The following is a 56,505-nucleotide window of genomic DNA, read 5'->3' on the forward strand; positions in this document are numbered from 1 at the left end:
ATCCCAAGGGCATCAAGAGCAAAGAGCCAGAGACTTAAAGGCATAAAAGGCAAAAAGACATTGACCGCAGTGCATTCAGTACTGGTGTGGAGGTTCAAAAGAGTCAAGCGGAGTAGATTTCCCAAACCCGGTTCCAGTCACTGTAAAACAAACAAAATTAAAAATAGTTTGATATTTTATAAACATTAATATAATATGTTTATTAAATAATAAACTTTTGAAGGAAGTGTTTGTTTTGAGTGAATTGTTTTGGGAGGCTTCTGTTGAGGAGCTTGCGCGTGGTGTGAAGCAGGTTGAGGGAGCTTATCATTGTTTGATTTGTGGTGAGCGCTTTGAAGAGGGAGAGGTTTTTCCTATTGGTGAGCGCTTTTTCGAGGCTTCTAAGGCTACCGAGTATCATGTGATAACTGATCATGAGTCGATGTTTGTTTATTTGATGAATATGGATAAGAAGTATACGGGGTTGTCGGATCATCAGAAGGAATTGTTGTCGTATTTTAAGCAGGGGGTTTCTGATAAGGAGGCGGCGAAGCAGATTGGCGGCAGTCCTTCGACGATTCGGAATCACAGGTTTAAGTTTAAAGAGAAGGAAAAGCAGGCGCGTGTGTTTTTAGCGCTAATGCAGTTGTTAAAAGAGGATGCCGGGCCGGAGAGTCTGGTTCAGATACATAGGGGGGCGACAATGGTGGATGAGAGATATGCAATTACGAGTGAAGAACAGGAAAAGGTGTTGAAGACATATTTTAAAGAAGACGGGTCATTAAATCAGTTTCCAAGTAAGGAAAAGAGAAAAATTATTGTGCTTCAGCATTTGCTGAAACGGTTTACCGCGGGGCAACAATATACGGAAAGAGAAGTAAATGAAGTGTTGAAAAAGGCGTATGCTGATTTTGTCACGATTCGCCGTTACTTTATTGAATATGGTTTTATGGACAGAAATCAGGATGGCTCGGCTTATTGGGTAAAATCGTAAAAAAGGGGTATAATGAGGGTACAAGAGGTGTCTGGAGATGTTTATCTATGTCATTGGTATAGTTGCCGGATTGATTGGATTCGGTTTAATCGTTGATCGAAAGAAAAGTTTCCCGGAAAAACTTTGAGCAATATCGTAGCGGTGGTGAGGAAGCACCTCAGCAGTAAGAAATGGATAACGATAGGAAGACGACTGGCTTTTAATTAAAAGGGCGGGGAGGTGAAGAGATGTGGTGGCTCATCATTCTTTTGATTCTCGTTGCTGTTGTGGTATTCGGTTTGATTTCAGATCGGAAGCGTAAGAAAAAGGGTCTTAAGGTATATAGCGAAGTCAGGGAGCCGGAAGAAGCGCCCTCTGAACCGAAAGCAGAAGATGAAAGACGATCTACAAGACTGTGAAAAGTTTGTTGAGCAGTTTCCTTCACGTTTTCTTTTAAAAAGAATAGGATAGAAAGATTACTTTTTATCCGCAGTGTCCATACTGGTTGTATGACATGCTGCGAAGTGGAGGAAATGACATGAGACATTGCCGTGCTTGTGGTAGACGATACAACCGGGCGATCCGCCTGTCTTCAAAATTTATTTGCGTTTGGTGTGAACAGTCGTTAATTCAATTGAAGCCAGAGGATCAGGGGTATGATAAGTGGATTCATCTTTTAAAAGAATAAGTGACGGAAGCCTGCTGAGATGCGGGCTTTTTTGTATTGGTTCAGTTAAAGTTGGCTGTTGATTTCCTATTCAGACGGATGCTTTCCGGATCCGGGTGCAGAAGTCTCCGCCTTACGCTTCAATCACCAGCTAAAAGCACGTGTCCTTTAAATGAATCATGATACAATAGAGAAATGATTTTACTAAAGGAGAACGTTATGAATCAGAAAGCCAGACCGCTTGTTGAGGCTCTTCAATCACATATGAATCAGAAGCCGGTTTCTTTTCATGTGCCGGGTCATAAGAATGGTGCCATTGGTGAGATTGCTGCCCATTTCAGTGCATGGGATCAAACGGAGATTTCAGGACTTGATGATCTGCATGCACCAGAGGGAGCAATTGCTGAAGCTCAGGCTCTTTTAGCGGACCATGCAGGCGTTTTTAAAAGTTTTTTTCTTGTGAACGGATCCACAACAGGAAATCTTGCGATGGTGATGGCGCTATGTGAGCCGGGCAGTCATTTATTAGTGGCAGGGAATGCACATAAGTCTGTGATCCATGCATGCCGTTTAGCGCGCGTTAAACCGGTTTTTATGATGCCGGAAGTACATCCGCATTCAATGACGCCGGCAGGTATTTCACCTGATTTACTTGAAAAAGCAGCAGGGGAGTTTCCTGATGCCGGGGCAGTGCTGCTGACGTATCCGTCTTATTATGGGCATACTGGTCAAATGGAAGATGTGGTTTTGAAGGCCAAAAAATTGGGGCTTACGGTGCTTGCTGACGAAGCGCATGGTGCTCACTTCTCGCTTCCGGGATTTCCAGAATCATCTTTGCAAATGGGGGCGGATGTAGTCGTTCAGTCGGCTCACAAGACACTCCCGGCGCTTACGATGGGGTCTTACTTACATATAGCGCATAACCAGGTGAACCATCAGAGAATTGAACAATTGCTTGGCATGCTGCAATCAAGCAGCCCTTCTTATCCAATTATGGCATCGCTGGATGACGCGAGGCGTTATGCCGCCACTTACTCGAGTGAGGATGCCGCTTTCTTTATGACTAAAAGAAATGATTTGATCAAAAGGCTGCAGCGAATCACACGTGTGACTGTCATAGAGCCGGAAGATCCGTTGAAGTTGATCATCAGAATGGATGGGCTGAACGGGTTTGAATTGCAGTCTGCGTGTGAGGAAAAAGGTATTTTCGCAGAGCTTGCAGATCCGCTTCAGGTATTGTGGATGCTTCCGCTTTTAAAAGAAGACAGTGAAGTAGCGTGGGATGGCGTGATTGCGGTGTTGAGTGACATTGCGAATGAAGCTGAATGGACTGAACGAAGCGTGATCTCCCCGTTATTCACAGATGAAATCACGACATTGTCTTTATATGATACAGATCAGCTGCCATCTTCACTGGTAGCAATTGAACAGGCGGCAGGGAAAATAGCCGCTGAAACGATTATTCCGTATCCCCCGGGGATTCCATATATTATTGCTGGAGAAAGAATGACGAAAGAAAAACTGAAAAGACTGTCTGAACTTGCCGGGACGAGTATGCGATTTCAGGGCGGTACGCATTTAATAGAAGGAAAAATCAAGGTTGTGCAGGAGGAAGCAAATGAGTAAAGGGTTATTTATTACATTAGAAGGACCTGAAGGAGCAGGAAAAACGACTGCTGCTGTTGAAATTAAAAGAGAGCTGGAAACGCTTGGCTTTGATGTGATGATGACGCGTGAGCCTGGCGGGATTAAGATTGCTGAGAAGATCAGGGAAGTGATTTTGGATCCAACGCATACAGAAATGGACAGCCGGACGGAAGCGCTTCTTTATGCAGCAGCCCGCAGACAGCATTTGGCTGAGAAGGTGGAGCCTGCACTTAAAGAAGGCAGGGTTGTGCTGTGTGACCGCTTTATCGACAGCTCTCTTGCTTATCAGGGTCATGCAAGAGGTCTTGGGATTGATGAAGTGTGGAGTATTAACCAATTCGCCATCGGGTCCATGATGCCTGACTGTACGCTTTATTTTGACATTACTCCGTTAGAAGGGCTGAAGCGGATTGAGCAAAATCTGGGACGTGAAGTGAATCGCCTTGATCTTGAGGGAATGGCTTTTCATGACAAGGTATATGAAGGCTACCAGATCCTGCAGGAGCGTTTTCCAGAAAGAATGCAACGGATTGATGCTTCTCAGTCATTAGAGAAAGTAACAGCCGATTCGATTAAAGTACTTTCAGCGGTGTTAAGAAAATGAAGATTTCCGGAATGCTTTCGTAATATTTTCGTATTATTGTTATAATAAAGGAAGAAGAACCATTTTATAAGGAAGAGGGTGGAATGGATGAAACTTGTTGTCGCAATTGTACAGGATCAGGATTCAAACCGTTTATCAACTGCATTGATGAAAAATAATTTCCGTGCAACAAAGCTTGCCAGTACCGGAGGGTTTTTGAAGTCTGGAAATACCACTTTTATGGTCGGTACAGAGGATGCCCGCGTTGATAAGGTGTTAGAAGTCATTAATGACAGCTGCCGTTCAAGAGAACAGATGGTTGCCCCTGTTTCCCCAATGGGCGGGAATGCGGATTCTTACATTCCTTATCCTGTAGAAGTTGAAGTTGGCGGAGCCACGGTCTTTGTACTGCCGATTGAGCAGTTTCACCAATTTTAAAGTAGCGGAGTGGGAATATGAAAATTAACCGCGATTTACGGGTAGGCGTTAACCAGCCCGGGAACAGTCCCCAGAATCTCTCAGCTTCTCAGCTGAAATTCGGAGAACTTGTTGAAAAACAGGATCAGAAGCTTCAGTCTGAACAGCTGACGAGGTTAATGGGTGAAGTGACGGCAGCAGGTGACAGACTGGCGAGGTCACGTAATTTTAAGGATCTGGCAACTTTCAAAACGCTGGTAAAACGTTTTGTTAAGGAAACAGTTGAATACGGAATGAATCTAAAGCAGTCTCACTCCTGGAATGAATTTGGTGAGGGACGTAAGCTTCGTCTCGTTGAAACAATTGATGAGAAGCTTACTGAACTGACTGAAAGTGTTCTGCAGGGGGAAAAAGAATCGGTTGATGTGCTGGATCAAATCGGTGAAATCAAAGGACTGCTGATTAATATATACACGTAGAAAAGGGAGATTGTATGGCCGAAACGCACCAGGACCTGGCATCACAGCAGCCGGTCGCGATGAAAATGCTGCAACAGAGCCTGCAGAAAAACCGCGTGGCACATGCCTATCTGTTTGAAGGTGGACGCGGCACAGGTAAAAAAAATATGGCACTGTTTCTTGCTAAAGGACTTTTCTGCAGACAGCCGGACGAGGGCGTGCCGTGCATGACCTGTGAACAGTGCAGCCGGATCGATCAGGGGAATCACCCTGATGTTCATATGATTGAGCCTGACGGACAGTCCATTAAAAAAGAACAGGTTAAATTGCTGCAGGAAGAGTTCAGTAAGACAGGTATGGAATCAAAGAGAAAAGCTTATATTGTGAATGGTGCTGACAAAATGACTGTTCAGGCCGCGAACTCTTTATTGAAATTTCTCGAAGAGCCGCATCCGTCTACAACTGCGATTTTGTTGACTGAGCAGATTCATCAGATGCTCCCGACTATACTTTCCAGGTGTCAGCACGTATCTTTCCGCCCGTTGACACCTGTTTTATTTAAACAAAAGCTGATCGCAGAAGAAGTTCACCCGACAATGGCATCACTTGTATCGAAAATAACTAACCAGGTTGATGAAGCAATTGAGCTGAGTGAAGATGAGTGGTTTGTACAAGCCAGAAAAATCATGTTAAAATTGTACGAAGTGCTAAAGGATGATCCCTTTGAAGCCATGATCAGGGTTCAAAGCGACTATCTTCCGCATTTTAAAGAGAAATCACAAATTGACCAATCGCTCGATTTGTTTCTTCTTATATATAAAGATCTCCTATATATCCAAACGGACAAGCTCGATCACCTGTCGTACCCGGACTGGCTGGAAACGTTTCGTACAGATGCACTCCAGACGTCAGCGAATCAGCTTACTCATCAGCTGACAGTTATACTGGAAGCGAAAACACAGCTACAGAGAAATATGAATACACAGTTGTTAATGGAACAGCTGATGCTTAAATTGCAGGGGGGATCTGCACTTGTATGAAGTTGTAGGCGTCCGTTTTAATAAAGCGGGCAAAATATATTATTTCGACCCGAACCAGCTTCCACTTAACATAGATGAATACGTCATTGTGGAGACGGTACGCGGTGTGGAATATGGTAAAGTTGTCACTGAAGTCAAGAAAGTGGACAAGAATGACGTTGTGCTTCCACTGAAAAAAATTGTCCGCATTGCTGAACAGAAGGATCGCCTTTCCGTTCAGGAAAACAAGGAAGAGGCAGCCCATGCTTATGAAGTATGTGCAGACAAAATCAGTGAGCATGACCTTGATATGAAGCTTGTTGACGTTGAATATACATTTGACCGCAATAAAGTTATTTTTTATTTTACAGCAGACGGACGGGTTGATTTCAGAAATCTTGTGAAAGACCTGGCTTCTGTTTTCAGAACAAGGATTGAACTGAGACAGATCGGTGTTCGTGATGAAGCGAAAATGCTTGGCGGTATTGGTCCTTGCGGGCGTATGCTTTGCTGCTCGACTTTTCTTGGCGATTTCGAACCGGTTTCAATCAAGATGGCGAAGGATCAGAACCTATCCTTGAACCCGGCGAAAATTTCAGGCTTGTGCGGACGTTTGATGTGCTGCCTGAAATATGAAAACGACGAGTATGAAGCAGCAAAAGAAGAAATGCCGGACCTTGGATCCTTTGTGGTCACTCCAGAAGGTAAAGGTAAAGTGGTCGGGCTGAATATGCTTGAGCGCGTGCTTAAGATTGAGATAAAGGAGCAGGACCGTACGCTTGAGTATACGCTTGAAGAAATTATGAATAAAGATATTGCGTCAATTCAAGCCACAGAGTAACGGGGTGGAGTTCGTGGATAAGAAGGAGTTCTTTGATTCAGTATCCAATATGGAGCAGCAGATTGGTCAGTTATACCAGCAGCTTGGCGAACTGAAGCATCATCTTGCTGACATGATGGAGGAGAATCATACACTGCAGATTGAAAATGAACATTTGCGCAGAAGACTTGAGCAGCTCGGGAGTGAGACAGAAGCTCCTGCAGGCAAGGCTGATGCCGGTAAAGCTGCCGGTCCAAGCACAGATGTTGGTGAAGGTTATGATAACCTTGCCCGTCTTTACCATGAAGGCTTCCACATTTGTAACATTCACTTTGGAAGCCCGCGCAAAGATGAAGACTGCCTTTTCTGTCTTTCATTTTTAACGAAAAAATAAAGGCTGGCATTACGCCGCCTGTTTTTCCTGCATGGGAAAAACAGGCGGACGTCCTGCCGGGCTTTTTTTGTGTAGGCTGGATTGTTCATTTTAAATATAGTTTGAATTTTGTATATTGGCGTCCGATCTCCGTTGCAGGCGGACGCGCACGGACGGCGGTGAGCCTCCTCAGGCTTCGCCTTGCGGGGTCTCACCTGTCCGTCTTCTCATGCTGGAGTCGCCGCCTTCCACTGCGATCAACGCTGTACATAAATACTAAAGTAATTTATGACGCTGATTGTATACAATAGAAATAAAAAATTTTAGACTAATCATATATATATTTGAGAAAATTGATGTTAAAACAAATGTTATTATACATAAACACCAGCTGTCCCCTGGAGTACAGGACGGAGACTCCTGCACCAGTAAGGACAGACGAGACCCCGCTGTCACGAAGTGGCGAGGAGGCTCGTCCGGACGGGTGCGGAAAGCACAGTCCTGTACGGAAGGGGGCAGCGGTTTTTAACATCGAACAATAGAAAAGAGGATCGAAACATGCAATTAATTGGTGATGAGCGGCTGGACTATCTGCTGGCTGAAGATTTAAGAATTATCCAAAGTCCATCTGTTTTTTCCTTTTCGCTGGATGCTGTGCTGCTCGCGCGCTTTGTGCAGGTGCCGATCAGAAAAGGGAGTCTGATTGACCTTTGTTCAGGAAATGGTGTAATTCCGCTCATTTTAAGTAAGAGAACAAAAGGGTCAATCACAGGGGTGGAAATCCAGGAGCGCCTTGCAGATATGGCGAACAGAAGCATTGACCACAATGACCTGAATGCCCAACTGAAGATGATCTGCGAAGATTTGAATACAGTGTCACCGCAGCTTGGATATGCAAGACACGACGTAGTGACATGTAATCCGCCTTATTTTACAACACCGGGAAAAGACGAACTGAATGAAAATGAACATTTAACAATTGCGCGTCACGAGATTATGTGTACGCTTGAAGATACAATCAGCGTCAGCAGCGGTCTTCTGAAGCAGGGAGGAAAAGCTGCGTTTGTTCACCGGCCCGGCAGACTTCTTGATCTGATTACATTAATGAGGCAGTACCGTCTTGAACCGAAAAGAATTCAGTTCGTTTATCCAAAAGAGGGTAAGGAAGCCAATACAATTTTAGTAGAGGCGGCGAAAGACGGCAAACCTGATGTGAAAATCCTGCCGCCGCTCATCGTTTATAAGGATAATAATGAATACACAGATGAAATGAAGGAGATTTTATATGGAAGCAGAGGCTAACCATTTCTTCTATGTGCTTTTGTGCAAAGATGGTTCTTACTATGGCGGCTACACGATTAATCTGGAGCGCCGGCTGTCTCAGCATAACGAAGGCACAGCATCTAAATATACAAGAACCAGACGTCCTGTTGAAATGATTCATCACGAATCATTTTTATCTAAACGGGAAGCAATGCAGGCGGAATACTGGTTTAAAAAGAAATCAAGGCCGCAAAAGGATTTATATTTAAATGAAAGAGGTGACTAATGTGCAAACGCAAAAAAGTTTTCAAAACGTGCAGGAAGGTCGATTGTATCTAGTACCGACACCGATTGGGAATTTAGAAGATATGACTTTCAGGGCGGTTAATATTTTAAAAGAAGCTGATCTGATTGCGGCAGAAGATACACGTAATTCGAAAAACCTGTGCCGTCATTTTGAGATTGAGACAAAGCTTGTCAGTTATCATGATCATAATAAAGAAGAAAGCGGACGAAAGCTGATCGCTGATCTTCATGATGGAAAACAAATTGCGCTGGTAACAGATGCAGGCACACCCTGTATTTCGGATCCGGGCTATGAGCTGGTGAAGCAATGTGTAGAGGAAGGTATAAATGTGATACCGCTACCTGGAGCAAACGCAGCTGTCACAGCATTAATTGCTTCCGGATTAAAGCCGCAGCCATTTTATTATTACGGCTTCCTGCCCCGTCAGAAAAAAGAGAAACGGGAAGAGCTGGTATTTCTTTCGACAATTCCTGCGACATTTATCCTGTACGAATCTCCTCATCGTTTGAAAGAATCGTTAAAAGAAATGCAGGACGCTTTGGGTGCAGATCGCCAAATGGCTGTTTCGCGTGAGCTCACGAAAAAATTTGAAGAGTTTGTGCGCGGCACTGTAGAGGAGTGTCTGGAATGGGCAGAAACGAATGAGCTGCGCGGTGAATTCTGTCTTGTTGTTGAAGGGGCGAGCCGTGATAAGTGGCAGCAGGATGAAGAAATCTGGTGGTCTGAGTTATCGCTTACTGAACATGTCGAACACTATATTCAGCAACAATCCATGACGTCTAAAGCAGCGATTAAAGAAACCGCAAAAGACCGCGGCCTTCCGAAGCGGGATGTCTATCAGGATTATCACGTGGATCACTAACGCTTGAGATCACTATAAAAGTGGTCTTTTTTATTTGAAAAACGCTTCCTAAAGTCGATTGGCAACATGCGCAGTGGGGAAGTCAGATGTTGAATAGAAGTGGTTGATGGTAGTATTTTGCGTTGCGATGGTGGTCAGATGCGTGGTGACGGTCAGATACACCCGGAACGACGGTAACGAACTATGTGCCGATGGTAGTGAAAATAGAATTGACGGCAGTAACTGCCACCTCGGACGCAGCTGGCCTGCACTCCTCACCATGTGAGAAGGAACAACTACGGTCTTTTAGGCAGAAAAAAACTGCTCCACTAAGGGAGCAGTGACAAATTGTATGAATTAAGCACCTTGAAGGTTGCTTTGAATTTCCTTAATAAGCATTTCAGCGCCTTCGCGGCTTAGTACAAGCTTTCCGCCTGCAAGCTTAAGGTTGTCGTCTGAAACTTCACCAGTAATCTGGCAAGTCATGCTTGGCTTATACTTTTTTAGGATGATTTTTTCGTCATCCACATAGATTTCCAATGCGTCTTTCTCTGCGATACCCAGCGTACGGCGAAGTTCGATTGGAATAACTACTCTGCCTAATTCGTCTACTTTACGTACAATTCCTGTTGATTTCATGATTGAAAATCCCCTCTCAAAGGTTAATTTGTTTTTCTCTCTGTTTTTTCGTCAAGTTTCGACATTTTTCTCTCTGTTTTTATATCATACCAACGTTTCCCAAATCAGTCAATACATATTTTCTCCCAAATGTGCACCATATTATACATTAAGAAATACTGCTGTATCAGTGTGTGTGGGTTTTTGAAAATATTACCTTCTACAATATCCACTATATCATGTAATAACTGTCAGTGTAAATAGAATTGTTTTGAATTCGAGCTATTTCGTGTTTCGACAAAACTTTGCTGATCATTCGACAAAAATGGGGAGTATTTACTTTTAGGGGTGCGCCGGTTGCATTCGCATTCTATTTCGGGTATATTTTTTAGCATATGAATACGCGTCAGAACTGAGTTTCTGAAGCTGATCGAGGAGGATAAACAGTGAGTCAGCCGAACAATACTTTCTATATTACAACGCCAATTTATTACCCGAGTGGCAAATTGCACATCGGGCATGCCTATACAACAGTAGCTGGAGACGCAATGGCACGATACAAGCGTCTGCTTGGGTTTGATGTCATGTACTTAACAGGAACGGACGAGCATGGTCAGAAAATCCAGGAAAAAGCGAAAGAGCAGGGAATTTCTCCTCAGGTTTATGTAGATGAAATTGTATCCGGGATCCAGGATCTTTGGAAAAAGATGGACATATCCTACGATGATTTCATCCGGACAACAGAAGAACGTCATAAGACTGTTGTCGAAAAGATTTTTAAACAGCTTCATGATCAGGGAGATATTTATCTTGGTGAATATGAAGGCTGGTATTCAATTCCGGATGAAACTTTCTATACTGAAACGCAGCTTGAAGACAAAGAGCTCGACAGTGATGGAAATGTGATCGGCGGTAAGAGTCCTGACAGTGGGCACCCTGTTGAGAAAGTGCGTGAGGAATCTTATTTTTTCCGTATGAGTAAATATGCAGACCGTCTTGTAAAGTATTATGAAGAGAATCCAGCATTCATTCAGCCTGAGTCGCGTAAAAATGAAATGCTGAACAATTTTATAAAGCCCGGCCTTGAAGATCTGGCTGTATCAAGAACAACTTTCGATTGGGGCGTAAAAGTGCCTGGGGACCCTAAACACGTTGTGTATGTATGGATCGATGCATTATCAAATTACATAACGGCGCTTGGTTACGGTTCGGAAAATGATGAGCGTTTCCGCCAGTTCTGGCCGGCCGATGTGCATCTGATGAGTAAAGAGATTGTCAGGTTCCATACAATTTACTGGCCGATTATGCTGATGGCGCTCGATCTGCCATTGCCAAAACAAGTATTTGCACACGGCTGGCTGCTGATGAAGGACGGCAAGATGTCCAAGTCAAAAGGCAACGTAGTAGATCCAGTTACGCTGATTGATCGCTATGGTCTTGATGCACTTCGATACTACCTGCTTCGCGAAGTACCATTTGGCTCTGACGGAATTTTTACACCTGAAGGATTCGTTGAGCGCGTTAACTTTGACCTCGCGAATGACCTTGGAAACCTGTTGAATCGTACAGTTGCAATGATCAACAAGTATTTTGACGGGGAAATTCCTGTTTATCAAGGTTCAGAAGGGACTTATGACAAGGAACTGCTTCAGTTAAATGAAGAAACCGTAGAGAAATTCCAGGAGTCAATGGAAAATATGGAATTCTCTGTTGCGCTGGCGACTGTCTGGCAGTTAATCAGTCGCGCAAATAAATACATTGATGAAACGCAGCCGTGGATACTTGCGAAAGAAGAAGCGAAGAAAGAAGAGCTTGGCCATGTGATGAACCATCTGGCGGAAACATTGCGTCGTGTCGCAGTTCTGCTTCAGCCGTTCATGACAGAAACGCCTGGAAAGATTTTGTCACAGCTTCAACTTGATGACACACATCTCAAGTGGGAAACGCTAAGGGAATTTGGTGTGATTCCTGCAGGCACAAAAGTAGTGGCAAAAGGAGAACCAATCTTTCCACGCCTTGAGGTAGCCGAAGAAGCTGCTTACATTAAAGAAAAAATGTCCGGCACTGCGCCAGCTGCTGCAGAGGAACCGGTAGAGCTTGAAGATGAAATTACCTTTGATGACTTTATGAAGGTAGACCTGCGGGTTGCCACTGTAACGGAATGCGAACCGGTGAAAAAGACCGATAAGCTGCTGAAACTTCAGTTGGATCTTGGCTTTGAAAAACGCCAGGTTGTATCCGGTATTGCGAAATTTTATAAACCGGAAGAATTAGTAGGCCGTAAAGTGGTTTGTGTAACAAACCTTAAACCTGTAAAACTGCGCGGAGAGCTTTCTGAAGGCATGATTCTTGCGGGTGAGAAAGATGGAGTCCTATCACTTGCACATGTAGCAGAAAACCTGGAAAATGGGGCACGTGTTAAATAATCCAATGACAGAAGAGGGGAGGATCCATTCCTCTCTTCTTTTTATTTCCACGGGATGTTTAAAAACGCTGATGATCTTCGTCCTGCACTCCGGTCATCATCAGAATTAAATCTCTTCAACATTTATGACTGAAAAACCAACCTTCCATAAGTTGAAGTATCTGGTTTTAATATTTCTTATATGTCTTAATTATTACATCTGTGTAACGAACTATAACAATAGAAGAAACTCGTCATAATTTTGTGTTTCCGCTGTCATTGGGTCTGATTTTCCAATCAATATTTGTTTATGATAAAAATTATATTGAGATAGTCATTTAAGTGGAGAAACATTGATTTGATAATTACTTTGAATTCAAAATAGTTTAATTCAAATATTATTGTTCATTCTTCATATAATCGATCTTTAATATTTGATTTAATGTGTTTGTTAATTTGTTAATAGATTGTTACATGGCTGTGATGTATGACATATGGATTTTTAATACACTAAATTTGCTGTGAAGGAGAGGATACAATGTTATTCGATACACACGTTCACTTAAATGCGGATCATTTTGAAGAAGATCTTGATGAAGTGATACAGCGCGCAAAGGAAAATGATGTTGAATTAATGACGGTTGTAGGGTTTGACCGGAAGACGATCAAAAAGGCAATGGAGCTTGCTGAGACGCACGACTTCATCTATGCCGCAATCGGGTGGCATCCGGTAGATGCAATTGATATGACTGATGAGGATCTGGAGTGGATTGAAGAACTTGCTGCTCATCCGAAGGTCGTTGCGATTGGAGAAACCGGTCTGGATTACCACTGGGATAAGTCACCGCATGATATTCAACAAAAGGCTTTCAGAAAGCAGATTCATTTAGCTAAAAAATTAAAGCTTCCAATTGTGATTCACAATCGTGAAGCAACACAGGATGTTGTAGATATTCTGAGAGAAGAGCACGCTGAAGAAGTAGGCGGCATTATGCACTGCTACAGCGGAAGTGTTGAAATTGCAAAGCAGTGTATTGATTTAAACTTCATGATCTCACTTGGCGGACCTGTCACATTTAAAAATGCAAAGAAGCCGAAAGAAGTGGCTGAAGAAATTGATCTTAAGCATCTGCTGATTGAAACAGATGCGCCGTTCTTAGCGCCGCATCCCAATCGCGGCAAGCGGAATGAGCCTGCATATGTGAAGCTGGTTGCGGAACAAATTGCTGAATTAAAAGGCATTTCTTACGAAGAAGTTGGAAAACGTACGACAGAAAACGCAAAAAAAATTTATCAGCTGAAATAAATAATGATAAGCATTAGGGATTTAGGAGCACGTTTGTACGACACCTTTTGCGTAACACCAACGATCGGTTGTCGATAAAAAAACCTTTTCAGACTGAAAAGCCGTCTGCATAATTGGGACATATCTCCCCTGCGCAGGGATAATGTCTCAATTTCAAAGGTTGACAATCTGTTCGGATAGTCTTTATAATCACTCGGAGTAAAGGAGGAGTTTTTCATGCAATCAGAAAATAACATGAAAAACCTGTTTCCAAAGTCTATGAGTAAGAGGAACTGGGTCTATTCTTTAGTAACTTTAACCGTATTTGTTTTAGTTGTTGGTTTCCTTTTTCAGGAAGGTATGAAAAAGACTGTAGCCCTTTCCTTAAATGGTGAAGAGCAATTGGTGCGCACAAACGCTGCCACTGTTGAAGATATATTTGCAGAGCTAGAAATGGATATTCACTCAGAGGACTATTTATACCCCTCGGGCGATACGGAGATCTATCATGATATGACCGTACGCTGGAGAGCGGCGAAACAGGTGTCATTTGATTTAGGCGGAGAGACGCAGGAAATCATGACAAATGCACAAACCGTAGGAGAGTTCCTGCGTAAAGAACAGTTAGAAGTAAGTGATGTGGACAAGCTGTCACATTCATTGGATGAAAGTATTGAGGAAGATATGGCCCTTTCTCTTGAAAAAGCATTCGCATGGACGCTTGTAAATGGGACTGACAAAGAAGAGATTTGGTCGACTTCGATCACCGTCGCTGACTTTTTAAAACAGCAGGAAATTAAGCTGGATCAAGATGATCGGGTAGAACCATCTGAAGACACAATGTTGACGGAGGGCGCTACTGTGAAGATCGTCCACGTTGATAAGGTCACCGATGTGGTGGAAGAAAAGAAAAACTTCAGTGTGGAACAGAAAAATGACAATACAATAGCCGAAGGTTCTGAAAAAGTTGTTCAGGAAGGCGAAGAAGGTCTGATTGAAAAAACATACGAAGTTGTAAAAGAAAACGGAAAAGAAGTATCCCGTGATCTGAAAGCAGAAAAAACTGTAAAAGAAAGCAAAAATAAAGTTGTCGCGATCGGCACGAAGAAACCTGTCGTTGCCAGCGTTCCACGTGAAACAACTAAAAAAGCTGTCGCAGCATCATCATCTTCAGCTCAGTCGTCGCAGCCTGCTCAGACAGCAGCTGCTTCATCAGCGCCATCCGGCCGTGAGATGACGATGTCTTCAACAGCCTACACAGCTTCATGTGCCGGATGTTCAGGTATTACTGCAACCGGTATTAATCTGATTGCAAACCCAGGGATGAAAGTAATCGCAGTGGATCCTTCAGTGATTCCACTTGGTTCAAGAGTCTATGTCGAAGGTTATGGCTATGCAATTGCCGGAGACACTGGTGGCGCAATTAAAGGAAATAAAATCGATATCTTTATTCCAGATCGTGCTTCAGCACTGGCCTGGGGTAACAGAACAGTAAAAGTGACGGTTATGCCGTAATTGCTTTTAAAGAAAAACTGAAACATAATCGATATGTTTAACAGAAAAGAAGCAGAATGCAATTTGAGGTGAACGGAGCGGAAGGGGGTGACTCCAGCATGAGAAGCGTGCTAGCTGAGACCCCGCAGCGCGAAGCGCGAGGAGGCTTAGCGCACGCCATGCGGAAAGCATCCCCCTGTAGCGAAGTGAACCGGTTCAAGAGGCTGAGACACATTTGTCCCAGCTTCTTTTTGTGCGTTCAAAACTATTTTCAGCTATAATGAAGCACAGAAACCATTTCGGAGGATGTCATGAAACTAAAAGAAATTATTGTGGTAGAAGGCAGAGATGATACGACTGCAATCAAGCGGGCAGTAGATGCCGATACAATTGAAACAAATGGCTCAGCCGTTTCTGAGAAGACGCTTGAAAAAATCCGTCACGCACAGGAAAAAAGAGGCGTAATCATTTTAACCGATCCTGACTATCCGGGACAGCGTATCAGACAAATTGTTCAGGACGCTGTACCAGGCTGCAGACATGCCTTTGTAGAAAAACAGGACGCACTGCGTAAAAAAGGGCGAGGCCTGGGCGTGGAGCATGCTTCGCCTGAAGTAATCAGGCAGGCGCTGAAAGACGCTCACGTGATGACTGAAGCGCCGGTGGAACTGATTACCAAAGAGGACCTTGTGACAGCCGGACTGATCGGCGGACCAAAAGCAAAAGCACGCAGAGAAAGACTCGGTGCTGAATTGAAAATTGGTTATGTGAATGGAAAGCAGCTGTACAATCGTTTAATGATGTTTGAAATTACGAAAGAGGATTTCGCTTTGGCGTTGACGCGCATTTTACAGGAGGAGAATAATGAATAAAGATATTGCAACACCAATCCGTACGAAAGAAATTATGAAAAAGTACGGTTTCTCGTTTAAAAAAAGCCTTGGACAAAACTTTCTGATTGACCCGAATATTCTTCAGAACATTGTTGGACATGCAGACCTGACGAAGGAGCATGGTGCAATTGAAATTGGTCCGGGGATCGGGGCGCTGACAGAGCACCTGGCGCGAGCTTCCAAGAAAGTAGTCGCCTTTGAAATCGATCATCGTCTGTTACAGATTCTTGATGATACGCTATCTCCATACGACAATATCAAGATTCTCCACCAGGATGTGCTGAAAGCGGACGTAGAGCGTGTAATGGCTGAAGAATTTACTGATGTTAAAGATGTAATGGTAGTGGCGAACCTTCCGTATTATGTAACGACTCCGATTATTTTGAAGCTTTTAATGGAAGACCTGCCGATTAAAGGGTTAGTTGTTATGCTTCAAAAAGAAGTGGCAGACCGCATTGCAGCCAAGCCTGGCACTAAAAGTTACGGCTCTCTTTCTATTGCTATTCAATACTATACTGAAGCAGCTACAGTGATGATTGTACCGAAAACGGTCTTTATGCCTCAGCCGAATGTTGATTCAGCAGTAATAAAATTAGTAAAACGTGACAAGCCGCCGGTAGAATTGATCAGTGAGGATTTCTTTTTCACAGTCACGCGATCATCGTTTGCTCAGCGCAGAAAAACGATTTTAAATAACCTGACAAGTCAGCTTCCAGATGGGAAAGAAAAGAAAGAAGATATTCTCAGAGCGCTTGAACAGGCTGGAATCGAGCCTTCGAGACGTGGAGAAAGCCTTTCGATACCTGAATTTGCAGCACTTGCAAATGCGCTGTATCCATACTTTTCATAATGAAAACTCCGGTGGATGCCGGAGTTTTTTTAATTGGGGTGAGGTTGATTTACGGCCGGGCATTCACCCTTACACAGGCATGTGCATATAGTAACTTCATGAGCCGGATGGGAGGGTGAGCGCCGGTGGAGTGGATCAATCAGCTGGTCGGAAGGAAATCGTACGGTTGTGATGTGATTTTTGTAGTAGCGGGTATTGAGGAACGCGAAGGCGGAGAATATGCCATTTTATACGGCAGAGACATCAGGCTCGTTGCAGATGCCCCGATAGAAGATTTAGAGCTGATGGATGAAAACCGTCTGGAAGAAGAAGACCAGCAAATGAGAAAAATGAAAGAGAACAGGGATAAAGCCGCTGAAAAGGAAAGGAAGTCTGACGCTCTTTCATTTCATTTGCCGGGTCGTGTGCTCCATCTGGACGGCGACGAGCGGTATTTAAAAAAATGCCTTAAAATCTACAAAGACGCGAATGTGCCTCACATTGGCGTTCATTGTCCGGAAAAGGAAATGGCGGATCGTATAGAGGCGCTGATTATCCGATATCAGCCTCAAATCCTCGTCCTAACGGGTCACGACGCCTATTTGCCTGCTCAGGGTAAGAAAATTGAATTGCAGGCTTACCGGCACTCGTCTTCTTTTGTCAATGCTGTAAAAAATGCACGTAAGATTGTGCCGCATCTTGATCAGCTCGTCATATTTGCCGGTGCCTGCCAGTCGCATTTTGAATCTTTGATTTATGCCGGTGCGAACATGGCCAGTTCACCGCTTCGTGTAAATATTCACGCGCTTGACCCTGCCTATGCTGCAAGTGTCATTAGCTATACATCGATTCATTCTATGTTTACGGTAGAAAATATCCTTCCGCACACACTTGCCGATGACAGTGGAATTGGCGGTTTTGAAACGCGTGGGGTGTTAAGAGTTGGGATGCCTTATAAGAAAGAAATGTATATTGAGGCACAAAACGACAGCAAATAAGCATTTTGCCGGAATAAAAACATTGACATCCAGTTGTGAGAATTGATAAAATGAATATTTTATTTGACCAAAACGTAATAATTTGGTACACTAATGTCAGTGAGGTGGAAGCAGAATGCCAAAAACGTTAGCTGATATTAAGAAAGCACTTGATGTGAATCTTGGAAAACGTCTGTTGTTAAAAGCCAATGGTGGAAGACGCAAGACAATTGAGCGTTCAGGAGTTTTAACTGAAACATATCCCTCAATTTTTATTGTGGAACTTGATCAGGATGAAAACGCTTTTGAACGGGTATCATATAGCTACACCGATGTACTAACCGAATCTGTTGAACTTACTTTTATTGAAGAAGGTTCTGAAGCAGTAAGCGTAAGCTAATGAAATCATTATGATTTTTTTATGGGCGGTCTGCGCGGCTAACTGATTAACAGTTAGCCGCGCAGACCGCCTTTTTGTATATCTCAGTAGATGATCAGACATCTATGGTTAAAATCTCGAGTAAAACATCATCCATAATCTGCATAGCATAGTTAAATCTAATTTGAGGTAAGTTATAGAGGCATGACCAAAAAGGGGATGACAAACATGAGCAGAAGAAGAGGCGTAATGTCAGATCGGCTCAAGGAAGAAGTCGCCAAAGAACTTGGGATCTATGATACGGTTCAGCAGGAAGGCTGGGGCGGAATCAAATCCCGGGATGCCGGTAACATGGTAAAGCGGGCCATAGAAATGGCAGAGCGTCAGCTGGGAGACCAGTCTGAACCACGTTAACCGGGGTACATGCAAAAGAAGAACCGTCTGGCTCATGCCGGGCGGTTTTTTTATGGATTGCGAGTGCTGCTTGCTCGCATACGAAAACAAGGTCATTTTTATGGTTTTTGAGGTCATATTTCATGATTTTCGGATCATATCTGCCCCATCTCGGGTCACATAATCTTAAACCTCAAATTGTGAGATCACATTCTCAAAAACCTGGGTCAGATCTGAGAGAATTAAGGTCACATTTTGCTCACTCCCGCCTTCCAGTTTTCTTGTGACCCAGTTCCAGGCGCTAGCTCCTCGGGTCATAAGCCAAGCAGCAAAAAAAGGGTAAGAGCCCCCTTTGCCCTCTCCGCGTCTTATGCCTGTCGGACCTAAACGGGCGCTTCCACTTTTCTGTTTTGTCCAGTTCCAGCAGACAGGGGCTAGCGCGTTTTCCTCGGGCTCTGTCCGATAAGTCATCATCGGATCGCTACGCTCTCCGTGATTCATAGTCCAACGTTTACGCCCCTAAACGCCTGCTTCCACTTTTCGAGTTGTCCAGTTCCAGCGCCCAGTCCCTCGGGTCATAAGCCAAGCAGCAAAAAAGGGTAAGAGCCCCCTTTTCCCTCTCCGTGTCTTATGCCTGTCGGGCCTAAACGGGCGCTTCCACTTTTCTGTTTTTATGCTACAATTATTCCAATGACTTTAGGGAAGATTGAGGTGTGTGGATTTATGATGATGGTTAAAGCACCGGCGAAGATTAATCTTTCGCTGGATGTGCTTCACAAGAGGCCTGATGGGTTTCATGAGGTGGAGATGGTCATGACGACGGTTGATCTGGCTGATCGTATTGAGCTGGATAAGACGACCGGGACGCGGATCAGGATTATTTCGCATGACCGCTTTGTGCCGAGTGATCATCGAAACCTTGCATATAAAGCGGCAGAAAAGCTGCAAAGGAAGTATCATGTGAAAAAGGGCGTTGATATTACCATTCATAAGCAGATTCCGGTTGCAGCCGGGCTTGCTGGCGGCAGTAGTGATGCAGCGGCTGCTTTGAAAGGGTTGAATGAGCTCTGGGAATTAGGGTTGTCGAATGATGAGCTGGCAGAAGTCGGTTCGGAAATCGGTTCTGACGTAGCGTTCTGCATTTATGGCGGAACGGCACTGGCGACAGGTAGAGGCGAAAAGATTAAGGAGCTTCCTGTCCCGCCAAAGTGCTGGGTGATCCTTGCGAAGCCTTCGATCGGCGTTTCAACGGCAGACATTTATCAAAACCTGAAGCTGGAAAAAGTTGAACATCCGAATACAGCTAAAATGGTACAGGCGATTGAAGAAGGTGACTACCAGGGTGTGTGTGACAACCTTGGAAATGCGCTTGAGTCTGTTACACTTCAGCTATATCCGGAAGTAAAACAGATTAAAGACCAGATGCAGCGTTTTGGTGCAGATGCAGTGCTGATGAGCGGCAGCGGTCCGACAGTATTTGGACTTGTACAGTACGAATCTAAGGTTCATCGTGTGGTAAATGGGCTGCGTGGTTTTTGTGATCAGGTATTCGCAGTCAGAATACTTGGCAGTCGGGCACCTCTTGCTTAAAAACGTACGATAATGATATAGTTGCTATACATTATTCGGGTTTTGGGAGGTTGCTCACCGCATGAAAATTAAACGAAGTGAACGCCTGATTGATATGACACATTATTTATCTGAACATCCGCGTGAACTTGTTTCGCTCACTTTTTTTGCTAATCGTTATGCTTCAGCTAAATCATCGATCAGTGAAGATTTAGTCATTGTGAAGGACACATTTGAGAATAGAGGCATCGGTTCGTTGCAAACTGTGCCAGGTGCAGCCGGCGGAGTACGTTTTATTCCGGGCATAAGCAAGGGTCAGGCGGAAGAATCAATTCAGGTCCTGTCAGAACAGGTAAGTAAATCGGACAGACTGCTGCCTGGTGGTTATTTATTCATGACGGATATTTTGGGTGACATCCATCTCATGAACCACGTTGGTAAACTGTTTGCAGGTGCATTTGCAAATGAGCAGATTGACCTTGTCATGACAGTAGCCACTAAAGGCATCGGCATAGCCCATGCAGCTGCCCGCTATCTGGGGGTGCCTGTCGTTGTTGCAAGGCGCGACAGCAAAGTGACAGAAGGCTCAACAGTCAGTATTAACTATGTGTCCGGTTCATCTAAAAGAATTCAGACAATGGTCCTTTCTAAAAGAAGTGTGAAGCAAGGTGCAAGGGTTTTAATTGTTGATGATTTCATGAAAGCCGGAGGAACGGCTGCCGGCATGAAAAATTTGCTTGAAGAATTTTCCGCGACAGTCGCTGGTGTCGGAATTTTTATTGAATCAGAACAGGAATCCGAAGAGCGTCTTGTAGAAGACTATATTTCACTCTTAAAACTGAGAAGTGTAGATGAAAAAGGCAAAACCATTCAGCTTGAAACTGGTAACTATTTTAACCGTGTATCATCCTTTTTAAAACAGTAGAGGAGGAATTATCATGAAGTTTGTACAGACGAATGAAGCCCCGCAGGCACTCGGTCCATATTCTCAGGGCGTGGTGGTTAATAATATGTTTTACAGCTCAGGACAAATTCCGTTAACGCCGGAAGGCACGCTGGTTGAAGGCAGTATCGAAGATCAGACTCATCAGGTTTTTAAAAATCTGAAGGCTGTATTATCAGAAGCAGGTGCTTCTTTATCTACGGTCGTTAAGGTCATGGTTTTTCTGGATGACTTAAGTGACTTTGATGCAGTAAATGGCGTTTATTCAGAACATTTCGGTGAACACCGGCCAGCGCGTTCGTGTGTAGAAGTATCCAAACTGCCAAAAGGCGCAGGTGTAGAAATTGAAGTCATCGCACTAATTAAATAATCGCTCAAATTTCCAGCTTTTTTCTAAAGGCCATCTGTCTTTTAGAAAAAAGCTTTTCTTTTGGAAAAAAATATGACTATTTTCACTTTTTAAGTAGGGATATTGACCTTTCGTATAGAAGTAGACAGGAGGCTTGTACTAGGGGGAGAAAGGTGGTGGGAATCAGTGGAAGTAACAGATGTGAGACTTAGACGTGTGAGCTCGGATGGAAGAATGCGTGCGATCGCTTCCATCACGCTTGATGGGGTGTTTGTCGTGCATGATATCCGTGTCATTGACGGAAACAATGGGTTGTTCGTCGCAATGCCGAGTAAGCGGACGCCTGATGGTGAATTCAGAGATATTGCGCATCCGATTAATTCGGAGATGAGAGATATTATTCAGAGTTCGGTGCTGTCTGAATACCATCAGGAGCAGGAAGAGCCATCAAACATAACATTTGAAGAAGCGGGTGCTTAATACCCTGTACTTAAAAAATCCGGCTGCGGTTAAAGCAGCCGGATTTTCTTTGGAACCACATTTACATATGAAAATACAGGCGTGCAAACCTTATGAAACTAATAACAGATTCTTCTGAAATTACCGCTTTCCTTGAAATGAAAGTGTTTTTGTAATATATTCGAAGGGGAAAAATGTTGACTGGAGGACCGGTAATGTCGAATAGATATGCGGTAATTTTAGCAGCGGGTCAAGGGACTCGTATGAAATCAAAATTATATAAAGTACTTCATCCTGTTTGTGGAAAGCCAATGGTTGAACACGTATTGGAACAGGTTAAAGAAGCTAATATGCAAGAAGTCATTACCGTTGTTGGTCATGGTGCTGAACTTGTTCAGTCCAAGCTTGCGGGACGTTCGGAGTTTGTTCTTCAGGCTGAACAGCTTGGTACTGCCCATGCTGTTATGCAGGCGAAAGACCGTTTACAAGGAAAAGACGGTATCACACTTGTGGTGTGCGGTGATACACCACTTGTTACGACCGAAACAATGTCTTCGCTGATTCAGCATCATGAGGAACAAAAAGCGAAAGCAACAATTCTAACGGCTCACGAGGAAAATCCTGCGGGATACGGCCGTATTATTCGTGGAGAAGATGGCCTTGTAACAAAAATCGTTGAACACAAAGATGCCAACGAAGAAGAGCTGTCTGTACAGGAAGTCAATACAGGTACGTACTGTTTTGATAACAAAGCACTTTTTGAGACACTTGAAAAAGTAAACAATAACAACGTGCAGGGCGAGTATTACCTTCCGGATGTCATTGAAATCCTGAAGAAGGAGGGGGAGGCAATTGCTGCTTACCAGACACCTTCATCAGGTGAAACGCTTGGTGTGAATGACCGTGTGGCTTTATCAAAGGCTGAACAGCTGATGCGCAAGCGTATTAACGAACAGCAGATGCGTAATGGTGTTACACTGATTGACCCTTCTTCTACTTACATTAGTGCGGATGCAGTGATCGGCAGAGATACGGTGATTTATCCGGGTACTGTCATCGAAGGAACCACAGAAATTGGTGAAGAGTGTACAATTGGACCAAACAGTGAAATTAAAGACAGCAAAATTGCAGACCGCACAGTTATTAAGCAGTCTGTTGTCCACGATAGTGAAGTTGGATCAGATGTTAATATTGGCCCGTTTGCTCATATTCGTCCACAATCTGCAATTGCAGATGAAGTGAAGATCGGAAACTTTGTTGAAATCAAGAAAACACAGTTTGGAAAAGGCAGTAAAGCTTCTCACCTGAGCTATATTGGCGACGCTGAAATTGGCTCAGGCGTAAATCTTGGCTGCGGATCCATTACTGTGAATTACGATGGACAGCAAAAACATCTGACAAAGATTGAAGATGATGCATTCGTCGGCTGTAATTCCAATTTGATTGCACCTGTAACAATTGGAAAAGGCGCTTATATTGCAGCGGGATCTACAATTAATAAAGATGTACCGGAACAGGCACTATCCATTGCCCGTGCCCGTCAGGAAAATAAAGAAGGTTACGCACGCCGAATTAACACTAAAAAATAATTGGAGGCTGTCATGTCTACTGAATATGCCAATTCTAAATTGAAAATCTTTTCACTGAATTCAAATCACAAGTTAGCAGAAGATATTGCGGAAGCGGTTGGAACGAAGCTTGGGAAGTGTTCAGTTACAAGCTTCAGTGATGGAGAAATCCAGATCAACATTGAAGAAAGCATCCGAGGCTGTGATGTATTCGTTGTTCAGTCTACTTCAACTCCAGTCAATGAAAACTTAATGGAACTATTAATCATGGTGGATGCACTGAAACGTGCTTCAGCCAGAACGATTAACATTGTGATGCCTTATTACGGTTACGCGCGCCAGGATCGTAAAGCGCGTGCACGTGAACCGATTACTGCAAAACTGATTGCGAATCTGCTCGAAACAGCAGGCGCAACACGCGTGATTACACTTGATCTTCATGCACCGCAGATCCAAGGATTCTTTGATATCCTGATTGACCACCTGCGCGGCGTGCCAATCATTGCTGAATACTTTATGCAAAAGAATTTCAATCCGGAAGAGCTTGTCATCGTTTCACCTGATCACGGTGGCGTAACACGCACGCGTAAACTGGCTGAGTATCTGAAAGCACCAATTGCCATCATTGACAAACGCCGTCCGAAACCGAATGTGTCAGAAGTGATGAACATTGTTGGGAATGTCGAAGGCAAAACGTGTATTCTTATTGATGACATCATTGATACAGCAGGAACAATTACATTAGCTGCAAACGCACTGATGGATGTTGGCGCAAAAGAAGTATACGCAAGCTGTACGCACCCTGTGCTATCAGGACCGGCAATGGAACGCATTAACGCTTCTGCCATTAAAGAGTTGGTTGTAACAAACTCAATTGCACTGTCAGAAGAAAAACTTGGCGGTAAAATTGTAGAACTTTCAGTAGCAGGACTGCTTGCAGAAGCAATCATCCGTGTCTACGAACAAAAATCAGTCAGTATGCTGTTTGACTAATAAAAATCGAGAGCAGGCGTTTGACTACTTTCATCTGGCAGACGTCCAATAGGCGTCTGCTTTTTTGAAAAATAGAACAGAAAACAGCGCTGAAGTCTTAGTTAACAGTCATTCCCAACAAAAATTCTCTGTATTTGAGGGTTTAACCGAATACTCGCAGGGTAATGTAGTGTATGGACAGTTAAATTTTAAAATTGAAATTAACTTTGGAAGGTGATTAATGATGAGTGCAGTATTAAAAGTAACGAAAAGAGATAGTTTTAAAAATTCGGATTTAACCGAGCTTCGCAATGCAGGTAAATTACCTGCCGTAGTATACGGTTATAAAGTAGAAAACACAGCGATTTCGGTAGATGAGATTGCTCTTGTAAAAACAATCCGTGAAGTAGGACGTAACGGAATTATCGAACTTGATATCGAAGGAAACAAGCAGAAAGTAGTCCTGAGTGACTATCAGAGCGACTTCCTTAAAGATGAAATCATTCATGCTGATTTTCTTGCAGTCAATATGTCTGAAGAACTTACAGTAGATGTAGCGGTACACCTTATAGGTGAAGCTGAAGGTTCGAAAGAAGGCGGAGTTGTACAAACAGTCCTTCATGAGCTTTCAATTTCTGCAAAACCAAACGACATTCCTGAATCATTTGAAGTGGACGTGACAGATCTTGCAATCGGCGAATCTTTCAACATTGAAGATCTCCGTAGCAAGTATGATGTAACCATTAACCACGAAGATGAAGAAACAATTGTTTCAGTTCTTGCTCCTCGTACTGAAGAAGAGATTGAAGAACTGGAAGAAGAAGTTGGTGCAGGAGAAGCTGGTGCTGATGACGCTGGAAGCGAAGAAAGCACAGAAGATACAGATGGCGAATCTGAATCAGCTGAAGAAAAAGCATAATTTAACTCATCCAGTAAATGAGTATTTCTTATAAGCCGTGAAAAGCGCAACCTTTCTTGTGGAGGTTGCGCTTCTTATCGTTTAAAATAAAATAGTGATAGCCGCATGGTGAGAAAAAATGTTTGAACAGATACAGAGGTGTAAATAATGAAATGTATGATCGGTCTCGGTAATCCGGGAAAACCTTATGATAAAACAAAACATAATATCGGTTTTGAGGTCATTGATGCACTCGCTGAACGCTGGAATGCGCCGCTTATGCAGAGTAAGTTCAATGGAGTATTCAGTAAAACAGTGATCAATGGTGAGAAAGTAATCCTGTTAAAGCCCCTTACGTATATGAATTTGTCCGGTGAAAGCATCAGACCGCTTATGGATTATTTTCAAATCGATCCTGAGGATATCGTCGTCATTTACGATGACCTTGACCTTCCAATGGGCAAAATGCGTCTGCGTCAAAAAGGCAGCGCTGGTGGACATAATGGGATTAAAAGCACGATTGCCCACCTGGGTACGCAGGAATTCAACAGAATACGTATTGGAATTGATCGACCGCCCCGCGGAATGAAGGTTCCGGACTATGTCCTGAGCCGTTTTTCAAAAGAGGAGTGGGCAGAAATGGAACAGGTTGTCACTAAAAGTGCTGATGCCTGTGAACGTTTTTTAGAAAAATCATTTTTAGAAGTAATGAATGAATTTAACGGTGCTTAACCGAGCCATCCGGTTAAGGAAGAGGGTGGAACGTTCCTGAACAGCTGATGATTGAAGCGTAAGGCAAGGACTTCTGCGTTCACCTGATGCCGAAAATCACCAGCCAACTTTAACGGAGCAAAATGAATATCTTCACACGTTTCGGCTTATACTAGATTATCAGGTGAGACGTGAAGGGAGATGACAGAATTGGCTGTTCATTATCATTGCCGCCACTGCAGAAGTGAGATCGGCACGATTGATACGCCGCTGATGGATGCAGAACGACTCGGACTGCATACCCTTTCAGCAGAGGAGCGTCGAAACATGATATCCTATACAGAAGGACATGTTCACATCCAGACGATCTGTGAGGATTGCCAGGAGTCCCTAGAACGGAATCCGGATTTTCATGAACTGGATCAATTTATACAGTAAAAGCTTTGGATGCTTATCCAAGGCATTTTTCTGTTTACATCCGGGAGGAGAACAACTTGAAAACGTTAGTAGACGGTTTAATACACGACCAGCAAGTCAGGTCAGTGATAGATGATTTAGATAAAGAGCGAGGTGAGCAGCTGCTATCCGGGCTCTCGGGCTCTGCAAGAAGCACGTTTATGGCAGCTGTATACGAAAAACAAAAGCGTCCGATGATGATCGTGACGCCTAATTTACTGAGTGCACAGAAATTGTACGATGATCTTGCTCAATCAATCTCTGAAGAAGCACTTTATATGTACCCGGCAAACGAACTGATCGCGGCAGAAATGAGTATCGCAAGTCCGGAGCTTCTCTCTCAGCGCCTTGAAGCGATGAATCATCTGGCTGCGGACGGGCGCGGTGTTTATATCGTGCCAATGGCGGGTCTGAGAAAAATTGTGCCGCCAAAAGAGCAGTGGGTAAATCATCAGTTCACGCTGACAATTGGCAACGATATAGATGTGGATGACACGTTATCTGCTTTAATAAAAATGGGGTACCAGCGCGCGGACATGGTCAGCAGTCCGGGCGAATTCAGCATGCGCGGAGGAATTCTTGATATTTATCCGCTGACTTCAGATCCCGTCAGAATTGAGCTTTTTGATACAGAGGTTGACTCAATCCGTACATTTTCGGCAGAAGACCAGCGTTCAATTGAGACACTGCAGGAAGTGGGAATCGGCCCTGCTAGCGAATTAATTATGGAAGCACCAATGCTTGAAAAAATTGCAATTGAATTGAAAGAGCGTCTGAAAGTCAGCCTGAAAAAAGTGAAGAGTAAAGCAGTGAAGGAAACAATGGCGGAGCAGACGGAGTATGATATTCATCTGCTGGAAAATGGACGCAAACCGGATCAGCTATTTAAATATCAATCTCTTGCGTATTCAAAAGCTGCCAGTCTGATTGATTACCTGCCGGAAGACGGGCTTGTGATGTTCGATGAAATCAGTCGTATTTTTGAAATGGATGAAACGCTTGAGAACGAAGAGATGGACTGGATTGTATCGCTGCTTGAAGAAGGAAAAATGCTGCACGATATTCAAGTATCCCACAAACTGTCTGAATTGATGGATGAAAATCGTCAAAAGATTTATTTCTCGCTATTCACAAGAAAAATTGCGCATATGAATCCAAAGAAGGTTCATTCATTTTCCTGTAAGCCGATGCAGAGCTTCCATGGTCAGATGCATTTACTAAAAGCAGAGATTGATAGATGGAAAAAAGGTAAATATACAGTAGTATTGCTTGCTCCGGATGGGCAGCGTCTCGACAAGTTTGAAAGAGTGCTGGCTGATTATGATATCGATGCTGTCATTGTGAAAGATGGGGACGCCCTCGTTCCGAATGCAGTGCAGATTGTCAACGGTTCACTTCAGTCAGGATTTGAGCTGCCGATGATCAAACTCGCTGTGATGACGGAAGAAGAGCTGTTCCGACAGAAAACGAGGAAGAAAAAACGCCGTCAAAAACTTTCGAATGCTGAGCGTATTAAGAGCTATTCGGAATTAAAAGTTGGTGATTTTGTTGTACACGTTAATCACGGAATAGGTAAATACCTTGGGATAGAGACGCTTGAGATTAATGGCCTTCATAAAGATTATTTAAACATTCACTATAAAGGAAACGATCAGCTTTATGTGCCGGTTGATCAGATTGACCTCGTGCAGAAGTATGTTGGATCTGAGGGTAAAGAACCGAAGCTGTACAAGTTAGGCGGATCTGAATGGAAACGTGTTAAATCAAAAGTACAGTCTACAGTTGCAGATATTGCTGATGATTTAATTAAGCTGTATTCAGAGCGTGAGACAGCTAAAGGCTATGGATTCAGTGAAGATACAGCGGAGCAAAGAGACTTCGAATCAGCTTTTCCTTATTCAGAAACAGAAGATCAGCTGCGCTCAATCGAGGAAATCAAAAAAGATATGGAGCGGGACCGCCCGATGGACCGTCTTCTCTGTGGGGATGTTGGTTACGGTAAAACAGAAGTCGCGATACGTGCTGCATTTAAAGCAGTGATGGACGGAAAACAGGTTGCCATTCTGGTGCCTACAACCATTTTGGCCCAGCAGCATTATGAAACGATGATTGAACGGATGCAGGAGTTTCCTGTCAATGTCGGACTGATGAGCCGCTTCAGAACAAAAAAACAGCAGGAAGAAACGATGAAAGGGCTGGCAGCCGGAACTGTTGATATCGTAGTCGGTACGCACCGTCTGCTTTCAAAACAAATTAAATATCGTGATATCGGTCTGCTCATTATTGACGAAGAGCAGCGTTTTGGGGTTACGCATAAAGAGAAAATTAAGCAGCTGAAAACGAATATTGATGTGTTAACGCTGACAGCTACCCCAATTCCACGTACGCTTCATATGTCGATGCTTGGAGTCAGAGACTTATCAGTGATTGAAACACCGCCGGAAAACCGTTTTCCGGTTCAGACTTATGTGATGGAGTATAATGGCGGATTAATCCGGGAAGCGATTGAACGTGAAATGGCACGGAGCGGACAGGTTTATTTCCTGTATAACCGCGTGGAGGATATTACGAAAAAAGCTGATGAAATTGCTTCACTTGTACCGGATGCGCGCGTTGCGGTTGCGCATGGACAAATGACAGAAACAGAACTGGAAGCAGTTATTTTTCAATTCCTTGAAGGTGAATTTGATGTGCTCGTAACGACAACGATTATTGAGACAGGCGTTGATATCCCGAATGTGAACACGCTTGTTGTATTTGATGCTGACCGGATGGGGTTATCACAGCTGTATCAGCTGAGAGGACGCGTTGGACGGTCGAACAGGGTCGCTTATGCATATTTCACGTACCGTAAAGATAAGGTGCTTACTGAAGTGGCTGAACAGCGTCTGCAGTCGATTAAAGAGTTCACAGAGCTCGGCTCAGGCTTTAAAATCGCTATGCGTGATCTGAGTATTCGCGGAGCGGGAAATCTGTTAGGTGCCCAGCAGCACGGCTTTATCGACTCTGTTGGTTTTGATCTTTATTCCCAGATGCTGAAAGAAGCCATTGAAGAACGCAAAGATCTCCTGCCTGGCGATCATGCTTCAGAAAACCGTGAAAAACAGCAGGCGGTTGAAATTGACCTGGATATAAAACAGGATGCTTATATACCTGAAACTTATATTCCTGACGGTCATCAGAAAATTGAAATGTACAAGAAGTTCCGGGGAGTTAAAACGATTGATGAAGTAATTGAGTTAAAAGATGAAATGATCGACCGTTTTGGGGATTATCCTGATGAGGTTCATAACCTGTTCCAGGTTGCCGAAATCAAAGCCTATGGTTATGAAGTAGGGCTTGAAGCGATTCATCAGACAAATGACGAAGTGAAGATAGAGTTGAGTGAAGACGGCACCCAGAGAGTGGACGGTGCAAAAGCATTTGACATTACAAACGAATATAAGCGCAACGTCGGTCTCGGCTTTGAAAACAATCGCTTAAGAATCACATTCAAAATAAGGGGTCAAAAACCTGAATCATGGTTTTCGATGATTCATCACGTGCTTTCACGACTTCCGGAAACATTGAAAGAATCTGCTTAAGGACACTAACTTTTACAATGCTGACAAAAATTTTTTTATAAATCGTATAAATCTGCGGATTTGCTCGATACTACCTTTAACAGCAGCTGTAAAAGAAGGAGAGAGTCCGATGAAAGCAACTGGTATTGTAAGGCGGATTGATGATCTGGGACGAGTTGTGATCCCGAAGGAAATCAGACGCACTTTAAGGATCCGTGAAGGAGATCCTCTTGAAATTTTTGTTGACCGTGATGGTGAAATCATTTTGAAGAAATATTCACCAATTCATGAACTCGGCAATTTTGCAAAAGAATACGCAGAATCATTGTATGACAGCCTGCATCATCCTGTATTGATTTGTGATCGAGATCACTTTATCGCAATAGCAGGTGCATCAAAAAAAGAATTTTTAAATCGTCGTATCAGCTCTCATACTGAAGAGATCATGGATGCGAGAAAAACGATGATGAGAGAAGAGTCATTTTCAATGGAGCTTGTGGAGCACAATGAAGAAAATTTTGCTTCTTTGGCGGCTTCTCCTATTATTGCTTCAGGAGATCCAATTGGTGCAGTTCTTATATTCTCAAAAGATCATGCGCTGACAGAAGTTGACCTGAAAGTGTGCGAAACAGCAGCTCGTTTTTTAGGGAGGCAAATGGAAACTTAACCATGTCCGGTTCGCCGGATATGGCTTTTTTATTGATGGGTTTTTAAGGCGGCTTCTGGTGTGGTAATGCCGTTGTGAAGTGGAGCGTGCTCGTGGCTGAAAATATATGATACACTTCCGGCCATTATTGGATGACATCCGTGATTAATTGGATCTTCTCAGGTTTCGAGATGCGGATGCGAATCACCTGGCTGAACAAATGCATCATCCATCAAGATAATTGGCCCGTCTCTGCCTGTAATTGAACGCCGCCCCTGGGGAATCCGGACATTAACCTCAAATCCTCCGCGTATGTGACCTAAAAAGACATTCGAGTCCCATTTTGGTATAATAAGTATTCAGTGAAAGTGATCGAAATGAAAGAGAGGACAGCCGAATGTCGCAGGCTTCTCAGTCAATGATGAAAGGCGCAGCGATTTTGACATTCGCTGCGCTGTTTTCAAAAATACTAAGCGCGCTTTACAGGGTGCCTTTTCAAAACCTGACAGGGGACACAGGATTTTATATTTATCAGCAGGTTTATCCATTTTATGGGCTGTTTATTGCTCTTTGTACATATGCTTTTCCAGTTATGATATCAAGTATTTTAATTGAACGTGAAGCTGAACGTGAAAGAGTGTTGAAGCTGCTTACACTGTTCCTGACAGCAGTAGGCCTTGCGTGGTTTATCGCGTTATATGCCGGTGCGGGATTGATTGCTGACTTTATGGGGGACCCCCGTTTAGTGCCTTTAATAGAGCTGTCGGCTTGGCCATTTCTGCTGCTGCCGGTGTTATCGGCGGGAAAAGGATGGTTTCAGTCCCACGGCAACATGATTCCGTCAGCGACTGCTCAAGCCGTTGAACAGACAATCAGAGTGATTGTGATTCTTGGTGCAGCGTTCATGCTGACCGGTGCGGGTGCATCTTTATACACAGTTGGAGAAGGTGCTGTACTTGGCTCAATCGCGGGTGTGGCAGCCGGTGTGCTGCTGTTGATTTTCTTTGCACGTAAGCAATTTCATGGAAATAAAGAACGTTTTACCTTTAAAAAAGGGGATTCTTCACTTTTTAGAGCATTAATTGTCAGAGGTACAGCAATTGCGATGGTCAGTATGCTGCTGGTACTTTATCAGCTCATAGATGCTTTGAACGTCTATTCCCTTTTAACAGGTTATACAGGTGACGCTGAAGAAGCGAAGCAATTAAAAGGAATATATGACAGAGGACAGCCGCTTGTGCAAATGGGCGTAGTAGCCGCTACTTCACTTTCTCTGGCAATCGTTCCAGTCATCGCAGCTGATTACGAAAAAAACAGGCTGGCGCAGATGAAAAAAAAAGCGGCGCTAGCTTTAAAGGTAGGGCTGGTGTTTGGTGCGGCTGCATCTATTGGCTTGATCAGTATCATGAACCCGCTCAATACATTTTTATTTCAAAACGATGATGGCTCAGCAGTATTGTCTATTTTTGCAGTCGCAGTATTCCTGACTTCAGTGGTTGTAACGATCAATGCTGTGCTGCAGGGGACAGGAAGCTATCATACTGCCGCCTGGACAGCCGCCGCGAGTCTGTTGCTGAAATATATACTGAATCTCTTCCTGGTCCCGGTTTGGGGAACCGGGGGAGCAGCCGCTGCAACGGTTCTGTCACTGACAGCCGTAACAGCAGTGCTGACCGTTAAATTATATAAAAAAATCGGACTGCAGTTAAGAAAGTCCTTTTATATCAGGCTGTCAGCGGGTCTAGCAATCATGACAGCGGGCGTTACTTTGCTGTTGATGATATGGACGCCTGAAACCCGGATCTCTTCAGGTGCTGCTGCAACTGTTGCATCTATATTAGGTGCGTGGCTGTTTTTTGCAGTCAGCTGGTCACGGAACCTGTTCACAAAAGAAGAAATGGATCAGATTCCGCTTGGCCGGAAGATTGACCGTTTATTTGGAAAAAGAATAGAGAGGGGCAGATCATCTTGAATAACATTACAATCATCGGTCTTGGTGCAGGAGATCTTAATCAACTGCCACTTGGCATTTATAAAAAACTGACATCAGCAGAAAAATTGTTTGTGCGCACTGCTGAGCACCCTGTACTTGCTGAACTTTCAGCTGAAGGTGTGACGTATGAGTCATTTGATCACGTCTATGAAGCGCATGACCGCTTTGAAGATGTATACCTTGCCATTACAGAAAAACTGGTTCAGCTTGCTGCAAATGAGCCTGTGATTTATGCCGTTCCCGGTCATCCACTCGTAGCAGAACAAACGGTCCAGCATCTGCTTGCACTCGGAAAGAAAGGTAAAATCACAGTGACAATTGAAGGCGGGCAAAGCTTTCTTGACCCGCTTTTTACAGCTGCAGGTTTTGATCCGGTCGACGGCTTTCAGCTGCTTGATGGAACTGCACTGCAAAGTGAATCGATTAAGCCGGAACAGCATGTGATCATCGGACAGGTTTATGACGGTTTTACAGCTTCTGATGTAAAGCTTGAACTGATGAATAAGTATCCGGATGATCATATTGTAAAGGTAATTACAGCAGCTGGTTCATCAGCTGAAGATATTCGGGAAGTGGCACTGTATGAGCTGGATCACGGGATGACACTTTCAAATTTGACGAGTGTGTATGTTCCTCCCCTTGAGAAAGAAGCAGATTTCTACGGTGAGTTTTCAAAACTGAAAGAGATCATTTCGACTTTAAGAAGTCCTGTAGGCTGTCCATGGGATCGTGAACAGACACACGAATCACTAAAGCGTTATCTGATTGAAGAAACGTATGAATTTCTAGAGGCCGTTGACCGCGGTGATGTTGATGAGATGATTGATGAGCTTGGCGATGTTCTGCTGCAGGTCATGCTTCATGCACAGATCGGTGAAGATGACGGCTATTTTAATATCAAAGATGTCATCGCCGGCATTTCTGAAAAAATGGTCAGACGTCACCCGCACGTATTTGCAGATGCTGAAGCCGAAACAGCCGAAGATGTGACAGAGCGCTGGCAGCAGATCAAGGAAGAGGAAAAGGGGCGTCCCGTTTCAAGCTTACTTGAAAATGCCGGTATCGGACTTCCTGCGCTTATACAGGCCTATGAAATACAAAAGAAAGCTGCAAAAGCAGGGTTCGACTGGGATGATCATTCAGATGCATGGGATAAGTTTGAAGAAGAGTGGCAGGAGTTTCAGGAAGAAGTGGCAAACGGTAACAGGAAGGCCAGCCTTCAGGAGTTTGGCGATGTTCTGTTTGCGCTTGTGAATGTCTCAAGATTCCACGGTATTTTCCCGGAAGAAGCATTAACGATGGCGAACCAGAAATTTATCAGCCGTTTTCAATTTGTCGAAGACAGGGTAAATGAATCAGGAAAGCCATTTAAAGCATTCAGTTTAGGCGAACTTGACGAATTTTGGAAACAGGCAAAAAACCAGGGACTGTAAAGGGGATCGATTATATGCGTTTAGATAAATTTTTAAAGGTTTCACGCTTAATTAAAAGAAGAACACTTGCAAAAGAGGTTGCGGATCAGGGACGAATCAAGATTAACGGCAACCCGGCAAAAGCAAGTGCAACTGTGAAAGAAGGCGACGAGCTGATCATTCGCTTTGGGCAGCGCGTTGTCACACTGTCAGTGGACCGTCTGATGGAAACAACAAAAAAGGAAGAAGCGGGCACGATGTATACAATTATAAAAGAAGAACGTGTTAACGAATAATCAATGAATCCCCGGCATAAAATGAGCTAAGGTTTTAATTCAATGCGGGGTGAAGACATGCCAATCGAACAAAAACGTCAGGAACACGAAATTCGTATGATCGGGCGGCTTGAGCTGTCCGTAACAGGCGTAAAGCAGCTTGAGAGCTTTGATCAGGAGGAATTTTTGATTGAAACAGTGGAAGGGATGCTTTCGATTAAGGGAAGCGGACTGAAACTGGTTAACCTGGACCTGGATAAAGGCCTTGTTTCTTTAAAAGGAAAAGTGGATGATGTTCTCTATCTGGATAGTATCGGTCAGGAATCTTCAAAAGGGCTGCTTGGAAAATTGTTTAGATGATTGTAGAAGAGCAGCTTCGGATCTTTCTGTATATGATGGCTGCAGGGTTTTTAATCGGATTTTGTGTAACATTTTATGAGCGTTTTATTACGAGAGGAAAAAAGGGCTTGTGGCGCTTCTTCCCGGACTTACTTTTCTGGCTTGGACAGGCGCTGTTTGTTTTTCTGGTTCTATTTCAGCTAAATGGAGCTGACCTGCGATTTTACATGTGTGTAGCACTTGTGATTGGCTTCGTGATTTATTGGAAAGTAGCAAGGGGCACTATTATCAGGATATTGAACTGGTTGTCCTGGCTTCTCGTTACAATGATCAAGATTCTCTTTCTCCCTTTCAAGTGGTTGTGGACTGCTGTGGCACTTATTCTCTATGCAATCTGGCAGCTGTTGTCTTTCATAAGTAGGCCTTTTCACCCCATTTCACTGTTTCTTCAAAAAAAATGGTCAATTCTTGCGAAAAAGATAAAAACGTGGCTTAATCTGTTATATAATAGGGAATAATTAACGGATCTTGCAATCACATGTTGATCAGAAGGAGGTAGCAGCTGTTTTATGGGAAAGCCGCGCAGGAAAGTGACATCATTAGAAAATCAATATACTGCTGACCACGTAAGAAGTGAACATAATCGTCAGTCACACAAGAAAAGACTTGCCAGGCGTCTGACTGCTTTTTTTATTATGGCAGCCGTAGTCAGCGGCGTGCTCATCTCTTCAATGGTGACGCAGGCCAGTGTGCTGGAAGGCAAACAGAATGAAAAAGCGCAGCTTGAAGAGACAATTGTCGAATTACAGGATCAGGAAGACAATTTGAGAAATGAGATTGTCAAGCTGAATGACGATGAGTACATAGCGAAGCTTGCGCGTAAAGATTATTTTCTTTCGGAAAGCGGAGAGATTATTTTCACCATTCCTGAAGATCAGCCTGGAGCTGAAAAGAGTCAGAGCGACCCAACGGAATAGTGTTTTGTGTTAAAATAAAATTGACAGATTGAGTGTCGCGATGTTGACACTCTTTTTTCTATTTGGCTATAATGGGAAGTAAGGTCTATTTTTTATTTATTCTAAGGAGGATCATTTTTTTTATGTCAATCGAAGTAGGCAGCAAAGTAAAGGGTAAAGTGACTGGTATCACTAATTTTGGGGCGTTTGTTGAATTGCCGGGCGGTTCAACAGGGCTGGTACACATCAGTGAAGTTGCGGATAATTATGTCAAGGATATCAATGACCATCTGACAGTTGGGGACGAAGTTGAGGTTAAAATCCTGAACGTAGAGAGCGATGGCAAGATTGGTCTGTCAATTCGTAAAGCGAAGGATCAGCCACAGCAAAGCCAAAGCCGCCCTAGACCAAATCGCAGCAACGATCAACGTGGAGGACGCGGAGGCAGTGCGCCAAGTGGACCGCCACGCGGAGAGAATTTTGAACAAAAGATGGCTCGTTTCCTCAAAGATAGTGAAGACCGTCTAACTTCTCTTAAGCGAAACACAGAATCAAAACGCGGAGGACGCGGAGCGAAAAAAGGTTAATAGCTGCCGAAAGTTGTTTTATAGAAGGCATCAATTACAGTGATCATACGATAGATAGAGTACCGGTGTGCAAATGAGCATACCGGTTTTTTTATACATATGGATGTAAAAAAGAGGAATGAAGCCGTGAACGTCGAAATAATTAATATAATCATTGAGGAGGAATAGGAAATGACGATAGATGAATGGCTTGACGAGCACAACCAGCAGTATTTTTCCTGGCTTGAACGCTTAAGGAAAATGAATGAAGAGAATTTCTTCCAGCCAATTGCTGATCAGAAGTGGTCTCCCGCAGCAATTGTCATGCATATGGCCGCATGGGATCATTACACGCTTGATGACCGGATCCCGCAGATTAATGAAGGTGCGAGACTAGAAAAATTTCCGGATTTTCAGCAGTTTAATGAGCAGGCGTGGAAAAAAGCGGACAGTGGATTCAGTCAAAATGAAATTATGGATGAAGCCAGGAATGAGCGGGAACTTTTAATGGAGACGGTTCGTACAATGGATAAGGACAAACTGCATGCTAAGTTTTCAATAGGCAATGACACGATGACAACGGAAGAGTACATTACCGGTTTTGCCGGGCATGATCGTCATCATATGAAGCAGATAGGAGGTGCAGAATAAATGGATCTTATTGGGTTGGTCTCAGTTGTGATGGTGTTTTCAATTCCTCTGACAGCGATTCTTACAAGTCATTTTCGAAAACAGAATAAGTCCAGGCATGAAATCATCGACAAACAGCTGGAGCTTGAGAAGATGAAGCATGAGAATTATATGCTTGAAACAGAAAAACTCCGTCTGGAGCTTGATTTACGACAGGGGATCAGTGTGCCTGAAGAGCATAAGCGATTGATTTGAGGCACAAAAAAAGACAGCGTGGAGGTGACTTCGCGCTGTTTTTTGTTGTTAAGTATTAGCTGGGGTTCTGTGCGGGGATATTCGGGTCGTTTGCTGTAGTTTTTCGGTCATTGTTTTATCATTTAAGGTCGCTTTCGATATTCGGTCATTTTATCCGGTCGTTTCCGTAAGGTTTCGGGCCACATTCGCAAAATTCCCGGTCGTTTCTAACTCGTTACGGGTCACTTTTCACAGGTCGTTATTCGTCTTTGGCAGCAAAGCAAAAAAACGCCCGTTCAACTCCGCGACTTACGTCTGTCGGAGCTGAACAAGCGCCTTCCACTTTTCTATATGACCCGTACGGGATTCGAACCCGTGTTACCGCCGTGAAAGGGCGGTGTCTTAACCGCTTGACCAACGGGCCTAATATGGTGGCGGCAGAGGGGATCGAACCCCCGACCTCACGGGTATGAACCGTACGCTCTAGCCAGCTGAGCTACGCCGCCATTTATGAAGCACAAGTTATATAATACATAGCGCGCCATCAAGTGTCAATATTTTTTTCGTAAATTTATATTTGTTGATTAAGCAGGAATCCGTCGAACGTTTTTTATTGTTCCGAGCGTTATTTTGACAAACTCCTTCGTTCTGTTCTTTTTATAATTAGCCCAATAAGAAATGAAGGAGTGGACCTGCAAGATGGCAAATGTGCATGAAGCAAACTTCGAACTGACAAACGCGCTCTCTCTTAACAGAACACGGAGAAAAGAAGGTAAAAAACTGCACGTCATGAAATGGATTTATGAAAAAGGAATTTTTCATTTATTGGCAGGGCTTATGCTGGGTCGCGCAATTGTTATGGTGCAGTTTATGCCATTTGCTTTGCCGTTTTTCGCTGCAGTCATGATCATGCAGCGTCAGAAAGCACCTCACACATTTGCCGGATTAACTGCGGGTGCAGCTGCGCTTGGCTTACTGCCTGCTTTGTATACAGCCTCTATCTTACTTGTGTACTATATTAGTTTTGGTTTGCTTAGAAAATACGCGAATAATCAATTTATAGCAGCCGGGCTGGCAGCTTTGGTGACGGGTGTTGTGAAAACCTGTTATGTCTGGGCACTGAGGCCGCTCGATTGGATGGAAGGTTTCTACATATTATCAGAGGCTGCGATGACCGGGATATTGCTGCTGATTTTTCTGCAGAGCTTCCTCGTACTGACGAAAGGGAGGAGAAGTGCATATACACATGAAGAGCTGGTGGCACTCTCTGTCCTGGCTGCATCTATTGCACTTGGTTTAACGGGGTTAATGGCAGGAGATCTGTTCGTAAGCCATATTGCCGCGCGCTATCTTGTGCTGGCCGCTGCGTTATCGGCTGGAGCACTTGTTGGATCTACTGCGGGTGTGGTGATCGGGCTCATATTCTGCCTGGCTTCTTTCGCATTTATTCCTGAAGTAGCACTGTTAGCGGTAACAGGGCTGCTTGGAGGCTTGTTAAAGTCGGGCGGGCGTATAGGGGCAGTCATTGGATTAATGCTGGCGACAATTTTAACCGGATTAATGATGGAGAATGCACTGCGTCTTGAATTTTCATTATATGAATCAGCAATCGCAGCATTACTGTTATTTATCACGCCTGCAGGATGGGTCCGGGCATTAGCTCGTCATATTCCAGGTTCTGAAGAGTATGCAGAAGAACAGCAGCACTATGCGAAAAGCGTGCGGGATGTTACGGCGGAAAAGGTTGAACATTTTTCGGTGATGTTCAAAAAGCTTTCTGACAGTTTTTCAGACGTAGAGCCTGGTGCAGAAAACGCAGGCGCCGCTGATGAGATGATTGGATGCGTCACTCAGCAGACGTGTGATCAATGCTTCAGGAAAGAATTCTGCTGGTCTGAGCATTTTGACCGTACATATGAATGGATGACGGTATTAGCTGAAAGAGGTGAGCCTGAGTCGGGGTGGAAATCATACTGCGTGAAGTCAGAAATAATGGAAAAAGAATTCGAACAGTTTCATCAGGATAAAGCAGTCAATCAGCTGATGCAGCAGCATATGAAAGACGGAAACCGGTTTGTGGCAAGACAGCTTTCAGGACTGGCTGATGTGATGAGTGAATTTGCAAATGAGCTGCAGCGTGAAACGCAGCAAAATGGTGAGCAGGAAGAAAAAATACTTGAAGAACTGCAGGAATACGGTGTGCGTGCTGATCAGATCGACATTCACTGTCTCGAATCGGGGAGAGTAGACCTTGATGTGCTGCTCCCATTTCAGGAAAAGCATGGAGAATGCGACAAGCTGATTGCACCGATGCTGTCCTCCATTTTGCAGGAAACGGTCATTGTGCATCAAAAAGGAGATCTCCCGCCACCATACTACGGAACGACGGCTACCTTCCGTTCAGCGAAAGCCTTTCAGGTAACAGCCGGCATTGCCCATGCGGCGTATGCAGGGGGGCTGGTATCTGGTGACAGCTATACAGCTACTCCAATTCATGAAGGGAAGTTTGCTGCCGCGATTTGTGATGGGATGGGTAACGGTCAGAAAGCACGTGAAGAAAGTGAAGAGACGATCGGCCTGCTGGAAGAAATGCTGAAAGCCGGGATAGAAGAAGAGCTTGCAATCAAGTCTGTTAATTCAATTTTAACGGTGAAAAGAACGAGCGATATGTATTCTACAGTAGATTTAGCGATGATCGATCTGCAAAATGCCAGGGCGAGGTTTTTAAAAGTAGGCGCAGTGCCAAGCTATGTGAAACGCGGGAAACAGATACAAATGATAGAAGCTGCCAATCTGCCATTAGGATTCTTTCATGAAATGGAGATGGATATATTAGAACATCAATTAAAATCAGGAGATATGTTATTTATGCTGAGTGACGGGTTAATTGACGGTCTCCGATCAATTGAAAATCCTGAACGCTGGATGAGGCGACAGATCGCGGAGCTTGTGACCACAGATCCACAGGAAGCGGCTGATTTGCTTGTGGAATCGGCAGTCCGGGCTGCGGGAGGATCGATAGATGATGACATGACAGTCGTTGCAGTAAAAATCGATCACCAGGTGCCAAAGTGGGCTGCGATCCCTCTAAAAAGGTCAGTGGGCTAAGAGTTGCATGACCCTTTCTATCTTGCTGTATACTAATGAAAAAAGAGCGGAAAGGGTATCGTGATGAATGATTTTGACTTAAGGGTGCTGAAAAATTGCGAAAAACATAAGATGGTTTCAAAAGGGGATAAAGTGCTGATTGGGGTATCGGGGGGCCCTGATTCAATGGCACTTCTTCACTTCTTCAGTGAAAGCCCGCTGCAGTTAAACGTGGAAGCTGTGCACGTGGACCATGGACTCAGGGAAAGTTCAGCTGCAGATGCAACATATGTAGAGGCGTATTGCCGAACTCACCATATTCCTTTTCATCTTCTGCATGCGGATGTCAAAGGGAAAATAGAAGAAACAGGAAAAGGGGTACAGGAAGCAGCGCGCGAAGTCCGCTATGCTTATTTCGATCAGTTGATGAAGGAAACCGGTGCTGCAGTGATGATGATCGGCCAGCATGCGGATGATCAGGTGGAGACAATTTTATTCCGCCTGATGAGGGGTACGTCTATACGCGGGGCAGCCGGTATTCAGCCGGTCAGGTCTTTAGCGCACGGAAAGGTTGCGAGACCATTTTTAGCTGTAACAAAAAATGAAATCGAACAATATTGTGAACAGCACGACCTGAAACCGCGCAGAGATCCGACAAATGAAAGCGATACTTATACAAGAAATAGATTGAGAAGACATGTGATTCCGTTATTGAAAAAAGAAAACCCGCAGATCCATGAAGCGTTCGAACGCTTTTCTGAAGAGCTTAGTGAAGATAATGAATGGCTTGAAAAACAGGCCGAAAACGCGCTTGAAGATGTATGTGTATTAAAATCCCGGGAGCTTTTTCATTTGTCAGTAGAAAAATTCCGGTCTTATGGTCTTCCTTTACAAAGAAGAATGATTCAACTAATATTGAATTATCTGTATGCAAAAGTACCCACTTCTTTATCTTCTGCGCATACGCGCGCGATACTGGACTTGCTGAAACAAGCTCATCCGTCTGGAGATATTCACCTGCCTGAATTCATGACAGTAACCCGTTCTTATGGAAACGGTTATTTTCATTTTCAGCGTGAAACTGAAACTGATCCTTACTGTTATTTAATCGATCAGGAGCAGTTAATCGATCTTCCTTCAGGAGAGAAGCTTGAAATGCGGGCTGGTGAAATCGTGCCGGATAAGCCGTACCGTGATCTTTATTATGTATCTGAGTCATTCATGCCACTGACGGTTAGAAGCCGCAGGGATGGAGATAAGATGCGGCTGCCTGATGGCAAAGGGTCAAAGAAGATAAAAGATGTTTTTATAGAAAAGAAGGTACCCGTGCGATTGCGACATCAGTACCCTGTTGTAACAGCTGCTGATGGAAGGGTGCTTTGGCTTCCGGGGCTGCGTAAAGCGCCGTCCGATGGAAAATCTGCTGCATATACGTTAATTTACTATTAGGATCTTCTAGGAGGACATTGTTCGTGTTAAATAAAGACATCGAGAAAGTATTGTATACCGAAGAACAGCTTCAGGAAAAAATTAAGGAACTTGGCTCAGAGTTAACTGCTGAGTACCAGGATAAATATCCACTTGCAATTGGCGTATTAAAAGGTGCGATGCCATTTATGGCTGACCTGATCAAGCGTATGGATGTATATCTTGAGATGGATTTCATGGATGTTTCAAGTTATGGAAACTCAACTGTTTCTTCCGGAGAAGTAAAAATCGTAAAGGACCTTAACACGAAAGTAGAAGGCCGCGATATTCTGATTCTTGAAGATATCATTGACAGCGGACTAACACTCAACTACCTGGTTGACCTGTTCAAGTACCGCAAAGCAAAATCAATCAAAATTGTTACGCTGCTTGATAAGCCGACTGGAAGAGTTGCAAATATCAAGGCAGATTATGTTGGATTCATTGTACCGGATGAGTTTGTTGTAGGATATGGACTTGACTATGCGGAACGTTATCGAAACCTCCCATACATCGGTGTACTGAAGCCTGAAATTTATACAGATTCTGAGTAAAAAAGAGTATGAGATAGAGCAGGCTGTGAGCAGGCTTATTGGTTGTCATGCTTTATTTTACTGTGATAGTATTGATATTAGTTTTCTGACCGTGGGAGGAGGTAAGGGATGAACCGTATATTTCGTAATACAATATTTTATTTAATCATTTTCCTCGTGATTATTGGTATAATTGGCCTATTTAATAATGGCAATGAGCCAAATGAGGAACTCACATATGGTGAATTTTTAAATGCGCTTAATAGTGGGGAAGTGACGGAGATAGAGATTCAGCCGGACAGAAGCGTATATAACGTGCGCGGACAGCTGGAAGGATATGAAGAAGCTGAATATTTCCTTACAAACATTCCATTTGAAAGTTCAGCACTTGAAACAATTGATGAAGTGGCAGCAGCGAATAATACTGAAGTGAATGTATTGAAAGCCCCTGAAACAAGCGGCTGGGTAACATTCCTGACAACGATTATTCCGTTTGTCATCATCTTCATCCTATTCTTCTTCTTGCTTAACCAGGCTCAGGGCGGCGGCGGAGGCCGTGTCATGAACTTCGGTAAGAGTAAGGCAAAGCTTTATACTGAAGAAAAGAAAAAAGTGCGCTTCAAAGATGTTGCAGGGGCTGACGAAGAGAAGCAGGAACTTGTCGAAGTTGTTGACTTCCTGAAGGATCCCCGCAAATTTACTGAAGTCGGAGCACGTATTCCTAAAGGGATTTTGCTTGTCGGGCCTCCGGGTACTGGTAAAACACTGCTTGCTCGTGCAGCAGCAGGTGAAGCAGGCGTACCGTTCTTCTCGATTTCCGGTTCAGACTTCGTTGAGATGTTTGTCGGTGTCGGGGCATCACGTGTACGTGACCTGTTTGAAAATGCGAAGAAAAACGCACCATGTATCATCTTCATTGATGAGATTGATGCGGTTGGTCGTCAGCGTGGCGCCGGTCTTGGTGGCGGACACGATGAGCGTGAACAGACGTTGAACCAGCTACTGGTTGAAATGGATGGTTTCGGCGGCAATGAAGGTATCATTATGATTGCTGCGACAAACAGACCTGACATTCTGGATCCTGCATTACTGCGTCCAGGACGTTTCGACCGTCAGATTACAGTAGACCGTCCTGATGTAACAGGTCGTGAAGCTGTACTGAAAGTTCATGCAAGAAACAAACCGCTTGCGGATAATATCGACTTAAAAGCGATTGCTCAGCGTACACCTGGTTTCTCAGGAGCAGACCTTGAAAACCTGCTGAATGAAGCAGCCCTTGTTGCTGCGCGTCGCGATAAGAAGAAAATTGATATGGGTGACGTTGATGAAGCAACAGATCGCGTGATTGCAGGTCCTGCTAAGAAGAGCCGCGTAATCTCTAAAAAAGAGAGAAAAATCGTTGCCTTCCACGAAGCGGGTCATACAATTATCGGTGTGGTGCTTGATGAAGCCGATATGGTTCATAAAGTAACCATTGTTCCTCGTGGTCAGGCTGGCGGCTATGCTGTCATGCTTCCGAAAGAGGACCGTTACTTCATGACAAAGCCTGAATTGCTTGATAAGATCACAGGTCTCCTTGGAGGTCGTGTAGCAGAAGATATTATCTTTGGAGAAGTATCAACTGGTGCACACAATGACTTCCAGCGTGCGACGGGCATTGCGCGCCGCATGGTAACTGAGTTCGGTATGAGTGATAAGCTTGGACCACTTCAGTTTGGGCAGGCTCAAGGCCAGGTATTCCTGGGCCGTGACTTTAACAGCGAACAGAATTACTCTGATCAGATCGCTTACGATATTGATACAGAAATTCAGCGCATTATTAAAGAGTGTTATGCGAGAGCGAAGACGATCCTTACAGAGAACCGTGAAAAGCTTGAGCTCGTAGCTGAAACGCTTCTTGATATTGAAACACTCGATGCTGCGCAAATCAGACATCTTGTGGATCACGGAAAGCTGCCTGAGCGTGACTACGGTCATGATGAAGACAACGACCGTAAAGATATTACTGATGAAGCAAAAGAAGTTGAATCTGATGAGACGTCTGTGACGACTGATGAAGAGATCAACGCTGAAGAGAAATCTTCAGATGAACTGCTGAAGGAATCTAAAGAAGATACACCTTCTGAAGAAGATAAGCGTAATAAAGAATAAGAATCTGTATTAGCTTGCAGATTCTGGATCCGCGGTTCCTCGTAAATGGGGCCGCGGATTTTTTAACGGATGCGGCGTGGAATGGTCTGCAGCGTTAAAAACGGCTTTGGTGCCGGGTTTCATCAAATGCCGCTGGATTTCGGATCATTTTCCGGGGAATTGAGGTCACACACGACGAAACCCGGATCAGATTTTACTTGAGAGAGATTTTCTCCGGTCAAATTGGTGGATTTACGGGTTGGGTTTGAAAAAATCCGGATCACATCCGGATGTTTTCGGATCACATCTAGACGAGCGCCCTCCGCTTTTCGATTGTCCGGCTGCGGCAGGCAGGTCCTCGAGTCATAAGCCACCTTGAGAAATTGGGGAGGGTCACCTATTTCTCTCAAATTGTCTTATGCTTGTCGGACCCAAACACCTGCCTCCGCTTTTTAAAATGTGATAAAATGTGAGCAGTGTGTATTCTAATGAGGCGTGGTGAATAAAGATGTTATTTGTATTAGATGTTGGGAATACCAATACGGTTTTAGGGGTCTATGATGGAGAAGAACTGCGCTATCATTGGCGTGTTGAGACGAATCGTCATAAAACTGAAGATGAGTACGGTATGCTGGTCAAAAATTTGTTTGAACACGTCGGGCTGGCTTTTTCAGATTTCGACGGGATAATTATTTCTTCCGTTGTGCCGCCTGTCATGTTCCCGCTTGAACGTATGAGCCAAAAGTATTTTCATTTAAAACCGCTTGTTGTGGGACCTGGAATGAAGACGGGTTTAAATATAAAATACGATAACCCGAAAGAAGTCGGTGCTGACAGGATTGTGAATGCAGTTGCCGGTATTAAAGAGCATGGCGGATCACTGATTATCGTGGATTTTGGAACCGCTACAACTTACTGCTATATCAATCAGGACCGTCAATATATGGGCGGGGTTATTGCGCCTGGTATCGGCATTTCGACTGAAGCGCTGTATTCCAAAGCAGCCAAGCTTCCGAGAATTGAAATTGCCCGTCCTGAAACGGTTGTAGGAAAAAGTACGGTTTCTGCTATGCAGGCTGGTATTGTGTATGGTTACGTTGGACAGGTTGAAGGAATTGTGTCCCGTATGAAAAAGGAAGCGAACGAACCGGTTACCGTCATCGCGACAGGTGGTCTCGCTTCACTTATCGCTAAAGAATCAGATATTATAGACGTGGTTGATCCATTTTTGACGCTAAAAGGACTTCAGTTAATTTATAAACGCAATGCTGAGTAAGAAAGGAGATTTTTTAATATGAAAGATTATATGGTACGCGCACTCGCTTATAATGACCAGGTGCGTGCATATGCTGTAAATACGACTGCTGCTGTACAGGAAGCGCAAGACCGCCATTACACGTGGCCGACTGCTTCTGCAGCACTGGGTAGAGCAATGACTGCAGGTGTTATGATGGGCGCTATGCTGAAAGGTGATAACCAGTTGACTGTAAAGGTTGAAGGTAATGGTCCGCTGGGCATGATTTTAGTCGATAGTAATGCAAAGGGTGAAGTAAGAGGTTATGTGACAAACCCTCAGACCCACAAAGAATTGAATGAGCAGGGTAAGCTTGATGTGCGTGGTGTTGTCGGGACTGAAGGCACGTTAACCATTGTAAAAGACCTTGGTATGCGTGAAAACTTTACCGGCCAGGTCCCGCTTGTTTCAGGTGAACTTGGCGAAGACTTCACTTACTATTTTGCATCATCAGAACAGGTTCCATCTTCCGTAGGAGTTGGAGTGCTTGTAAATCCTGACAACTCAATTCTGGCGGCTGGCGGTTTCATCATTCAACTGATGCCTGGTGCTGATGACGATACTGTTCATGCAATTGAAAAACGCCTTGGCGCCATTCCGCCTGTCTCAAAAATGATTCAGGACGGCCTGTCTCCGGAACAGGTGCTTGATACGGTACTTGGAGATGGAAACGTACGTGTGCTTGATTCTCTGCCTGTATCTTTTGAGTGCAACTGTTCAAAAGAACGATTTGGAAATGCGATTACTGGTCTGGGTACAGAAGAAATACGTGCAATGATCGAAGAAGACGGTAAAGCGGAAGCGCAGTGTCACTTCTGTCGTGAAAAGTACAACTATACGAAAGAAGAATTAGAAGCGTTTTTAGAAGAGGCGAATTAAAAGATGGCAGAGGTTCGTAAAAGACGACTTAAAGCTAAGCCTCTTTTATATATCATTGGTTTCCTGATGGTGACGAATCTGATTTTTCTGATTGCCTGGATCACAAAAGACGGAGCCCCGCCCACTGCTGAAGCAGAGGTGGTGGCTCAGGTCGGTGATGAAGAAATCACCCGCCAGGAATGGCTGCATGCCATTGAAGTGCGCCATGGAAAAGAAGTACTTCAGCAGCTGGTTAATCAATCAGTGATGGAACAGTCAGGTGATAAATATGACGTAGCCGTTTCAGAAGAAGAACTGGAACAGGAATTATCAATGCTCCGTTCTGTACTAAACGTCTATGATCAGGCCTCTCTTCCAAATCAAGACGTGTTGAAAGAAGAATTAAAGACAGAGTTAATATTGGAAAAATTGATTACAACTGAAGCTGAACTTTCAGAAGATGATCTCCGAGCATACTACGAGGAGAACGAAGCGCTTTATTCTGTACCAGCCATGTATCGGCTTTCTCAAATCGTTGTACCGACACAAGACGAAGCGGCCAGAGCTTTAGAAGAGCTGGAAAACGGCTCCTCTTTTGAAGCGGTCGCGAGGGAGCGGTCAATTGATCCGGTCACAGCCAGTCAGGGAGGACAGCTCGGCTTTATCCCTGAAAATACAGATAACGTTGATGCTGCAATTCTGACTGCAGCTGAAAGTGTGTCGCCGGGTGAGTATTCAGAAGCATTTCAGACAGCAGAGGGCTATTCGATCTTATACCTTCACGAAACAGTGCCGGGTGTAGAGTTTGAATTTGAAGAGGTCCGCGGGAAAATTGAGCGTCAGCTGGCACTTGAAAGAATGAGTACGCCTGTGACCGCTGAATCTTTTTGGGATGAGTATTCAATTTCATGGTTTTACGGCCCGATGGAATAATCAAAATAGTTGAAAATTTCCACTTTAATTGTTACATTTGCATTATGTAAAAACCGATCACATTACTAGGGATTAGGAGTGAGGAAATGGTACGTATTGCAAATAATATTTCTGAATTAGTAGGTCAAACGCCAATTGTGAAACTGAATCGTATGGCGGATGAAAATTCTGCAGAAGTTTACTTGAAGCTTGAATACATGAATCCGGGCAGCAGTGTAAAAGACCGGATTGCCCTATCAATGATCGAGGCTGCAGAGCGTGATGGCAACCTGAAAGAAGGCGACACCATTATTGAGCCGACGAGTGGTAATACGGGTATCGGACTTGCGATGATCGCTGCAGCAAAAGGTTACCGTTCAGTGCTTGTCATGCCTGAGACCATGAGTATGGAAAGAAGAAACCTGCTTCGCGCATATGGTGCAGAGCTCGTACTGACACCAGGTCCTGATGGAATGAAGGGTGCGATCAAAAAAGCTGAAGAGCTGGCAGAGGAAAAAGGATACTTTATGCCTCAGCAGTTTAAAAATGAGGCTAACCCTGAGGTTCACCGTCGCACAACAGGTAAAGAAATCGTTGAGCAAATGGAACAGCTGGATGCTTTTGTATCAGGTATTGGTACGGGCGGAACGATCACTGGTGCAGGTCAGGTGCTGAAAGATCATTATAAAGATGTAAAAATCTACGCTGTAGAGCCTGCGGATTCAGCGATTCTGTCCGGTGGCAAGCCTGGTCCTCATAAAATTCAGGGAATCGGTGCAGGATTCGTGCCTGATATCCTTGATACAAAAATTTATGATGAAGTCATTCAGGTAACAAATGATCAGTCATTTGAAACAGCGAGAAGAGCGGCCAGAGAAGAAGGAATTCTTGGCGGGATTTCTTCAGGTGCAGCGATTTATGCAGCGCTTGAAGTGGCTAAGAAGATGGGCAAAGGCAAGAAAGTCCTTGCTGTTATTCCGAGTAACGGCGAACGCTACCTGAGCACACCGCTTTATCAGTTTGAAGATTAATGTTGCAGACAGTCCCTTTGCGGGGGCTGTTTTTTTGGTTATTGGGCGGGAGGCGGGAGATGGTTCTTAGAATGAACGATGATGTTCGTGGAATAACACGGTGTGTTCGTAGAACCGACGTGGAGGTTCTCAGAAAAAATACAGTGGTTCAAAGAATATCAGCCATGATTCGTAGAATAGTATCTTTTGGACTATCTTGTTTTTGCTGTATTGCGTAAGTTTCTGCCTCATCCAGTCGTCTCCAGTAACCCGCGCCGTCCCGCAAACAAAAAACCGGAACCCATCCCCCAAGGATGAATTCCGGTTTTTGCAATAGTTAAGTACGCCCAATGACGCGTACTTCCTTTTCTAAATCCACGCCAAACTTCTCTTTTACCGTTTTTTGTACGTGGTGCACAAGATTCAGATAATCTTTTGCAGTCGCATCGCCTTTATTGACGATAAATCCGGCGTGCTTCAGAGAAACCTGGGCACCACCGATTTGAACACCCTGCAGATTGGACTCCTGGATCAATTGTCCGGCGAAATGGCCGGGTGGACGTTTAAATACACTTCCGCATGAAGGGTATTCAAGCGGCTGTTTGGATTCGCGCAAATATGTGAGCTCATCCATTTTTGCTTTAATTACATGCTGTTCGCCCTGATCGAGTACAAATTCAGCTTCAAGCACAATCCAATTCTTTTTTGGAATTGCGCTTGTGCGGTAATCGAATGCCATTTTTTCAGCAGGTAGTCTTTCAACGTCGCCTTCTGGTGTCAGCACAGTAACATGTGTGCATACATCTTTGATCTCTCCGCCGTACGCGCCGGCATTCATATAGATCGCGCCGCCGACACTTCCCGGAATTCCGCATGCAAATTCCAGACCGCTTAATAAGTGATCGTGTGCTGCTCTTGATACTTCAATAATTGGCGCACCCGCTTCAACGGTAATTTTTTCATGCTCAATTGTCATATTCGTCAGTGACGTTGTTAAAATGACGAGCCCTTCAATGCCGCCGTCCTGGATCAATACATTGGATCCGTTGCCGAGTACCATCCAAGGCAGGTTATTTTTCTTCGCAAAGGTTACGGCTTTGGTCAATTCTTCAATTGACTCAGGAATTGCAAGGTAATCTGCATTCCCGCCGATTTTTGTATACGTATAATCTTTTAACGGTATATTCTTTTGAATCATAGTGTGCCTCCTGTGTAATTCTGCTTTCTGTAAGTATAGTCACAGTTTGCAAGGGACGTTCTCCATTTACATACAAAAGCTCCTCCTGCAGAAAAGTGCCTGCTGAAAAGGAGCCGCTTTAATGAATAAAGTATATGGAAATTAAGCCAAAACGTCAATTTTTTATCAGTACTACCTGTACCACCTGTTGAATTGTTTCGTGTATGATTGAGGCAGAGTCTGCTTATTGGGAGTGAAACTTCTTGAGTTCATACACAATTACTTATCAAACAACGAAAACTACTTTAGATACATTTTATTATACCGCTCAGAAAATGGCTGAGCACGAAGAACGTCATATGTTTTTAGAAAGCGGCAGAGGCGGACGTTACAGTATTGCCGGAATAAAGCCGTTTGCCTGGGCAAATGGAAAAGGTGATCAACTCTCTGTTCAAGAAGATGGTGAGAAAACTACTTACACCGGAGATTTACTGAAAAGTCTCCTGGAATGGATGAAGCCTTACCGTACAGAGCCGATGACCGAGCTGCCTGATTTTCAGGGAGGGGCGATCGGTTATATCAGCTATGATTACGTTCGTTCAATCGAAAAACTGCCGGAACATACTGAGGATGACCTTGGGCTGCCGGATGTGTGTTTTTTGATTTTTGACGAGTGGATGGTGTTTGATCACCAGACAAACACGCTTTACTTCATGGTGCTTCACCATTATGAGCACCCTGCCGGTGAAAAAGTTGAATCCTTGGTACGTCAGTGGAAAGAAGCAGAGACACCAGAAGCGCCAGAGAGATCAGCTCCAGAGGGAACATCTGATGACATGACTGTATCAATGGAAGAAGAGTCATTTTGTGAAGCAGCAGAAGCGATCCGTCAATATATTGCCCAGGGTGATGTATTCCAGGTGAATCTGTCTGTGCGTCAATCCAAACCGCTCGCAGTCAAAGCTTCAGATGTGTATGAAGAGGTGCGCAAGCTTAACCCCTCACCGTATATGTCTTACCTGCATTTGCCTGATGTTCAGATTGCTTCAGCTTCCCCGGAGCTTTTGGTGAAAAAAGACGGAACCGAGTTGAGCACGAGGCCGATCGCAGGAACACGTTCGCGTGGTCAGACACCTGAAGAAGACGAGTCACTTGCAAACGAATTGATTCATAATGATAAAGAACGCGCAGAACACGTCATGCTTGTGGATCTGGAACGTAATGACCTGGGGCGGGTAAGTCAGTATGGCAGCGTGGAAGTAAATGAGTTCATGGTGATTGAAAAATACTCGCACGTGATGCACATCGTCTCGAACGTTCGCGGTACGCTGGATGAACAGCATGATGAGGCGGACGTGATCCGGGCAGTATTCCCGGGCGGCACGATTACTGGTGCGCCAAAAGTTCGCACGATGGAAATTATCGAAGAGCTTGAGCCGGTCAGAAGAGGGTTGTATACAGGCTCAATCGGCTGGATCGGATTTAACGGGGATCTTGAATTGAATATCGTGATTCGCACCATGCTTGTAAAAGATGGACAGGCACACGTTCAGGCGGGTGCCGGCGTTGTAATTGACTCCCATCCGAATAGAGAATATAAAGAGTCGCTGAAAAAAGCGCGTGCCCTCTGGCAGGCAAAAGACCAGGCGGAAGGAGTGACATCGCTGTGATCTTAATGATTGATAACTACGATTCATTTACGTATAACCTTGTTCAGTTTCTAGGGGAGCTTGGAGAAGAACTGGTTGTAAGACGAAACGATGAAATCACGATAGAAGAGATCGAACAGCTGAATCCGGACTTCCTCATGATCTCACCAGGGCCATGCAGCCCGGATGAAGCGGGGATCAGTCTAGAAGCGATCCGTGCATTTGCAGGGAAGATCCCAATCTTCGGTGTATGTCTCGGCCATCAGTCGATTGCTCAGGTGTTTGGTGGAAATGTCGTACGTGCGACACGCCTGATGCACGGGAAAACGTCTGAAATGTATCACGACGGTAAAGGTGTAAATAAAGATTTACCGATGCCGTTTACTGCAACACGCTATCACTCGCTCATTGTTGAAAAACATACACTGCCTGATGAACTTCTCATTACCTCCTGGACAGATCAGGGCGAAATCATGGGTATCCGCCACGAGACGCTTGCGGTTGAAGGCGTACAGTTCCATCCGGAGTCGATTATGACCGATCAGGGTAAAAAGCTGCTTCAGAACTTTCTGGATGCTTACCGCGTTCGTGAGGCAGAAAGCGTATGAAACTCTGGCTGAATGGAGACATCATGGAGGAGGCAGAAGCGCGCATCTCTCCTTTTGATCATGGCTTTTTATATGGCATGGGGGCGTTTGAGACGTTCCGAACGTATAACGGGTTTCCCTTTTTGATTGGTGATCATCTGAAAAGACTGCAATTTGCGATGGATAAAATGGGGATTGAAGCAGATCTCACCATTGACGACTTGAAACTAATGGTCGAACAGTTAAGAGTCGCAAACGGCGGTGAGGACGGATACTTCCGTTTAAATGTGTCAGCTGGTGTAAGGGGAATCGGGCTTGATCCCTCTCCCTACAAGGAACCAATGATCATGCTGCTGCAAAAAGCACTTCCGAAACCGCCGGCTGAACGTCACGCCCAGTGGCTGAAGCTCCGCCGCAACACACCTGAAACCGATGTGAGGTTGAAATCGCACCATTATTTTAATAACCTTGCTGCGAGAAAAGAAGTAACGGACGCGAAAACTGAAGGTATTTTTTTAACAGAAGACGGCGTGATCTCTGAAGGGCTGGCATCAAACGTTTACTGGGTAAAAGATGGAACGCTTTATACACCTGATGCATCCACCGGTATGCTCGAAGGCATCACGAAAAAAATGGTGCTTGCACTTGCACAGGCTGAAGGAATTCCTGTAAAAGAAGGCCGATTTAAACGTGAAGATGCTGAAGGTGCCAGTGAGTGGTTTTTATCAAATTCGATTCAGGAGATTGTCCCGATCAGTCTATTTGAAGGTCAAAGCTTTCCGATCGACGGGCCGGTGTGCAGTATCCTAAAATACTTATATAAAAAAAAGACCAAATTGCAGATTGAGTCAGTTGAATGAGGTGAGGCAGATGAAGGCGGGAACGTATACGCTGGATTTTACGAAAAAAACATATGTAATGGGCATTTTAAATGCAACGCCCGATTCATTTTCAGACGGCGGTCAATTTAACACAGTGGAAGCAGCTGTTGCACATGCCAGACAGATGGCGGCAGACGGAGCGGACATCATTGACATTGGCGGTGAGTCGACAAGACCAGGCTATACACCGGTATCGGCAGAAGAAGAGATTGAGCGGGTTGTTCCGGTGATTGAAGCAGTGCGTCGGGAAGTAGACCTGCCGATTTCGATTGATACGTTTAAATCTAAGACAGCTGAAGCGGCTGTTAAAGCAGGTGCGCATATCATTAATGATATCTGGGGTGCAAGATATGATCCTGAAATCGCTGAAGTGGCTGCAAAGCACAACGTCCCGATTATCTTAATGCATAACCGGGAAAAGCGGGAGTATGAGAACTTTCTTGACGATGCACTGAAGGACCTTGAAGAAAGCATTGAAATTGCAAAAAAGGCCGGCGTCACAGACGAACAGATTATTCTTGATCCAGGCGTTGGGTTTGCAAAGACGTTCGAACAAAATATAGAGATCACGAGACATGTCGATCGCGTAGTGGATATGGGCTTCCCTGTGCTGCTTGGCACTTCAAGAAAATCGATGATCGGCAAAATCCTGGACCTTCCTGCAGATGAGCGGATTGAAGGGACGGGAGCGACAGTGTGCTTTGGTGTGCAAAAAGGCTGCCACATTGTCCGTGTACATGATGTGAAAGAAATTGTCCGTATGACCCGCGTGATGGATGTACTAACCGGAAAGGGTGAGTAAGATGGATAAAATTAAAGTCAATGAGATGGAGTTTTACGGTTACCACGGTGTATTTAAAGAAGAAACAAAGCTTGGTCAGCGTTTCCGTGTAAATGCAGTGCTTGAGCTTGACCTGTCCAAATCGGCTGCTTCTGATAGCGTGGATGATTCCATTAATTATGCTGACGTCTATAACGTGTGCAAAGAAATTGTAGAAGGTGAACCGCTGAAGCTTGTTGAAGCGGTGGCTGACAGAATCTGCTCACGTATGCTCAAAGAATTTGACCTGCTGGACCGCATTACGATCGAAGTAGTCAAGCCGGACCCGCCGATTCCAGGTCACTATCAGTCTGTTGCAATCGAACTTACCCGGAGCAGAAGCTGAATGCATACAGCTTACCTGTCGCTCGGCTCGAATATTGGTGATTCTAAAGACAACCTTCAAGGAGCTGTAAGGCTGCTTGATGCAGGTTCATCTATAGAGGTGACAAAAGTTTCTTCTATTTATGAAACAGATCCTGTGGGCTTTACAGATCAACAGGTGTTCTTAAATATCGCGATCGAAGTAAAAACCACACTTGCGGCTGAAGAACTGCTGGATGAAGCGCAGAAAATCGAGCAATCACTTGGTCGTGAGCGAAAAGTGCACTGGGGACCCCGTACGATCGATCTTGACATTTTGCTCTACAATACAGACAATGTGAAGTCAGATAGGCTGTCCGTTCCGCATCCTCATATGCATGAACGAAGCTTTGTTCTCGTTCCGTTGAATGAAATTGCCCCGGATGCTGTACACCCTTTAACAGGTAGCAAGATAAGCGAACTGTTAACACGTACAGGCAGCGAGGGCGTTCGTCTGTGGAAACAAACTGTCCAACAGTGCAAGGAAAAATTTTTTGCGCTTTAATGAAAGAAGCTGCCGTTTAATTCCGGCAGTTTTTTTATGGAGCCAGCGTTAATCCGGTAAAAAAGGCTTTAGGGGTGTACGCACGTTTTATATTGTGTAAAATAGACAAGTATTCAAAAACACAGAGATCATATTTGAATCATAGATAAAACATTGAAAAGGAGTGATGAACATGAGTCATGAAGAATTGAATGACCAGTTCCGCGTCAGACGCGAAAAAATGGAAGCTATACGTGAACAGGGTAACGATCCGTTCGGTAAACGATTCGACCGCACACACGCTTCAGAAGAGATCAAAAAAGAATTTGGTGAGCTTTCTAAAGAAGATCTTGATGAGACGCCGCACGAAGTAACAGTAGCAGGACGCATCATGACAAAGCGTGGAAAAGGGAAAGCTGGCTTTGCGCATATCCAGGACCTTCAAGGCCAAATCCAGCTTTATGTCCGTAAAGATGGAGTAGGGGAAGAAGCGTATGAGCTTTTCAATACTGCAGATCTTGGAGATATCGTTGGTGTAAATGGAACAGTTTTCCGTACAAAAGTAGGCGAACTTTCTATTAAAGCGACAAGCTTTGAGCTGTTATCTAAATCACTTCGTCCGCTGCCTGAAAAATTCCACGGCTTAAAAGACGTTGAGCAGCGCTACCGTCAGCGTTACCTTGACCTGATCACAAGTGAAGACAGCAAGAACACATTTATCGCCCGCAGTAAAATCATCCAGTCGATGAGACGCTACCTTGATAACAACGGTTACCTGGAAGTTGAAACACCGATGCTGCATTCAATTGCAGGAGGAGCGGCTGCACGTCCATTCATTACACATCACAACGCATTAGATATGGAGCTCTACATGCGTATCGCAATCGAACTTCACCTGAAGCGTCTGATCGTTGGCGGCCTTGAGAAAGTATATGAAATCGGCCGCGTATTCCGTAATGAAGGAATCTCAACGCGCCACAACCCTGAGTTCACAATGATCGAACTGTATGAAGCATACGCAGATTACAATGACATCATGGACCTGACTGAAAACCTGGTCGCTCATATTGCGCAGGAAGTACTGGGTGCTACAGTTGTACCTTACGGCGATTTCGAAGTAGATCTTACGCCTAAATGGACACGCCTCCACATGGTAGATGCAATCAAGAAAGAAACAGGCGTAGACTTCTGGCAGCAAATGTCCAATGAAGAAGCACATGCTCTTGCAAAAGAGCATGGCATAGATGTGAAAGATAACATGGAGTACGGTCACATCGTAAATGAATTCTTCGAACAGAAAGTAGAAGAAACGCTTATTCAGCCAACATTTATTTACGGTCATCCTGTAGAAATCTCTCCTCTTGCAAAGAAAAATCCAGAGGACGAGCGCTTCACAGACCGATTTGAACTGTTCATCGTTGGACGAGAGCACGCAAATGCCTTCACAGAGCTGAACGATCCGATTGATCAGCGTGAACGTTTCGAAGCGCAAATGAAAGAAAAAGCTGAAGGCAACGATGAAGCACACGAAATGGATGATGATTTCATTGAAGCCCTTGAATACGGTATGCCGCCAACAGGCGGACTCGGTATCGGTATCGACCGTCTGGTGATGCTGCTGACGAATTCTCCTTCTATTAGAGACGTACTGCTATTCCCGCTTATGCGTCACAGAGATTAATTAGATGAACCGCTGCTTGCTGAAGCAGCGGTTTTTAAAATCAGTATTGTAAGTGTTTTGGGTTAAATAGAAGCGGGATTCAGCTTAGTTTAACTTGGTTTTGATAGTGTAATAGAACTTCCTGGCAAAGGATCAGCCGTAACTCTTGTTAACTTGATTATGAATGTTTTATAGTCTGTGAAATTAAATTCATCTTTTTGATAAAAAACTATTGTCACGAAGCCGGAGCCGTGATATATTATTATTCGTTGCCGCAATAACAGACGGCAGCATCGAAAAATAAAGTGAAAAAAGTTGTTGACATCATATCGAGAGAAATGGTAAGATAACTAGGTCGCCAAAAACGACGCACACTTTACAAGAAGTACTTGAACCTTGAAAACTAAACAACCAAACGTCAACGTTTAAGATTTT

General features: G+C 44.2%; 57 protein-coding genes, 2 tRNA genes and 1 pseudogene. 56 read left to right on the top strand and 4 right to left on the bottom strand.

The features are described 5' to 3' along the window. Nucleotides 1–226: 226 nt before the first annotated feature. The 13 genes from E2626_RS15540 to rsmI all read left to right on the top strand — a co-directional run bounded on the left by E2626_RS15540 (nucleotide 227) and on the right by rsmI (nucleotide 9,368). Nucleotides 227–973, top strand: coding sequence for a DUF2087 domain-containing protein (locus E2626_RS15540; RefSeq protein ID WP_134382917.1), 747 nt, complete (start codon nucleotides 227–229; stop codon nucleotides 971–973). Nucleotides 974–1,200: 227 nt separating this feature from the next. Next, nucleotides 1,201–1,371 carry a FeoB-associated Cys-rich membrane protein gene (locus E2626_RS17295; RefSeq protein ID WP_166786851.1) on the top strand — a complete coding sequence of 57 codons (171 nt, stop codon included), beginning with the start codon at nucleotides 1,201–1,203 and terminating at the stop codon, nucleotides 1,369–1,371. Between the two features lie 119 nt (nucleotides 1,372–1,490). After that, complete coding sequence (locus E2626_RS17570; protein WP_166786852.1) at nucleotides 1,491–1,640, top strand: sigma factor G inhibitor Gin; 150 nt, start codon at nucleotides 1,491–1,493, stop codon at nucleotides 1,638–1,640. A gap of 198 nt (nucleotides 1,641–1,838) precedes the next feature. Beyond that, nucleotides 1,839–3,245, top strand: a complete 1,407-nt coding sequence (locus E2626_RS15550; protein ID WP_166786853.1) for an aminotransferase class I/II-fold pyridoxal phosphate-dependent enzyme — start codon at nucleotides 1,839–1,841, stop codon at nucleotides 3,243–3,245. Continuing rightward, nucleotides 3,238–3,870, top strand: a complete 633-nt coding sequence (gene tmk, locus E2626_RS15555) for a dTMP kinase (protein WP_134382829.1) — start codon at nucleotides 3,238–3,240, stop codon at nucleotides 3,868–3,870. Before E2626_RS15550 ends, tmk begins: the two co-directional genes overlap by 8 nt. 87 nt (nucleotides 3,871–3,957) lie before the next feature. Then, on the top strand, nucleotides 3,958–4,287 hold the full coding sequence (locus tag E2626_RS15560; RefSeq protein WP_039806128.1) for a cyclic-di-AMP receptor: 330 nt from the start codon (nucleotides 3,958–3,960) through the stop codon (nucleotides 4,285–4,287). A gap of 17 nt (nucleotides 4,288–4,304) precedes the next feature. Continuing rightward, on the top strand, nucleotides 4,305–4,745 hold the full coding sequence (locus E2626_RS15565) for a YaaR family protein (protein ID WP_134382831.1): 441 nt from the start codon (nucleotides 4,305–4,307) through the stop codon (nucleotides 4,743–4,745). Between the two features lie 14 nt (nucleotides 4,746–4,759). Next, nucleotides 4,760–5,764, top strand: coding sequence for a DNA polymerase III subunit delta' (gene holB, locus E2626_RS15570; RefSeq protein WP_134382833.1), 1,005 nt, complete (start codon nucleotides 4,760–4,762; stop codon nucleotides 5,762–5,764). After that, entirely contained in the window at nucleotides 5,757–6,584 is an 828-nt protein-coding gene (locus E2626_RS15575) for a PSP1 domain-containing protein (RefSeq protein ID WP_134382835.1), read from the top strand. The genes holB and E2626_RS15575 overlap by 8 nt, the downstream gene beginning before the upstream one ends. A gap of 13 nt (nucleotides 6,585–6,597) precedes the next feature. Beyond that, complete coding sequence (gene yabA, locus E2626_RS15580; protein WP_134382837.1) at nucleotides 6,598–6,957, top strand: DNA replication initiation control protein YabA; 360 nt, start codon at nucleotides 6,598–6,600, stop codon at nucleotides 6,955–6,957. Between the two features lie 537 nt (nucleotides 6,958–7,494). Further along, nucleotides 7,495–8,238, top strand: a complete 744-nt coding sequence (locus E2626_RS15585; RefSeq protein WP_134382839.1) for a tRNA1(Val) (adenine(37)-N6)-methyltransferase — start codon at nucleotides 7,495–7,497, stop codon at nucleotides 8,236–8,238. Next, a complete protein-coding gene (locus E2626_RS15590) occupies nucleotides 8,222–8,485 on the top strand; it encodes a GIY-YIG nuclease family protein (protein WP_134382841.1) in 264 nt (87 codons plus the stop codon). The genes E2626_RS15585 and E2626_RS15590 overlap by 17 nt, the downstream gene beginning before the upstream one ends. Continuing rightward, nucleotides 8,478–9,368 carry a 16S rRNA (cytidine(1402)-2'-O)-methyltransferase gene (rsmI, locus tag E2626_RS15595; protein WP_134382919.1) on the top strand — a complete coding sequence of 297 codons (891 nt, stop codon included), beginning with the start codon at nucleotides 8,478–8,480 and terminating at the stop codon, nucleotides 9,366–9,368. The genes E2626_RS15590 and rsmI overlap by 8 nt, the downstream gene beginning before the upstream one ends. A 336-nt stretch (nucleotides 9,369–9,704) precedes the next feature. On the opposite strand, the gene E2626_RS15600 is transcribed toward rsmI, so the two are convergent. Continuing rightward, on the bottom strand, nucleotides 9,705–9,986 hold the full coding sequence (locus E2626_RS15600; RefSeq protein WP_039806138.1) for an AbrB/MazE/SpoVT family DNA-binding domain-containing protein: 282 nt from the start codon (nucleotides 9,984–9,986) through the stop codon (nucleotides 9,705–9,707). Between the two features lie 425 nt (nucleotides 9,987–10,411). Between E2626_RS15600 and metG the strand changes: the two genes are divergently transcribed. The 28 genes from metG to E2626_RS15740 all read left to right on the top strand — a co-directional run bounded on the left by metG (nucleotide 10,412) and on the right by E2626_RS15740 (nucleotide 37,179). Then, nucleotides 10,412–12,391 (top strand): methionine--tRNA ligase, encoded by a 1,980-nt coding sequence (metG, locus tag E2626_RS15605; protein ID WP_134382843.1) that lies wholly within the window; start codon nucleotides 10,412–10,414, stop codon nucleotides 12,389–12,391. A gap of 516 nt (nucleotides 12,392–12,907) precedes the next feature. After that, entirely contained in the window at nucleotides 12,908–13,675 is a 768-nt protein-coding gene (locus E2626_RS15610) for a TatD family hydrolase (protein WP_134382845.1), read from the top strand. Between the two features lie 216 nt (nucleotides 13,676–13,891). Further along, nucleotides 13,892–15,169 carry a G5 and 3D domain-containing protein gene (locus tag E2626_RS15615; RefSeq protein ID WP_244094355.1) on the top strand — a complete coding sequence of 426 codons (1,278 nt, stop codon included), beginning with the start codon at nucleotides 13,892–13,894 and terminating at the stop codon, nucleotides 15,167–15,169. 290 nt (nucleotides 15,170–15,459) lie between these two features. Further along, entirely contained in the window at nucleotides 15,460–16,020 is a 561-nt protein-coding gene (gene rnmV / locus E2626_RS15620; RefSeq protein ID WP_134382847.1) for a ribonuclease M5, read from the top strand. Then, nucleotides 16,013–16,891 (top strand): 16S rRNA (adenine(1518)-N(6)/adenine(1519)-N(6))-dimethyltransferase RsmA, encoded by an 879-nt coding sequence (gene rsmA, locus E2626_RS15625; protein ID WP_134382849.1) that lies wholly within the window; start codon nucleotides 16,013–16,015, stop codon nucleotides 16,889–16,891. The genes rnmV and rsmA overlap by 8 nt, the downstream gene beginning before the upstream one ends. A gap of 125 nt (nucleotides 16,892–17,016) precedes the next feature. Then, nucleotides 17,017–17,868, top strand: a complete 852-nt coding sequence (gene yabG, locus E2626_RS15630) for a sporulation peptidase YabG (protein WP_134382851.1) — start codon at nucleotides 17,017–17,019, stop codon at nucleotides 17,866–17,868. A gap of 115 nt (nucleotides 17,869–17,983) precedes the next feature. Further along, the gene (veg, locus tag E2626_RS15635) at nucleotides 17,984–18,247 is read left to right on the top strand and encodes a biofilm formation stimulator Veg (protein WP_134382853.1); all 264 of its coding nucleotides are present in this window, start codon (nucleotides 17,984–17,986) and stop codon (nucleotides 18,245–18,247) included. Between the two features lie 207 nt (nucleotides 18,248–18,454). After that, nucleotides 18,455–18,640, top strand: coding sequence for an alpha/beta-type small acid-soluble spore protein (locus E2626_RS15640; RefSeq protein ID WP_134382855.1), 186 nt, complete (start codon nucleotides 18,455–18,457; stop codon nucleotides 18,638–18,640). A gap of 702 nt (nucleotides 18,641–19,342) precedes the next feature. Then, on the top strand, nucleotides 19,343–20,209 hold the full coding sequence (gene ispE, locus E2626_RS15645) for a 4-(cytidine 5'-diphospho)-2-C-methyl-D-erythritol kinase (protein ID WP_244094356.1): 867 nt from the start codon (nucleotides 19,343–19,345) through the stop codon (nucleotides 20,207–20,209). Between the two features lie 61 nt (nucleotides 20,210–20,270). After that, on the top strand, nucleotides 20,271–21,113 hold the full coding sequence (purR, locus tag E2626_RS15650) for a pur operon repressor (protein WP_134382857.1): 843 nt from the start codon (nucleotides 20,271–20,273) through the stop codon (nucleotides 21,111–21,113). 13 nt (nucleotides 21,114–21,126) lie between these two features. Then, nucleotides 21,127–21,501 carry a RidA family protein gene (locus E2626_RS15655; RefSeq protein ID WP_134382859.1) on the top strand — a complete coding sequence of 125 codons (375 nt, stop codon included), beginning with the start codon at nucleotides 21,127–21,129 and terminating at the stop codon, nucleotides 21,499–21,501. A 165-nt stretch (nucleotides 21,502–21,666) separates the two neighbouring features. Continuing rightward, on the top strand, nucleotides 21,667–21,960 hold the full coding sequence (spoVG, locus tag E2626_RS15660) for a septation regulator SpoVG (RefSeq protein WP_134382925.1): 294 nt from the start codon (nucleotides 21,667–21,669) through the stop codon (nucleotides 21,958–21,960). Nucleotides 21,961–22,154: 194 nt separating this feature from the next. After that, the gene (gene glmU, locus E2626_RS15665; protein WP_134382861.1) at nucleotides 22,155–23,528 is read left to right on the top strand and encodes a bifunctional UDP-N-acetylglucosamine diphosphorylase/glucosamine-1-phosphate N-acetyltransferase GlmU; all 1,374 of its coding nucleotides are present in this window, start codon (nucleotides 22,155–22,157) and stop codon (nucleotides 23,526–23,528) included. A 12-nt stretch (nucleotides 23,529–23,540) separates the two neighbouring features. Beyond that, complete coding sequence (locus E2626_RS15670; RefSeq protein ID WP_134382863.1) at nucleotides 23,541–24,500, top strand: ribose-phosphate diphosphokinase; 960 nt, start codon at nucleotides 23,541–23,543, stop codon at nucleotides 24,498–24,500. A gap of 223 nt (nucleotides 24,501–24,723) precedes the next feature. After that, nucleotides 24,724–25,398, top strand: a complete 675-nt coding sequence (locus tag E2626_RS15675) for a 50S ribosomal protein L25/general stress protein Ctc (RefSeq protein WP_134382865.1) — start codon at nucleotides 24,724–24,726, stop codon at nucleotides 25,396–25,398. Between the two features lie 147 nt (nucleotides 25,399–25,545). Continuing rightward, nucleotides 25,546–26,109, top strand: a complete 564-nt coding sequence (pth, locus tag E2626_RS15680; RefSeq protein WP_134382867.1) for an aminoacyl-tRNA hydrolase — start codon at nucleotides 25,546–25,548, stop codon at nucleotides 26,107–26,109. Between the two features lie 189 nt (nucleotides 26,110–26,298). Then, complete coding sequence (gene fin, locus E2626_RS15685; RefSeq protein ID WP_134382869.1) at nucleotides 26,299–26,526, top strand: anti-sigma-F factor Fin; 228 nt, start codon at nucleotides 26,299–26,301, stop codon at nucleotides 26,524–26,526. A 56-nt stretch (nucleotides 26,527–26,582) separates the two neighbouring features. Next, nucleotides 26,583–30,128 (top strand): transcription-repair coupling factor, encoded by a 3,546-nt coding sequence (gene mfd, locus E2626_RS15690; RefSeq protein ID WP_244094357.1) that lies wholly within the window; start codon nucleotides 26,583–26,585, stop codon nucleotides 30,126–30,128. Nucleotides 30,129–30,237: 109 nt separating this feature from the next. Beyond that, nucleotides 30,238–30,774: a stage V sporulation protein T gene (spoVT, locus tag E2626_RS15695; RefSeq protein ID WP_134382871.1), complete on the top strand. Its 537-nt coding sequence runs from the start codon at nucleotides 30,238–30,240 to the stop codon at nucleotides 30,772–30,774. Nucleotides 30,775–31,150: 376 nt separating this feature from the next. After that, nucleotides 31,151–32,725, top strand: a complete 1,575-nt coding sequence (locus tag E2626_RS15700) for a putative polysaccharide biosynthesis protein (protein ID WP_134382873.1) — start codon at nucleotides 31,151–31,153, stop codon at nucleotides 32,723–32,725. Beyond that, complete coding sequence (yabN, locus tag E2626_RS15705; RefSeq protein WP_134382875.1) at nucleotides 32,719–34,179, top strand: bifunctional methyltransferase/pyrophosphohydrolase YabN; 1,461 nt, start codon at nucleotides 32,719–32,721, stop codon at nucleotides 34,177–34,179. The genes E2626_RS15700 and yabN overlap by 7 nt, the downstream gene beginning before the upstream one ends. Before the next feature lie 14 nt (nucleotides 34,180–34,193). After that, the gene (locus E2626_RS15710) at nucleotides 34,194–34,454 is read left to right on the top strand and encodes an RNA-binding S4 domain-containing protein (protein WP_134382877.1); all 261 of its coding nucleotides are present in this window, start codon (nucleotides 34,194–34,196) and stop codon (nucleotides 34,452–34,454) included. A gap of 57 nt (nucleotides 34,455–34,511) precedes the next feature. After that, on the top strand, nucleotides 34,512–34,793 hold the full coding sequence (gene yabP / locus E2626_RS15715; protein WP_244094358.1) for a sporulation protein YabP: 282 nt from the start codon (nucleotides 34,512–34,514) through the stop codon (nucleotides 34,791–34,793). Next, on the top strand, nucleotides 34,790–35,290 hold the full coding sequence (yabQ, locus tag E2626_RS15720; protein WP_134382880.1) for a spore cortex biosynthesis protein YabQ: 501 nt from the start codon (nucleotides 34,790–34,792) through the stop codon (nucleotides 35,288–35,290). Before yabP ends, yabQ begins: the two co-directional genes overlap by 4 nt. Before the next feature lie 51 nt (nucleotides 35,291–35,341). Continuing rightward, a complete protein-coding gene (locus E2626_RS15725; RefSeq protein ID WP_134382882.1) occupies nucleotides 35,342–35,749 on the top strand; it encodes an FtsB family cell division protein in 408 nt (135 codons plus the stop codon). A 122-nt stretch (nucleotides 35,750–35,871) separates the two neighbouring features. Further along, a complete protein-coding gene (locus E2626_RS15730; protein ID WP_134382883.1) occupies nucleotides 35,872–36,315 on the top strand; it encodes a S1 domain-containing RNA-binding protein in 444 nt (147 codons plus the stop codon). Between the two features lie 171 nt (nucleotides 36,316–36,486). After that, a complete protein-coding gene (locus E2626_RS15735) occupies nucleotides 36,487–36,945 on the top strand; it encodes a DinB family protein (RefSeq protein WP_134382884.1) in 459 nt (152 codons plus the stop codon). Next, entirely contained in the window at nucleotides 36,946–37,179 is a 234-nt protein-coding gene (locus E2626_RS15740; protein WP_134382886.1) for a hypothetical protein, read from the top strand. Between the two features lie 331 nt (nucleotides 37,180–37,510). Here E2626_RS15740 and E2626_RS15745 read toward each other — a convergent pair. Continuing rightward, nucleotides 37,511–37,582: transfer RNA gene (locus E2626_RS15745), tRNA-Glu, on the bottom strand. Nucleotides 37,583–37,587: 5 nt separating this feature from the next. Then, nucleotides 37,588–37,664 (bottom strand) — tRNA-Met (locus E2626_RS15750). Nucleotides 37,665–37,857: 193 nt separating this feature from the next. On the opposite strand from E2626_RS15750, the gene spoIIE reads away from it, so the two are divergent. The 8 genes from spoIIE (at nucleotide 37,858) to cysK (ending at nucleotide 48,470) form a co-directional block, all read left to right on the top strand. Further along, entirely contained in the window at nucleotides 37,858–40,266 is a 2,409-nt protein-coding gene (spoIIE, locus tag E2626_RS15755; protein WP_166786854.1) for a stage II sporulation protein E, read from the top strand. Between the two features lie 63 nt (nucleotides 40,267–40,329). Continuing rightward, entirely contained in the window at nucleotides 40,330–41,694 is a 1,365-nt protein-coding gene (gene tilS, locus E2626_RS15760) for a tRNA lysidine(34) synthetase TilS (RefSeq protein ID WP_134382889.1), read from the top strand. A 23-nt stretch (nucleotides 41,695–41,717) separates the two neighbouring features. Further along, the gene (gene hpt, locus E2626_RS15765; protein WP_134382891.1) at nucleotides 41,718–42,266 is read left to right on the top strand and encodes a hypoxanthine phosphoribosyltransferase; all 549 of its coding nucleotides are present in this window, start codon (nucleotides 41,718–41,720) and stop codon (nucleotides 42,264–42,266) included. A 108-nt stretch (nucleotides 42,267–42,374) separates the two neighbouring features. Further along, on the top strand, nucleotides 42,375–44,396 hold the full coding sequence (ftsH, locus tag E2626_RS15770; RefSeq protein WP_134382893.1) for an ATP-dependent zinc metalloprotease FtsH: 2,022 nt from the start codon (nucleotides 42,375–42,377) through the stop codon (nucleotides 44,394–44,396). Between the two features lie 487 nt (nucleotides 44,397–44,883). Then, a complete protein-coding gene (locus E2626_RS15775; RefSeq protein WP_134382895.1) occupies nucleotides 44,884–45,651 on the top strand; it encodes a type III pantothenate kinase in 768 nt (255 codons plus the stop codon). An 18-nt stretch (nucleotides 45,652–45,669) separates the two neighbouring features. Next, the gene (hslO, locus tag E2626_RS15780; RefSeq protein ID WP_134382897.1) at nucleotides 45,670–46,548 is read left to right on the top strand and encodes an Hsp33 family molecular chaperone HslO; all 879 of its coding nucleotides are present in this window, start codon (nucleotides 45,670–45,672) and stop codon (nucleotides 46,546–46,548) included. A 3-nt stretch (nucleotides 46,549–46,551) separates the two neighbouring features. Beyond that, nucleotides 46,552–47,460: a peptidylprolyl isomerase gene (locus tag E2626_RS15785; protein WP_134382899.1), complete on the top strand. Its 909-nt coding sequence runs from the start codon at nucleotides 46,552–46,554 to the stop codon at nucleotides 47,458–47,460. 86 nt (nucleotides 47,461–47,546) lie between these two features. Continuing rightward, on the top strand, nucleotides 47,547–48,470 hold the full coding sequence (gene cysK, locus E2626_RS15790; RefSeq protein ID WP_134382901.1) for a cysteine synthase A: 924 nt from the start codon (nucleotides 47,547–47,549) through the stop codon (nucleotides 48,468–48,470). Nucleotides 48,471–48,786: 316 nt separating this feature from the next. Here cysK and murB read toward each other — a convergent pair. Next, nucleotides 48,787–49,686 (bottom strand): annotated as a pseudogene (gene murB / locus E2626_RS15795) (UDP-N-acetylmuramate dehydrogenase); the annotation flags it as partial. Nucleotides 49,687–49,904: 218 nt separating this feature from the next. Between murB and E2626_RS15800 the strand changes: the two are divergent. The 7 genes from E2626_RS15800 (at nucleotide 49,905) to lysS (ending at nucleotide 56,091) form a co-directional block, all read left to right on the top strand. Next, nucleotides 49,905–51,296 (top strand): anthranilate synthase component I family protein, encoded by a 1,392-nt coding sequence (locus E2626_RS15800; protein ID WP_424955144.1) that lies wholly within the window; start codon nucleotides 49,905–49,907, stop codon nucleotides 51,294–51,296. Further along, on the top strand, nucleotides 51,293–51,883 hold the full coding sequence (gene pabA, locus E2626_RS15805; RefSeq protein ID WP_134382905.1) for an aminodeoxychorismate/anthranilate synthase component II: 591 nt from the start codon (nucleotides 51,293–51,295) through the stop codon (nucleotides 51,881–51,883). Before E2626_RS15800 ends, pabA begins: the two co-directional genes overlap by 4 nt. Further along, complete coding sequence (gene pabC / locus E2626_RS15810) at nucleotides 51,880–52,722, top strand: aminodeoxychorismate lyase (protein ID WP_134382907.1); 843 nt, start codon at nucleotides 51,880–51,882, stop codon at nucleotides 52,720–52,722. The genes pabA and pabC overlap by 4 nt, the downstream gene beginning before the upstream one ends. Before the next feature lie 10 nt (nucleotides 52,723–52,732). After that, complete coding sequence (folP, locus tag E2626_RS15815; protein ID WP_134382909.1) at nucleotides 52,733–53,545, top strand: dihydropteroate synthase; 813 nt, start codon at nucleotides 52,733–52,735, stop codon at nucleotides 53,543–53,545. 1 nt (nucleotide 53,546) lies between these two features. Further along, nucleotides 53,547–53,909, top strand: a complete 363-nt coding sequence (gene folB, locus E2626_RS15820) for a dihydroneopterin aldolase (RefSeq protein WP_134382911.1) — start codon at nucleotides 53,547–53,549, stop codon at nucleotides 53,907–53,909. Then, nucleotides 53,910–54,431, top strand: a complete 522-nt coding sequence (folK, locus tag E2626_RS15825) for a 2-amino-4-hydroxy-6-hydroxymethyldihydropteridine diphosphokinase (protein WP_134382913.1) — start codon at nucleotides 53,910–53,912, stop codon at nucleotides 54,429–54,431. A 172-nt stretch (nucleotides 54,432–54,603) separates the two neighbouring features. Then, entirely contained in the window at nucleotides 54,604–56,091 is a 1,488-nt protein-coding gene (lysS, locus tag E2626_RS15830) for a lysine--tRNA ligase (RefSeq protein WP_134382915.1), read from the top strand. Nucleotides 56,092–56,505: the final 414 nt, after the last annotated feature.

Origin of the sequence: Jeotgalibacillus salarius, from assembly GCF_004405125.1 — a bacterium.
Taxonomy (GTDB): domain Bacteria; phylum Bacillota; class Bacilli; order Bacillales; family Jeotgalibacillaceae; genus Jeotgalibacillus; species Jeotgalibacillus salarius.

Bases quoted from the DNA above. Each gene is read 5' to 3' on its own strand.
- E2626_RS17295 (WP_166786851.1), top strand. From the start codon at position 1,201: ATGTGGTGGCTCATCATTCTTTTGATTCTCGTTGCTGTTGTGGTATTC.
- E2626_RS17570 (WP_166786852.1), top strand. From the start codon at position 1,491: ATGAGACATTGCCGTGCTTGTGGTAGACGATACAACCGGGCGATCCGC.
- E2626_RS15550 (WP_166786853.1), top strand. From the start codon at position 1,839: ATGAATCAGAAAGCCAGACCGCTTGTTGAGGCTCTTCAATCACATATG.
- tmk (WP_134382829.1), top strand. From the start codon at position 3,238: ATGAGTAAAGGGTTATTTATTACATTAGAAGGACCTGAAGGAGCAGGA.
- E2626_RS15560 (WP_039806128.1), top strand. From the start codon at position 3,958: ATGAAACTTGTTGTCGCAATTGTACAGGATCAGGATTCAAACCGTTTA.
- E2626_RS15565 (WP_134382831.1), top strand. From the start codon at position 4,305: ATGAAAATTAACCGCGATTTACGGGTAGGCGTTAACCAGCCCGGGAAC.
- holB (WP_134382833.1), top strand. From the start codon at position 4,760: ATGGCCGAAACGCACCAGGACCTGGCATCACAGCAGCCGGTCGCGATG.
- E2626_RS15585 (WP_134382839.1), top strand. From the start codon at position 7,495: ATGCAATTAATTGGTGATGAGCGGCTGGACTATCTGCTGGCTGAAGAT.
- E2626_RS15590 (WP_134382841.1), top strand. From the start codon at position 8,222: ATGGAAGCAGAGGCTAACCATTTCTTCTATGTGCTTTTGTGCAAAGAT.
- E2626_RS15600 (WP_039806138.1), bottom strand. From the start codon at position 9,986: ATGAAATCAACAGGAATTGTACGTAAAGTAGACGAATTAGGCAGAGTA.
- E2626_RS15610 (WP_134382845.1), top strand. From the start codon at position 12,908: ATGTTATTCGATACACACGTTCACTTAAATGCGGATCATTTTGAAGAA.
- E2626_RS15615 (WP_244094355.1), top strand. From the start codon at position 13,892: ATGCAATCAGAAAATAACATGAAAAACCTGTTTCCAAAGTCTATGAGT.
- rnmV (WP_134382847.1), top strand. From the start codon at position 15,460: ATGAAACTAAAAGAAATTATTGTGGTAGAAGGCAGAGATGATACGACT.
- rsmA (WP_134382849.1), top strand. From the start codon at position 16,013: ATGAATAAAGATATTGCAACACCAATCCGTACGAAAGAAATTATGAAA.
- veg (WP_134382853.1), top strand. From the start codon at position 17,984: ATGCCAAAAACGTTAGCTGATATTAAGAAAGCACTTGATGTGAATCTT.
- E2626_RS15640 (WP_134382855.1), top strand. From the start codon at position 18,455: ATGAGCAGAAGAAGAGGCGTAATGTCAGATCGGCTCAAGGAAGAAGTC.
- ispE (WP_244094356.1), top strand. From the start codon at position 19,343: ATGATGATGGTTAAAGCACCGGCGAAGATTAATCTTTCGCTGGATGTG.
- purR (WP_134382857.1), top strand. From the start codon at position 20,271: ATGAAAATTAAACGAAGTGAACGCCTGATTGATATGACACATTATTTA.
- E2626_RS15655 (WP_134382859.1), top strand. From the start codon at position 21,127: ATGAAGTTTGTACAGACGAATGAAGCCCCGCAGGCACTCGGTCCATAT.
- glmU (WP_134382861.1), top strand. From the start codon at position 22,155: ATGTCGAATAGATATGCGGTAATTTTAGCAGCGGGTCAAGGGACTCGT.
- E2626_RS15670 (WP_134382863.1), top strand. From the start codon at position 23,541: ATGTCTACTGAATATGCCAATTCTAAATTGAAAATCTTTTCACTGAAT.
- E2626_RS15675 (WP_134382865.1), top strand. From the start codon at position 24,724: ATGAGTGCAGTATTAAAAGTAACGAAAAGAGATAGTTTTAAAAATTCG.
- pth (WP_134382867.1), top strand. From the start codon at position 25,546: ATGAAATGTATGATCGGTCTCGGTAATCCGGGAAAACCTTATGATAAA.
- spoVT (WP_134382871.1), top strand. From the start codon at position 30,238: ATGAAAGCAACTGGTATTGTAAGGCGGATTGATGATCTGGGACGAGTT.
- E2626_RS15700 (WP_134382873.1), top strand. From the start codon at position 31,151: ATGTCGCAGGCTTCTCAGTCAATGATGAAAGGCGCAGCGATTTTGACA.
- E2626_RS15710 (WP_134382877.1), top strand. From the start codon at position 34,194: ATGCGTTTAGATAAATTTTTAAAGGTTTCACGCTTAATTAAAAGAAGA.
- yabP (WP_244094358.1), top strand. From the start codon at position 34,512: ATGCCAATCGAACAAAAACGTCAGGAACACGAAATTCGTATGATCGGG.
- yabQ (WP_134382880.1), top strand. From the start codon at position 34,790: ATGATTGTAGAAGAGCAGCTTCGGATCTTTCTGTATATGATGGCTGCA.
- E2626_RS15725 (WP_134382882.1), top strand. From the start codon at position 35,342: ATGGGAAAGCCGCGCAGGAAAGTGACATCATTAGAAAATCAATATACT.
- E2626_RS15730 (WP_134382883.1), top strand. From the start codon at position 35,872: ATGTCAATCGAAGTAGGCAGCAAAGTAAAGGGTAAAGTGACTGGTATC.
- E2626_RS15735 (WP_134382884.1), top strand. From the start codon at position 36,487: ATGACGATAGATGAATGGCTTGACGAGCACAACCAGCAGTATTTTTCC.
- E2626_RS15740 (WP_134382886.1), top strand. From the start codon at position 36,946: ATGGATCTTATTGGGTTGGTCTCAGTTGTGATGGTGTTTTCAATTCCT.
- spoIIE (WP_166786854.1), top strand. From the start codon at position 37,858: ATGGCAAATGTGCATGAAGCAAACTTCGAACTGACAAACGCGCTCTCT.
- tilS (WP_134382889.1), top strand. From the start codon at position 40,330: ATGAATGATTTTGACTTAAGGGTGCTGAAAAATTGCGAAAAACATAAG.
- ftsH (WP_134382893.1), top strand. From the start codon at position 42,375: ATGAACCGTATATTTCGTAATACAATATTTTATTTAATCATTTTCCTC.
- E2626_RS15775 (WP_134382895.1), top strand. From the start codon at position 44,884: ATGTTATTTGTATTAGATGTTGGGAATACCAATACGGTTTTAGGGGTC.
- hslO (WP_134382897.1), top strand. From the start codon at position 45,670: ATGAAAGATTATATGGTACGCGCACTCGCTTATAATGACCAGGTGCGT.
- E2626_RS15785 (WP_134382899.1), top strand. From the start codon at position 46,552: ATGGCAGAGGTTCGTAAAAGACGACTTAAAGCTAAGCCTCTTTTATAT.
- cysK (WP_134382901.1), top strand. From the start codon at position 47,547: ATGGTACGTATTGCAAATAATATTTCTGAATTAGTAGGTCAAACGCCA.
- pabC (WP_134382907.1), top strand. From the start codon at position 51,880: ATGAAACTCTGGCTGAATGGAGACATCATGGAGGAGGCAGAAGCGCGC.
- folP (WP_134382909.1), top strand. From the start codon at position 52,733: ATGAAGGCGGGAACGTATACGCTGGATTTTACGAAAAAAACATATGTA.
- folB (WP_134382911.1), top strand. From the start codon at position 53,547: ATGGATAAAATTAAAGTCAATGAGATGGAGTTTTACGGTTACCACGGT.
- folK (WP_134382913.1), top strand. From the start codon at position 53,910: ATGCATACAGCTTACCTGTCGCTCGGCTCGAATATTGGTGATTCTAAA.
- lysS (WP_134382915.1), top strand. From the start codon at position 54,604: ATGAGTCATGAAGAATTGAATGACCAGTTCCGCGTCAGACGCGAAAAA.